A 57,671-nucleotide genomic window follows, 5' to 3' on the forward strand; every position below is an offset into this window, starting at 1 on the left:
AATTCATGGTAAGGGTTTACCGTCTTATCCACACCCTAAATTATTACCGGAATTTTGGCAATTCCCTACCGTATCAATGGGATTAGGGCCAGTAAGTGCTATTTATCAAGCTCGCTTCTTAAAATATTTAAATCATCGTGGATTAAAAGATACCTCTGAACAAACTGTGTACGCTTTCTTAGGTGATGGTGAAATGGATGAGCCAGAATCTAAAGGTGCAATTACGGTGGCAACCCGTGAAAAATTGGATAATTTAGTTTTCGTTGTCAACTGTAACTTGCAAAGACTTGATGGGCCAGTAACCGGTAATGGTAAGATTATTAACGAACTTGAAGGGATTTTTGCTGGCGCAGGTTGGAATGTTATTAAAGTGCTTTGGGGTGATCGTTGGGATAAATTATTACAAAAAGATAAATCAGGTAAATTGATTCGTTTAATGAACGAAACCCTTGACGGTGACTATCAAACTTTCAAATCAAAAGATGGTGCTTATGTGCGTGAGCATTTCTTTGGTAAATATCCTGAAACGGCTGAATTAGTAAAAGACATGAGCGATGAAGAAATTTTCAGACTCAACCGTGGTGGTCAAGATCCAGAGAAGATGTTTGCTGCCTTTAGTCGTGCTAAAGAGACTAAAGATCGTCCTACCGTGATATTAGCACATACTATTAAAGGCTATGGTATGGGTGAAGCCGCTGAAGGTAAAAATATTGCTCACCAAGTGAAAAAAATGAATATGGACGGCGTTCGTCATGTTCGTGATTTCTTTAACATCCCGGTTAATGATGAATCACTTGAAAAATTACCTTACATTAAATTTGAAGAACATACACCAGAATATAAATATATTCATGAACGTCGCCAAGCATTACATGGTTATGTACCTTCACGATTAACTAAATTCTCAGGCACAGTGTCAATTCCACCGTTAAGTGAATTTGCACCACTTCTTGAAGAGCAATCAAAAGAAATTTCGACCACTATTGCTTTTGTTCGTGCGCTTAACATCATGCTTAAAGATAAAGATCTTGCACCACGTTTAGTGCCAATTTTAGCAGATGAAGCAAGAACATTTGGTATGGAAGGTTTATTCCGTCAAATTGGTATTTATAATCCACACGGTCAACAATATACGCCACAAGACAAAGAACAAGTGGCTTATTATCGTGAAGACGAAAAAGGGCAAATTCTACAAGAAGGTATTAATGAATGTGGTGCAACCGCTTCATGGCTTGCAGCCGCAACATCTTACAGTACCAACGACTTGCCAATGATTCCATTTTATATTTACTACTCAATGTTTGGTTTCCAACGTATCGGTGACTTAATGTGGGCTGCTGGGGATCAACAAGCACGTGGATTTATGATTGGTGGGACTTCAGGACGAACAACGTTAAATGGTGAAGGTCTACAACACCAAGACGGTCACAGTCATATTCAATCTTTAACTATTCCTAACTGTATTTCATATGATCCAGCTTACGCTTATGAAGTAGCAGTAATTATGCAAGATGGTTTACGCCGTATGTATGGTGAGCAAGAAAATGTTTACTATTACATTACCACATTGAATGAAAACTATGCACAACCTGCAATGCCAGAAGGTGTTGAAGACGGTATTCGTCGTGGTATCTATAAACTTGATACGGTTAAAGGTAAAAAAGGTAGTCCAACTGTTCAATTATTAGGTTCAGGGGCAATTTTACGTCATGTTCGTGAAGCGGCAGAAATTTTGGCTAAAGATTACGGCATTGGATCCGATGTATATAGTGTTACTTCGTTCACTGAATTGGCTCGTGAAGGTCAAGATTGTGAGCGTTATAACATGTTACATCCAAGTGAAAAACCAAAAGTACCTTATGTAACACAAATTATGAATAATAACCCAGCCGTGGTTTCAACAGACTATATGAAACTGTTTGCTGAGCAAATCCGTGCCTTTGTACCTGCTGAAAGTTACAGAGTACTTGGTACTGATGGTTTTGGTCGCAGTGATAGCCGTGAAAACTTACGCCATCATTTTGAAGTGGATGCATCTTATGTTGTTGTTGCAGCATTAGGTGAGCTTGCTAAACGTGGTGATATTAAAGCCAGCGTTGTTGATGAAGCGATTAAAAAGTTTGAAATCAATGCTGACAAATTAAACCCACGTATTGCATAAGAGGTAACCAACATGAGTATTGAAATTAAATTACCTGACATTGGCAGTGATGAAGTCGAAGTCACCGAAATCCTTGTAAAAGTGGGAGACAAGGTAGAAGTCGATCAATCATTATTAACGGTTGAAGGCGATAAAGCCTCAATGGAAATCCCTGCGCCACAAGCAGGGATCGTAAAATCTATCTCAGTCAAAGTCGGCGATAAAGTTAAAACTGGTGTCGATATTATGGTATTTGATACCGAGAATGGCGCAGAATCTGCGCCAGCTCAAGCAGAGTCTGCCCCGAAAGTCGATGTTGCTCCAGCGGCTGCAACCGTAAGTCAAACAGTCGATGTTAATGTGCCAGATATTGGCGGTGACGAAGTCGAAGTGACCGAAATTTTAGTGAAAGTCGGTGATACTATATCGGTAGATGATTCACTTATTACTGTTGAAGGCGATAAAGCCTCAATGGAAATACCTGCCTCTATCGCAGGTGTGGTTAAAACGATAACAGTTAAAGTTGGCGATAAAGTGAAGACAGGTTCCAAAATTATGGAATTTGAAACGGCATCCAGCAGTGCGCCAGCTAACGCTGCAACTGCAACGCCAGCGCCGACAGCACCAGAAAAATCAGCTTCAGTTGCTGCACCGGTGAGTAATGTTTCTACTCCTGCTGCAACGGCTTCTACAACGGCAAGTAATGATTTTGTTGAAAATGATGCATATGCACATGCAACACCTTCTGTTCGTCGTTTAGCGCGTGAATTTGGCGTGAATCTGGCTAAAGTATCACCAACAGGGCCTAAAAACCGAATCCTACGTGAAGATATTCAAGCTTACGTTAAAAATGCGGTGAAACAAGTTGAGAGTGGTACAGCAGGCGGAGCATTACCGGGATTATTACCATGGCCGAAAGTTGATTTTAGCAAATTTGGTGAAACTGAAACTTTACCATTAACTAAAATCCAAAAAGTGTCAGGAGCAAATTTACATCGTAACTGGGTCATGATTCCTCATGTTACTGAATTTGACGAAACCGATATTACGGATTTAGAAGCATTCCGTAAACAACAAAATGCCGAAGCAGAGAAGAAAAAACTTGATCTTAAAATCACGCCATTAGTGTTTATTATGAAAGCGGTGGCAAGTGCATTAACTGCTTATCCACGTTTTAATAGTTCATTATCGGAAGATGCGCAAACCTTGATTATCAAAAAATACATCAATATTGGTGTCGCAGTTGATACGCCAAACGGTTTAGTCGTACCGGTATTTAAAGATGTCAATAAAAAAGGCATCGTTGAGTTATCTCGTGAACTTGCCGAAATCTCGAAAAAAGCTCGTGAAGGTAAATTAACCGGTGCGGATATGCAGGGCGGATGTTTTACAATTTCAAGTTTAGGTGGTATTGGTACAACTTCATTTACCCCAATTGTGAATGCACCTGAAGTCGGTATTTTAGGGGTGTCACGCTCAAGTATGAAACCTGTATGGAATGGTAAAGAGTTTACGCCACGTTTAATGTTACCTTTATCTCTGTCATTTGATCATCGTGTGATTGATGGTGCAGACGGTGCACGCTTCTTAAGCCATATTGTTAACGTCTTATCTGACTTACGTCGATTAGTGATGTAGTTTAGGAGAATAAATTATGAGTCAAGAAGTTAAAACACAAGTGGTGGTTTTAGGTGCTGGTCCAGCAGGTTATTCTGCTGCGTTCCGTGCCGCCGATCTTGGATTAGACGTAACGTTAGTTGAACGCTATTCTACATTGGGTGGCGTATGCTTAAATGTGGGATGTATTCCTTCTAAAGCACTTTTGCATGTAGCTAAAGTCATGGACGAAGCCAAATCACTGACAGAACATGGAATTCATTTTGGTACACCTAAACTTGAACTGGATAAAGTTCGAGGTTGGAAAGAGAAGGTCATTAATCAGTTAACTAATGGATTAGCAGGTATGGCTAAAATGCGTAAAGTCAATGTTATTCAGGGCGAAGCGCAATTTACCGGTAGTCATACTATGGATGTGACTTCAGCAAAAGGTATTACTAAAATTACGTTTGATAATGCTATTATTGCAGCTGGGTCTCGACCAATTAAATTACCTTTTATTCCGCATGATGATCCTCGTATTTGGGATTCCACAGATGCGCTTGCTTTGACAACCATCCCTAAAAAATTATTATTAATGGGTGGGGGAATTATTGGGCTTGAAATGGGCACGGTTTATCATGCCTTAGGTTCAGAAGTTGATGTGGTTGAAATGTTTGATCAGGTCATTCCTGCTGCTGATAAAGATGTGATCAAAGTCTTTACTAAGCAAATTCAGGATAAATTCACCTTACGTCTTGAAACAAAAGTAACGACGGTTGAAGCAAAACATGATGCGATTTACGTCACTATGGAGAAAAAAGACGGAACCACTGAAACACACACTTATGATGCAGTATTAGTGGCAATTGGACGTTCGCCAAATGGAAAACTAATTAGTGCTGAAAAAGCAGGCGTGAACGTTACTGATCGTGGTTTTATTGAAGTCGATAAACAAATGCGCACCAATGTTCCACATATCTATGCTATAGGTGATATTGTTGGTCAACCAATGCTTGCGCACAAGGGCGTTCACGAAGGACATGTGGCTGCTGAAGTGATTGCGGGCAAAAAACACTATTTTGATCCAAAAACGATTCCTTCTATTGCTTATACTGAGCCAGAGGTTGCTTGGGTTGGTTTAACCGAAAAAGAAGCGAAAGAAAAGGGTATCGATTATGAAGTGTCTATCTTCCCATGGGCAGCATCTGGGCGAGCTATCGCATCGGATTGTTCACAAGGGATGACTAAGCTGATCTTCAATAAAGCAGATAATCGCCTTTTAGGTGGCGCAGTCGTTGGTGCTAATGGCGGTGAATTGCTTGGAGAGATTACCCTTGCGGTTGAAATGGGGTGTGATGCCGAAGATATAGCCTTAACTATTCATGCGCATCCAACACTTCATGAATCAATTGGACTTGCTGCTGAAATTTATGAAGGAACGGTAACTGATTTACCGAATCCGAAAGCAGTAAAAAAATAGTTTATATTCAGTCATTCTATCTATCTTAAAATTTATGCCGTCAATGATTGACGGCTTTTTTTTAATCACTCACTTTTGCAAAACATCCTTTCCCACTATAACTATAATATTTGGCATGATACGCAATAAACACCGATTCCCCTTTATTTAAAGTGAGTACTTCATGTTTTGTTGTTAATGTAATAGCGCCATTTGCACAAAATAGGATTTGAGGGCTGTTGACTTTTTCTTTTCTTAATTGAAGATCACTTTGAATGATTTCAAATTTAAAATCATTAACGGGAACAGGAAAATCAATTTTATTATGATTAATTAACGGATTAATTAGCAGTTCACTAGCATCAATACTGCTAAAGTTCGTATTCGCTATTAATGCGTCAATATCAATAAACTTATGGGTTAAACCTGCTCTTAAAACATTATCTGAATTTGCCATCACTTCAAAACCGGTTCCCGATAAATAACAATGCGGTGTTTGGGCATGTAAAAACATCGCTTGAGATGGCTTGAGTTCAATCACATTTAAAATTAAAGGCATAAACAAACCAATATCGTTAGGATAATCTTTTACCAGTGTATGAATGGTTAAAAAAGGCTCTTGATTGAAACTTCTAGTACAGGCTAATAATTGATGAATAGCTTGTAATTTTTTGTCTGGTGAAAGATTCAACAAGAATTGAAAAAAGTGTTTCAGTTGTTTTGGATGAGGATTATGTTGTAATTGTGCTAATTCATGGTTAAAGATAGGGATAGTTATTTGCGAAAAAAATGATAATATTTGCTCAATCGGTCGAAACGAATTCATGGCTTTAAATGGCGTGAGTGCATACAATAATTCTGGTTTATGATTGGGATCTTTAAAATTTCGGTTTGGTGAATGAAGATCGATACCTAATTTATTTTCTTTTTCAAAACCTTTTTGAGCATCAGCTTTAGTTGGATGAACCTGAACTGAAAGGGGTTTATTTGCTGCGAGTACTTTGAATAAATAGGGAAGAGTACCGAAAAGTTGATAAGTATTTTTACCCAAAATCTGCAATGGGTTTTGATTGATAAGCGCATTAAGATTTATCTTTTCGCCATTTAAACCGATAATCTTTGAACAACCCAGAGGATGTATACCCATCCATATTTCAGCCATCGGCTTTTGGCTTGGGTTTTTAATACCAAATAAAGTCGTAATACTATCGATACTTCCCCAATCATAATCTTTAATACAATTTTCAAGTTTCCATATCGTTTGCTTCATATTATCAACCTGTAAAAGAGTGAATGTGATGCGAATATTGATATTTAAGCTTATTCCTTCTTAATAAACGTTATTTAACAGTAAAATCTGTGCCTTAAACCGATCATTTAACATATTTTTAGTTATCTTTTCCTGTATTCATAAAAAGCGTTGAATAAAGTAAAGACCTTTTAACAAAGTAATCAATCAACTGAATTATAGTAACGACTAAGCAAATTTTTGAAAAGATTAAAAAGTGATTTTTGTGAAATGAATAACACTTTTTGAATGTCTGTGTTTAAAATAAAATTCTGAGATATTTCACTGCATTATTAATAGTTGCAAGGATGAAAAAGTAGGGAAACTGTATTTTAAAGGCGATTAAGTATATAATGCCCCGCAAATTCATTTATTCACGATTAAAAATAGACTTTTATATGAAACCCTCAATTATCAGTAAGTTAGAAACTTTGCAAGAGCGCTACGAAGAGGTTCAAGCGTTATTGTCTGATGCCTCGGTGATTGCCGATCAAAATCGATTCCGTACTCTTTCTAAAGAATATGCGCAATTAACGGGTGTGGTGAAATGTTTTACAAGTTGGAAGCAGACTCAAGAAGATATTGAAACTGCTAAAATGATGCTTGCCGATCCCGAAATGAGTGAAATGGCTCAAGAAGAGTTAAATGAAGCGTTAAACCGTATCGAAGAGCAAGAAAAGCAGTTACAAGTTTTATTATTACCTAAAGATCCCAATGATGATTATAACTGCTTTGTTGAAGTTCGAGCTGGAACAGGTGGAGATGAAGCAGCAATATTCGCTGGCGATCTTGCAAGAATGTATACAAGATATGCAGAATCCCGTCATTGGCGAGTTGAAATTATGAGTGCCAATGAGGGTGAGCATGGTGGCTATAAAGAAGTCATTATGTTAGTCAGTGGCGACGGCGTTTATGGTAACTTAAAATTTGAATCGGGTGGTCATCGTGTGCAGCGTGTACCTGAAACAGAATCGCAAGGTCGTATTCATACATCTGCATGTACGGTAGCGGTGTTACCTGAAATTCCAGAAGCAGAAATGCCTGAAATTAATCCCGCTGACTTAAAAATTGACACTTATCGTTCGTCTGGGGCAGGGGGGCAGCACGTTAATACAACCGATTCAGCTATTCGTATTACGCATATTCCAACAGGAATTGTGGTTGAATGTCAGGATGAACGTTCTCAACATAAAAATAAAGCTAAAGCGATGTCGGTGTTAGCAGCACGAATCCAAGACGCTGAAACCCGAAAACGCCAACAAGAAGAAGCGTCGACCAGACGTAACCTTTTAGGTACAGGTGATCGTTCAGATCGTATTCGAACCTATAACTATCCACAAGGACGAGTAACAGATCATCGTATCAATTTGACGATTTATCGCTTGGATGAAGTTATGGAAGGCAAGTTAGAAATGTTGATTGATCCAATTGTACAAGAATATCAGGCAGACCAGCTTGCTGCATTATCGGAACAAGATGAATGACTTATTTAGAGTGGCTTAAATATGCATCTCAAACTTTAAGTGAAAGTGAAAGTCCCAAGCGTGATGCGGAAATACTATTAAGTTTTGTGACGCACAAAACACGAACATTTTTAATGGCGTTTAGTGAAACTTCATTATCAGACGATGAGTTAACGCGCCTCAATGCATATTTAGCTCGTCGGCAAGCGGGTGAACCGATTGCTTACATTACCGGGGAAAAAGAGTTTTGGTCTTTAAAATTTAATGTGTCGGACTGTACTTTGATTCCAAGACCAGATACCGAAAAATTAGTTGAGCTGGGATTAGAATACCTACCTAAAATTCCCTGTGAAGTTTTAGATCTTGGAACAGGTACAGGAGCCATAGCCATTGCTATGGCAACAGAGCGCCGAGACTGTCTTTTTACTGCTGTTGAAAAAAATCGAGATGCGCTAATATTAGCTCAACAAAATGCGACACAAATCGGTGTAAATAATGTTTATTTTTTACAAGGTGATTGGTATAAACCACTCAAAACCCGTAAATTTTCGATGATAACATCCAACCCGCCTTATATTGAGCCAACAGATATTCATCTATCTCAAGGTGACGTTCGTTATGAGCCAAGAACAGCACTTGTGTCAGACGACGATGGACTTGCGGATATAAAGTTAATTGTCAAAGGGGCTACCAAACATCTGAATCAATATGGTTGGTTACTGATCGAGCATGGTTGGAAGCAAGGCTCTGCAGTACAAATGATTTTCAAACAACATGGATTTCAATTAGTTGAAACCTTCACAGACTATAGTGGCAATGATCGAGTGACGCTTGGTCGTTGGTTCAAACCTTAACTAGGAAACAATTTATGATGAAGCAAAAACAAGTAAAAGTCAGGGATATTACGGTCGCAAATGATCTTCCATTTGTGTTATTTGGTGGTATGAATGTGCTTGAATCACGTGATTTGGCAATGAAAATTTGCGAGCACTTTGTGACGGTCACGGATAAACTCAACATCCCTTATATTTTCAAAGCTTCGTTTGATAAAGCGAATCGTTCTTCTGTTCATTCCTATCGTGGCCCTGGTTTGGAAGAAGGTATGAAAATTTTTCAAGAATTAAAACAACAATTTGGCGTAAAAATCATTACTGATGTTCATACCGAACAACAGTGTCAACCCGTTGCGGATGTTGTTGACGTTATTCAATTACCGGCTTTTTTAGCCAGACAAACCGATCTCGTTGTGGCAATGGCGAAGACAGGTGCCGTCATTAACGTTAAAAAACCACAATTTGTTAGTCCCGGACAAATGGGCAATATAGTTGAAAAATTTGAGGAAGCAGGCAATGATCAAATCATTCTTTGTGATCGTGGTAGCTGCTTTGGTTATGATAATTTAGTGGTTGATATGCTTGGCTTTAATATCATGAAAAAAGCCAGCCATGGTTCACCAGTAATTTTTGATGTCACTCATGCCTTACAATGTCGTGATCCTATGGGAGCAGCATCCGGAGGACGTCGTGGACAAGTGACCGAACTTGCTCGTGCAGGCATGGCAGTGGGTATAGCAGGGCTATTTTTAGAATCACATCCTGATCCAAGTCATGCAAAATGTGATGGACCTTCAGCACTTCCATTAGCTAAACTTGAGCCATTTTTAAAACAGATGAAAGCTATTGATGAGCTAGTAAAAAGTTTTGATGAAATTAATACTGAAAATTAAAATTGATTGATGTGATTAAATCCCTATTAATAAATTAAATTTTATCAATAGGGTTTAATCTCAGTATTAGTAATAAGAATTTTTTGATTTTTCTTTTTTCCCCTCCCTATATTTTCATTTCTGACAAGCAAATTTATTTAAACATAGGATTTATAAATCTGAATGCGTTAAGCGATCGTATGGGTTAATTCAAAACTCTATTAATCTTTTCTTATTTTTTAATATAAAAAAAGTTGTGATATTTATCGAAAAATTAGAAAAAAAAAGGGGTGTTTTGGTGATTCGGATCACGATTTAACAACATTTAATTTGATAACCAAAATATGTTTATGCATTATAAAAACACCTTATTCACAGGAGTTTTAGATTAATTTAGTAAATTTAACCAATTGTTTGTACAGAAGATTGACATTAATTTTGTCGTATTTTATTGATTTTAGGTAGAAAATGATTTTTTGATCCATAAAGATAAGTTGTTAACGGACTAATCTGATCGTTGATTTAAAAAAGTCATTTCAAGGAAGCAGATATGAATTTTTATAACCCCCTATTAACCACTCGTTCACTCAGTCGTATCACTAAGCTCATTTTGTCTTGCTCCATTTTAATCAGTGCGTTGCCTGCACAAGCAGAATATACCCATCCCTTTGTTGAGGATGCTTCATTAACCGGTAATGTCTTTTTTTGGAATCGTGATCGGGAAAGAAAGAATGTCACTCAACATAAATATGAGAAAAACCTAAGGCATACTTCTTTCAATACCAATCTGGATTTTAAAACAGGTTATATAGCCGATATGTTTGCTTTAGAATTGGGCGGCTATGGTGCTTGGGAAGTCAGTAATGGTGGTAATGGTCATCCTAATGAAATCGGTTTTAGTGGTGCCAATAATCGTTGGGACGAAAATTGGAAAAAAGATATTAGTGGTCTTAGTTTCTATAAAGCCCAAATGAACTTCAAACTTGATGAACTATTTTGGCTCAAAGCGGGGTATATTCAACCGTCAGGACAAACGTTGCTTGCTCCACACTGGAGTTTATTACCAGGCACTTATCGAGGCGTTGAATTTGGTACAAAGCTTGATTTTGACTCTGCGGGGGTGTTATCTATGTCCTATATGTGGGCAGATAAATATAAAGCACCTTGGTATAAACGACTTTATGAATTTAGACAATGGCAAAAAGGAAGAAAGATCGATTACTTACATTCTGCTGGTTTGAAGTATGACTTTAAAAATAATTTAGTGCTAGAAACTGCGTTTGGTCAATCGCACAATTATATGAATCAATTTTTTGGTAAAGCATCTTATAAAATGAATGTATTTGATAATCCGCTAACTGTAAGTTATCAATTTTATGGTGCGAAAGATCAGTCTCATAAGGGAGCTAAAGTATATGATGGTTTAGCATGGTTACAAGCTGCGACGTTAGGTTATCAAATGGGGCCAGTAGGGTTACGTCTTGAAGGTGTAGCAGTTAAAGCAGAAGGTGAACAAGGATTCTTTTTACAACGAATGACGCCTGATTATGCTTCCTCAAATGGTCGTTTAGATGTCTGGTGGAATTCACGTTCAGATTTTAATGCCAATGGTGAAAAAGCATTATTTGCAGAAGTTACCTATGATTTAAGTCATCTATCACACTATTTATCTGGTTGGAGAACTGGCGCTTCGTATGCTTATGGCTGGGATGCTAAACCAAGTACTAATAAAGATTTTGACCAAAAAAGACGGTTGATTGAATCAGCTTATAACTTCGATTTAGGTTATACCGTACCACAAGGTTTTGCTAAAAACACCTCTTTCCAGTTACATTATACCAAATATAATAACCACTCAAAAATACCAAGTTGGAGTGAAGGTTATGGCAATATTTTCCAAGATGAACGAGATATCAAATTTATTGTTACCGTTCCATTCACTATATTTAATGCAAAACAAAAATAGGTAATAAAATAATGAAAAAGCTTAAAACTGCAATACTTGCAACCTCGATAGCCTCTTTATTAAGTGTAGGCGTTACACAATCAGCTTATGCAAATCAAAAGACAGTTGATTTAATGAGTGCTCAACTTAATGTTAAATATACTGTTAATGATAATCAGGCAAATGATCATGGTATCAATTGTGCTACTTTAGGTGCGGATTGGGCTGCATGTAATAAAGTGACTATTTCGTTAACAAATAAAGGTTCAGCAATTAATGATAAAGATTGGGCAATTTATTTTAGTAGTATTCGTATGATTTTGTCCGTTGACAATGATCAGTTTAAAATTACACACCTAACAGGCGATCTTCATAAAATTGAGCCGACGGATAAATTTGTTGGTTTTCCTGCTAAAGGCACTATCGAAATTCCTATGATTGGTGAATATTGGATCTTGAGCGAAAGTGATATTATGCCTCGTTGGTATGTGACATCGACCAATGCAACCCCTAAAATTATAGCAAATACCAATACAGATTCTGATAATTTATCGGCATTTGTGTCGCCAATTAATCAACACTGGAAAAGAACGGCTGATGATCATAATATTTTAATGACACCGGTCAATCGTTTTCAATATAATGCCGATATTGAAAACTTATCGGCAGAAACATTACGTGGGCAAATCTTGCCAACACCAAGTAAAATATCCATTGGAAATGAAGATATAACGCTCGATTCGCAAGGGGTAAATTTAGTTTTAAATGGATTAAATCAAGACAGTTTAGCTGTCATACAGACTGATTTTAAAGCATTAAATATCCCAATTACTCAACAAGGCTTTAAAATACAAGCAACAATCGAACCTGAACAATTTTCCCAAAAGCAAGCAGGGGCTTATCAATTAGTAATCAACAAAGACAAAGCAATCATTACAGCTTATGATGAGACTGGAATTTTTTACGCGATCCAATCCATTTTATCGACAATTTATGTCGATCATTCTCATACCATTCCAACACTTAATGTCATTGACTCGCCTCGATTTGAATATCGTGGTGTCATGCTTGATATTGGCCGTAATTTTAAATCTAAACAGGCCATTTTGCGTTTATTAGATCAAATGGCAAAATATAAAATGAATAAATTTCATTTTCATTTAAGTGATGATGAAGGTTGGCGAATTGAGATCCCAGGATTACCAGAACTCACCGAAATTGGTAGTAAACGTTGCCATGATCTTACTGAACAAACTTGTTTACTTCCTCAATTAGGATCTGGTCCTGATAGTAATACATCTGGCTCGGGATATTTAAGTCGTCAAGACTATATTGAAATTATTAAATACGCTAAAGCACGGTTTATTGAGGTCATCCCAGAGATTGATATGCCTGCTCATGCTAGAGCGGCGATTGTCTCTATGGAAGCACGTTATAACCGTTTAATGAAAGAAGGTAAAGAACAGCAAGCGAACGAATTCCGTTTAGTTGACCCAACGGATACTTCTAACACGACAACTGTTCAATTTTATAATCGATTAAGTTATTTAAACCCTTGTCTTGACTCGTCTAAACGGTTTGTAAATAAGATTATTGATGAAATAGCTAGCATGCACATCGAGGCAGGCCAACCTTTGACAACTTGGCATTTTGGTGGTGATGAAGCTAAAAATATCCATTTAGGATCTGGCTACCAAGATTTACAGCTTAAAGAAAAAGTTGCTTTTAAAGGTATTATCGATCAAAGCAATGAAGACCATCCATGGGCTAAATCACAAGCATGCCAAGCTTTTATATCTAAGGGTATTGTCAAACAAATTGAACATCTACCAAGTTATTTTGCTGAGCAGGTTAGTACTATCATTAAGGAACATGGTATTGACCATATGCAGGCTTGGCAAGACGGCATGAAACATGCCGACAGTGCTAAATCTTTTGCTGTTGATAAAGTCACGGTGAATTTTTGGGATACTCTTTATTGGGGTGGGGCTGACTCAGTCAATGAATGGGCAAATAAAGGCTATCAAGTCATTATTTCGAATCCGGATTATGTCTATTTAGATATGCCATACGAAGTCAATCCTAAAGAAAGCGGTTATTATTGGGCTACACGTTACAATGATGAACGTAAAATATTTACTTTTGCGCCTGATAACTTACCTCAAAATGCTGAAACGTCGTTAGACCGCGACGGCAATCCATTTACCGCTAAAGGTACACTTAATTGGTCGGGCGCTTACGGATTATCTGCGCAAATTTGGACAGAAGATATTCGTAGCGATAATAAAATGGAATATATGGCATTTCCTCGTTTGCTAGCGGTGGCAGAAAGAGCGTGGCACCAAGCCGATTGGGAACTTAGTTATCAAAAAGATCGTGAATTCATACAAGGGAAAACACAGTATGTGGATCAACAAAAATTACGGCAAGATTGGGTACGTTTTGCTAACTTAGTTGGTCAGCGAGAATTAGCGAAATTGGATTTAATGGGAATAGATTATCGATTACCTATCCCAGGGGCTAAAATTGAGAACAATCAGCTCAATGCTAATATTGTTTTTCCGGGATTAATTATAGAATATTCGACGGATAATGGTAAAAATTGGCATCGCTATACTGATCCCGTGACAATTAAAAAAGGTGATGTTGTATCAGTACGTAGTCTTTCAGCTGATCGAAAAAGAATAAGTCGTATTGAGCAAGTTAACGAGTAATCGAAACAGTTTACCATTTTTATCCAATCACCATTGGATAAGAATGGTAAATAATTAGTTCAATGTTTCTAGGCTATTAATGTAACGTTTCATTGTCAAAAACGCTATCATCTAAAATATCGTCACTTCCGTCTTCAAAATAAGTGCCCCAACCGTCATAATTCACATTAAATTGGTGCGCCAACGTCATAATTTGGGCAATTTGTGCATTGATTAAATCAGCACTGAGGGGGCTTTCAGCGATGATATCAAAACCAATAATAACGTTACCAGAATCATCGACATCTTCATCAGGATCTGTTGCTTCATAACCTAATTTATAGGCTTCTACTGCAACTTTTTCAAGTTTATCAAAGTTTTCTGAAGAAATATGATGTTCTATCAAATACAGCGCATGGGGATCACTCCCATCTTCTAAAAGTTCATCAATAATTGATTGAGTATCTTGTTGGGCAAGCAGAATTTGATCTTTCATAATATACCTTTTAGTGGTCACGCAAATTGTGTGGTATATTACACGTTTAAAAATAATTTTCGAGAAAAAAGTGATCGTAGATTTGCATTCTCATACTATAGCCTCTGATGGTGTTCTATCACCAAGTGAGCTGGTTAAACGTGCTGTCGATAACCAAATTGACATATTAGCGATAACGGATCACGATACCATAAAAGGAATTCCTGAAGCGCAAAAGTTGATCTTAACTGAAAATCTTCCGGTTAAACTGGTGAGTGGAGTTGAAATATCAACCGCTTGGAAAAATAATGAAATTCATATTGTTGGATTGAATATTGATATTGAAAATCAACAATTATTAACATTGCTTCAAGCTCAAGAACAAGGTCGGATTGATCGCGCAATGGCAATTAGCTATAAATTGGGCAAGTTACATATTGATGATGCTTATGAACAAGCAAAGGCTTTTTCAAAGGGGGATATTGTGTCTCGTGCACACTTTGCTCGATTTCTTGTTGCTCAAGGTTTGGTCAAAGATGTGAAAACGGCATTTAAAAAATATCTTGGAAAAAGTGGATATGCTTATGTACCAGCAAAATGGTGTAGTATTGAAGAGGCAATAACGGCGATTCATGTGGCAGGTGGACTTGCAGTATTAGCGCATCCGACTCGTTATGATTTAACTGGCACTAAATTAAAATTATTAATTAATGATTTCAAAACTTGGGGTGGTGATGCCATTGAAGTTTCGCAAAGCCGACAAACACAAGATGACTTACAGCGATTAGCTAAATTAGCCAACGAATTTGGACTGCTTGCTTCGCAAGGTTCGGATTTTCATGATCTGGTTAACTATTTAGATTTAGGAAAAACGCCCCCTTTGCCAGGCAGTGTCACACCGATTTGGCATAATTGGAAACTAAATTAATATGGACTAAAATTGCTTTAAGTTAACATGCTATCAACCTTCATGATAGCCAATCTGACATTGTAAAAAGTGTTTTAAATTTAATATTAATATAGAAGAACATTATGAGCCAAACTTTTTATATTCATCCGGACAATCCTCAAAATCGATTATTAGAACAAGTTGTTAAAATCTTAAAAGAGGGTGGCGTTATCGCTTTTCCTACTGATTCCGGTTATTCATTAGGTTGCTTGCTTGATAATAAAAATGGTGTTGAGCGTATTTGTAAAATACGACAGCTTGATAGATATCATAATTTTACGTTGATGTGTCGAGATTTATCGGAATTATCTTCCTATGCAATGGTCGATAATATTACGTTTCGACTGTTAAAAAATAATACGCCCGGTAAATACGTTTTTATTCTACCTGCAAGTAAAGAAGTACCACGTCGCTTGATGAATGACAAGCGAAAAACCATAGGGTTGCGTATACCGGACAACAAAATTGATTTAGCGTTACTGGATTTATTAGGGCAACCATTGATGACCACAACGTTAATTTTACCAAATGAAGAGGAAGCGCAATCCGATCCGGATGAAATTGAGGATAGAATTGGACATCTACTTGATGCTGTTGTCCATGGTGGTTATATAGGTCAACAACCTACAACCGTTATTGATTTAACAAATGATTACCCTGATATTATTCGTCAAGGAAGTGGTGATATAAAACCTTTTGAATCGTGATCAAATATTTCAAGAGCTTACTATTAAAAGTATCTGGATTATTTAATCATGGTAGCTATTTATTGGGTGTTTTTGAAATATTGAAGTTCAAATTATGGATAATCTAATGATTTTGTTTGGTAAACACTATCCATTTTTAAGTTAGTCAAGCTGAGCACTATCGTATTAATTGTAATGCTAGTAAAGCAATATGAGTAAATCGTCGTTTTTCACAAAACGAACAAAGATATGGTTAATCTGATACCTGTGAAGGTAGCGAGGAAAATATGAAAAAAGTAAATGACAATACTGAAAAGTTGCAAAAAGTGTTAGCTAATTTAGGTAATGGCTCACGTCGTGAAATTGAAGCGATGATAGCCGCAGGAAAAATTAGCGTTGACGGAAAAATTGCAACATTAGGTGATAGGGTTGATGTAAATGCTAACCCTAAAATTCGAATTAATGGACACTTAGTTCAGCTAAGAAGTAAAGAAAAAACGGTTTGTCGTGTGTTAGCCTACTACAAACCTGAAGGGGAAATCTGTTCGCGAAGCGATCCTCAAGGGCGAGCAACGGTTTTTGCTCGATTACCGCGTTTAAAAAATGCCCGTTGGATTAATATTGGACGATTGGATATTAATACTTCCGGTTTACTCCTTTTTACCACAGATGGTGAATTGGCTAATCGATTAATGCATCCTCGTCATGAAATAGAACGTGAATATGCGGTACGTGTATTTGGAAATGTGACTGATCAGCAAGTTAATCAATTACGCAAAGGGGTGCAACTTGAAGATGGCCCAGCTTCTTTTAAATCTGTAAAAGCGCAAGGTGGTGATGGTTTAAATCAGTGGTTTAATGTCGTCATAACTGAAGGGCGTAACCGTGAAGTGCGACGAATGTGGGAAGCGATTGATGTACAAGTAAGCCGTTTGCTGCGTATTCGTTATGGCAATATAACCTTGCCTAAAGGTTTATCACGAGGAACTTGGATGGAGTTAAGTATTGATTCGGTTAATTATCTACGTGATATTGTCGGATTAGCAAAAGAATCCAAATCATTCATTGACGCCAAAACGGATAAACGTAGTTTCAGACCAAAAAGAACTAAACTTAACAACTTGTCAAAATCATCAAGACAAGCCACAGCCAAAAAACCAACACGAATCTAAAAACTAAATCACATCCTCAATAAAAAACATCAATTTATTGGGGATATGATGACATCTATCCAATTTTTCTTACATAGACAGTAAACCAATTATCATTAACTACATTGATTAAGTTGATAAAGTTAATTTTAATTTATAAATTATTTGGTCACTCAATTGTGGTTTAGACCTTGTTATTGTTATTGTTGTTGTAGATTTTTCAAATTTAGACTTAAATCACTTGAAATTAACAAATATAAATAAAGTAAAATGACTTCGAAAACATTAAGCGTCAAATGTTCACAATGTGGGTGTATTAAGCATATTTCATTAAGCTATGTACAACTACCTAAAAAAACAAACAATAAAAATATTTTTCGTACATTCATAATTAAAAGCCGACATAACGTCGGCTTTGTTCATTTCAATTACTTAATGGCATTAGCAACAATTTGTTGTGCTTCTTCTTGAAGTAAGGCTAAATGCTGATTGCTGATAAAACTTTCCGCATAAATTTTATACGCATCTTCAGTGCCAGAAGGTCGGGCTGCAAACCAGCCATTTTCAGTGATAACTTTCAATCCACCAATTGGGGCATGATTAGCTGGCGCAGTGGTTAAACATTGGGTAATTTTTTCACCCGCAAGTTGATCGGTTGTCAGTTGGCTTGCATCAAGTTTGGCTAGTTTTTGTTTTTCAGCAAATGATGCGGGTGCCTGGATTCTGCCATAATAAGAAACGCCAAATTTATCCTCAAGTTGTTGATATTGTTCTTGAGGGTTTTTGCCTATTTTGGCAGTCATTTCTGCTGCCAGTAGACATAAAATAATCCCATCTTTATCGGTTGACCAAACTTTACCATTCGTTCGTAAAAATGATGCGCCTGCACTTTCTTCACCGGCAAAACCTAATTGCCCATCATAAAGTCCTTGGGCATACCATTTAAAACCGACAGGGTATTCTAAAAATTTTCGGTTTAGGCTGTTTGCAACGCGATCTATCATTGAACTTGTCACCACTGTTTTGCCAATGGCAACATCTTTATGCCACTCTGGACGGTGCTGAAATAAATAATTTACACAAGCTGAAAGATAAGCGTTTGGGTTCATTAATCCTTTTGGCGTAACGATCCCATGGCGATCAAAATCGGTGTCATTACCGAATGCTAGATCAAACTTATCTTTTAAATTTAACAACCCATCCATTGCCCAGCGGCTGGAACAATCCATTCTGATCACTTCGTCGTGATCTAAATGCATAAAACTAAAGGTAGGATCAATTTTGTTATTTACAATATCAAGATTCAGACCATACTTTTCAGCAATTCGGGGCCAATAGGTAATACCTGCGCCACCTAATGGATCAACGCCTATTTTAAGCGATGAAGATTTAATCAATGCAAGATCAACAATGTTTTCCAGATCGTTAATATAATCAGTCTCATATTCTTTGGTATGAATAAATTGTGAATGAGTGGCTTTGTCTAATGAGACCCTTTTCACACCGTCTAATTGTTGTTTAAGGAGTTCATTTGCTCGATGTTCGATTTGTTTAGTGATGTCAGTATCAGCAGGGCCACCATTTGTTGGATTATATTTAATTCCACCATCTTCTGGGGGATTATGGGAAGGAGTAATGACAATACCATCAGCAAGCTGTGATTTTTTTTCTTGATTATACGTTAAAATTGCATGTGAAATAACTGGAGTAGGGGTATATCCCCAATCATTTGCAATAACAACAGTCTGTTCGTTAGCAACGAACACTTCAAGCACTGATTTGAGCGCTAATTCAGATAAAGCATGCGTATCTTGACCAATAAAACAAGGGCCAGTAATACCATGGGATTTACGGTATTCGGCAATAGCTTGAGCGATAGCGAGTATATGGGCTTCATTGAATGTGCCTTTATTTGAACTACCTCGATGTCCTGAAGTGCCGAAAATCACCAATTGGCTGATATTATCGGTATCGGGTTTAATTCGAAAATAGTTATCTTGTAAGGTTTCCACATTGATTAGATCAGAAGGTTTAGCTAATAATCCCGCTCGGCTATGGTTTGCCATTTTTCGCTCCTCTACATAATTTTTAATCATTTGATAATGGTTACAGCGCTTTTCTGATTAATATGTGACCACAGAAATTTTATTTCACTGATGTTGAAAACACATCTTTAATTTGGTTAATCGTATTTTCTGAAATCCCCATGTCGCTCATGATTGATTCAATGATATAAATTTTTCTTGCCGTATTGGTATTACTGATTACCCAATAAGGTGTGCCAATAATTTCACGAGGTTTAGTATTTTTACCCGAAATCTCTAAAGATTTTTTATCTTTGGCTAGATATTGGCGTTTACTGCCATGAAGCGATGTCGCCGCAATGGCAAAAAGTGCTGGATTATAGTTATAAAGCGCAGCGAGTAATAATAAAAAACGACTGATAATCGATTTTTCATTCGTAAAGGTATCGCTGGTTAACAAATCATTGAACATCGAGTAATGACTTTCTAAATGAACTTTGGCGTTTGAGTTAACAGGATCCGCTTCTATTTTTAACAAACGTCGCAATATACTTGATGCATCTTCACCGATGTGTTTTGTTTGCCCTGCAATAAATTTATATAATTCGTCGTCAATTTCGATAGTTTTCATTATGTTAATTATGCCTATTAGATTATCTTACTGGACACCCTTGTACAGCAATATTGTCAATTTTATGTAAGTTTTGTGTTACGCTATTATTTAAACAATCATTATGAACCTCATCTTGCGGCTTAATGTTTGTTATTACGTCATTTTTTTGTTGTTGATATGAATTATGACAGGCCGATATCATAACTGATAATAATAATTGAAAAAATAACCGTTTCATATACTTATTGTATGTCATATAAACTATTAACTTGAGTATACTCCAACTTAAATGTAAATTGTATTATCTATTGATAAAATAATGAAAAAGATATTGTTGTTATTGTAAAAGAATATTATGCTTAATCTGACAAAAAAAGTATAACTTCAATAATATATATGGGGAATCAAATATGAAAAAAATTGTTTTAACAAGTATCATAGTTGCTATCCTTTCGGGATGTAGTAATAGTGATATCTATTCTGGCGATGTTTATACAACCGATCAAGCGAAACAAGTTCAACAAGTAAGTTATGGCACTGTTGTTTCAGTAAGACCAGTTAAAATTCAAACAAATGCATCTAATGGACGAAGTGAAAATGTGGTAGGTTCATTAGGTGGTGCTGTGATTGGTGGTGTACTTGGTAACACCATTGGTGATGGAGCCGGTAGAGCTTTAGCCGTTGCAACAGGTGCGATTGGTGGTGCGTTAATTGGTAACACAATCGAGGATAAAGCAAGCCAATCAAATGCGGTTGAATTAGAAATTAAGCAAGCAAATGGTGCAAATATTGTGATTGTGCAAAAAGGCACAACCAAAGAGTTTTATGTTGGTCAACAAGTTAGATTAGTGAGTAATGGAAGGCAGATAAGTGCTTCTCCTCGTTATACTACTTCAACACAATAGTTGTCATTAAAAGTTACTAACCCATTTATTATTAGTTTACATTCCAAGACTTTTGTTTATACCTTGTATAAATAAAAGTCTTTCTATCTATTTTATATGAAAGCGATTTCATACTCTACTTCATCTAAACTACTAAACGTTTTATCACTCGGTTGATAATGTTTTGCCTGCTATGACATCAAAAAAATTTGCGTCACTAAATATGAACATATAAACTCAATATTAATTTCACTAATAAAAAGGAATATTTTAGCAATGCGCATTTTACATACGATGATACGTGTAGGAGACTTACAACGTTCTATTGATTTTTATACTCAAGTTATGGGAATGAAAGTATTAAGAACAAGTGAAAATACAGAATACAAATATTCGTTAGCTTTCGTCGGTTATGATGATGAATCTGTCAGTTCCGTTATTGAGCTAACGTATAACTGGGGAACGCAAGAGTATGACCATGGTAATGCATTTGGTCATATTGCTATTGGTGTTGATGATGTCGCCAAAATGTGTGAAGACGTTAAACTTGCTGGTGGTAACGTAACCCGTGAAGCTGGTCCCGTGAAAGGTGGAACGACCATTATTGCCTTTGTTGAAGATCCCGACGGTTATAAGATAGAACTTATTCAGAATGATCAGGCTGATCAAGGACTAGGTAATTAACGCTAACGCTTTTATATATCGCCGATAACATCGGCGATATGTGTATTAAATAAGTATGAAATGATTAGTACTCAACTATATCAGCATGATTATTAATTATTGTGCGTTAAAAGTTTTGTGAAGAATGATTGATGAATGACTTCTTGTTTATCACGCTCTAAACTTGCTGCAATAATGATAGAATTAAGGGCGTTTAATGAAGTGTTAAAATCATCATTAATAATCACATAGTCATATTCATGATAATGTGAAATTTCAGCTTGTGCTTTTGCCATTCTTTTACGAATAACTTGTTCGGTATCTTGTCCTCGCTTAATAAGACGATGTTCAAGTTCTGCTAACGAGGGCGGTAAGATAAAAATACTTTTGGATTGTGGCATTTTTTCTCTAACTTGCTGTGCACCTTGCCAATCAATATCTAAAAATACGTTAACTCCTTGTAATAAGCTCTGCTCAATTTCTGCTTTCGAAGTACCATAATAGTGATCAAATACGTTTGCATATTCGACAAATGCCTGCTGACTAATCAATGACTCAAAATGGTCATGATCCACAAAATAATAATCTTCACCATGTTCTTCGCCTGGTCTTGGCGCTCGGGTGGTATGCGAAATTGAAACTTTTGCCGGATACTGATTTTTTTGCTCTAAATAAGCCCGAATCAAACTTGACTTTCCTGCTCCACTCGGAGCCGAAATAATAAAAAGTGTACCCGTATACTGGTTTGATATGTTATTTTTCATATAAAATCGATTTTGATTATCTTAAAAAACAATTTAAAGGATTATAACAAATTTACAGGCGGAGTGGTGCATAGTCGAACTATTTATCTTAATAATTACTATTAACCCGATCAAACTACATTACTGAGTGTAATTACGTTAATGTGATCCTTGTTAAAATAAGTGAATATTTTGCCTAGACTGAAAACGCATAACAAACTGGTCAATCATTTCATTTAAAATAAATTTTAAGATTAATCATTTATTGTTTGACAGTACCGTGTTAATAATTATGATGAAGTTTTTATCAAGAGAATGCGTTATGTCACTCACATTTAAAGATGGTGTTTATGCTTGTATTCCAACGTTATTAGGCTACGTTGGTATAGGTATTGCTGCTGGCGTTGTAGGAAAATCGGCAAATTTAACGATTTTAGAAGTAACTCTACTTGCTGTGATTGTTTATGCTGGAGCGGCTCAATTTATCATAGCTGGGTTAATGTTAGTTGCTACACCCATTTCAGCCATTATTTTTACTGTTTTTCTGGTTAATTCCCGCCATTTTTTAATGAGCATGGCAACTGCGCCTTCTTTTCGCCGTTTTTCATTACTGGATAATATTGGTATTGGTATTTTGCTCACAGATGAGAGTTTTGCAGTGGCCATGAATGCAATTGCCAATCATAAACCTGTCAACGCCGTATGGATGCATGGACTGAATGTCACGGCTTATGTTGCTTGGATATTATCCTGCTTAATAGGTGCTTTAATCGGTGAGTGGTTACCCGATCCCACTATGTTTGGTCTGGATTATGCTTTAGTGGCTATGTTTATCGGTTTACTTTATTTACAGTTGATAGGTGACAAAACAAAAAGTATGTATAACAAGATTCTTGTTATGCTCACTGTTTCAGTACTGCTGATCATCTTAATGCGATTTGTATCCCCTGAAATGTCAATATTAATTAGCACATTTGCTGGATGTTTTATGGGAATAGCGATGGAGCGTAAAGTATGACTACTTATAGTTTACTCATCATTATAGGATGTGGATTGGTAACATGGTTACCTCGAATTATTCCTTTTATACTTGTTAGAAAGTTACATTTGCCTGATATTGTGATTCGATTTTTATCGTATGTTCCACTTTGTATCTTAACGGCACTTTTTGTACAAAACCTATTTATTGCAAAACAGGGGCATTTTCCTGATTTTAAGATCGAATACTGTTTAGCTAGTCTTCCCACTATTTTGGTGGCTTTATTGACGAAAAATCTGATGTGCATTGTTGTGACAGGGATGTGCTTTATGGCGTTGATTCGATATTTTTTATAATACAAAATATTTTATACCTAAAAAAACAGGGCTTGTTGCCCTGTTTTTATGTTCTTTCTTGATCTTTAATTTTAGCCACTGATTCCAGCAATTTATCTGCTTCGACAGTTTGGCCAAGTTGTTTAAGGTAGTTAGCCATTGCTTTTTGATACGCAGTATTATTAAGTATTGCTTTTGGCTGTGATTTCCACCATTTAATTAATGCGAGCGGATCATTATCGGTTGATAACTGTTTGATTCGAGCAATATAAGCAGCTTGTTTAAACTGATCTAATTGAGAATCACTATATGTTTTTACTTTATACATAATAGGTAATAAATCAATAACAGCTTGATAATTACCAATTTCATAATAAAGTTGATCTGCAAGCCTTAATACTTCGGCATTACGTGGCTTTTCATTTAACAAACTTTCAATAATAGTATGAGCATTATCATATTCATGATTCTTAAGCTGTAAGCGAACTTGAACCAATTGGAAAGCAAATTTTTCGCTAGGTTGGCAAGTCGCTGCGGCTGCTTCGAGCATTTGGTTAGCTTGAATCAACTGATCATTATCAATATTCGCTTGTGCCGCTAATAAATAAGATAATGTTGTATTGGTTGCACCCTTAGCACTTTTCATGAAAAGTTTAGCTGCTTGTTGGTAGTTACCTTCAAGTAATAAAAATTGTGCTTGTTCAATTAATTTTTTTGCTTTATGCGGCGATTTTAAACGAAGCCAATTACCGAAAGCTGTTTTAGAATTGAAGATTTTTTTAAATAATCGATCAATCAAATAAAGACAAAAAAGCGCCAACAATAATAAAATAACAAAAGAATTGAAGGACATGCTAATTTTATAATTGGCGATGATAAATACAGCTGAACCTTGATTGAATTGCAATAAAGGCCCTAAAAAGAATCCTCCAACTAATGCTAAGAAAATAACTAATATTTTAATCATTATTATTCTCCTATTTAGCCAACATAGAACGAACACGAGTTTGCATTAACTTCTCAAGTTCACTTAAGCTAGCTAATCTGTCAGGAACACTTTTATTACTAATTGTTTGATTTTGCAAATTATCAAGATCACTTAGGAAGGCTTTAACACTTGGCGAATTATTATCAAAATAGGCATTAACCCAAACAGCAACATCATTAAGCGAACGCTGATAAATCAACTCTTGATGTCGAGGTACAGCTTGTGCGGCTATTAACAGACGGAAACGAATATTTTCACGAAGATACAGTGATTGTTCTAAATTTAGTGGGGTACTTAAAATATGGCATCTAACGATCTGCTTTTCATCTTTTCCTGCTTGTGACAAACATGTCGCAAAGTTATTGTCATTTTTATCCAATTTTTCAATGGTAATAAATTTTTGCATAAAAGAATCAATGTTTGCCCATAAATTATGTGACCAATCAGAAATTGACGAAGTGACCACATTATCGGAACTTTTAGTTGGGTCAATTTTATTTTCTGAATCAGCATCTGAAGATGAGCTGTGAGAATCATCAACTGGCAACGCATCATTATACTGTGTTAAGCCAAGATCAATATCATTATAATTCTCAACTAAAGGAAGATCAGTCAACGAATCCGAAAGACTAATTAAATTCAAAACAATACCGTCAGAATCGATAAAACTCAGTTCAGAAAGCGAACTGATATCTTTATTAATGGCTTGTCTGGCTGGTAATAAACTAGGATCATTTGTTTGCGCTAAACTTTCATCCGCATTTCTTAATAACAAACGGGCAGTGGTATAATCCTGGTCACTCCAGATTTTTCGAGCGGCTAAATGGACTAAATAGTTAGCTTGCGATATCAGCCAAACATTATTATCAGTGCTCGACATTGCTGATAATCGTTCGTTAAAGTTATGAAGATTTTGTTCATTTAACCTAATTGTGTCATTAATTTGATTGGTTAACTGTTTTTGTAACTTTTGTTGCTCATTTAACTGATTAGTAACACGCTCTTCAAGCGAAGAAAACTGCTGGTTTTGTTTGGTTACTGCATCATTAATATTACTTTCTAAATCCTTAACAATACTCTGCTTGGTAGTTTGTTTTAAATTGGCTATTTCCATTTCGAGCATTGAAATAGTGCTATTTTGTTTTTCAATTTGTTCATGGCCGTGATAAAAAACAAAGCCACCTAAGCCTAAAGTTAAAGCAATAGCTACAAGCGATAGTTTTGAAATGGGTGTTTTATTGACATTATTTTTGCTGGATGAAGAAGTCGATTTTTTTTCTGTTTTTGGACTTGAATTTGTTGTTATCGTATTTTTATCTTCTTTCATAATATTGTTCACTTGTGTTAGTGCATCGGTTGTAAAAGGTTTGCTAAATGAGGTGGTACTAATCGTTGAACTGGTTGCATTAGCTCCATAAAATCGAATCGGCATAAAAACCTCATTTAGATGATTTTATATAATTGATATTATTATGACATAGACTTATCATTGTTTTAAATAAAATTTGATTATTTGCGCTTTTGGCTAAAACAATATTTTGCCAGTTTAGGCGCTTAGCTTCCTCAAAAATTCTTAGACTGGTCACCACTAAACAAGCTTGTTTTTTATGTTCTGTTTGGCAATACAACTCAAGTTGATGTAAATGTTCAATACTGGTAATGATAACGAGCTGATGCTCAATGGAATTACTCAGTATGTCCAACGGATAGGATATAGCATGACGAGAATAACACTCTACCAGTTTGACTTGGGCTTGTTTGGCACTTAATGTATCGGCAATTAGCTGTCTTCCTGAATCACCGCGTAAAATTAAAACTCTTCGGTTTTTCACCATATCAGCATCAAATAAGGCAAGTAATCCTTCACTGTTTTCTTGTTTTGGAAAACTTACCGATTTATGGACTAATTGACGAATCAGTTCCGCCGTTTTATTTCCTATGGCAAAATACTGTAAATGTTTAGGAAAATTAAGATGCGGATTAAATGTGGTAATAACATTTGCGACTTGTGGCGACACTGCAATAACAATATCATTTGGTAACAACTGGTTTAAATTATATTGTAAATTCAGCAGATCCTTACCTGCTGAAATCCTAAATAAAGGAAGATGGGTAGCCTGTAAATTGGCATGATTTAATAATTTAGTCAATGCTTCACCTTGCGGTGAAGGACGGGTGACGAAAATCATTCGCTATTCAATTCCTCTAAAATTGCTTTAGCACCAAGCATTAACAATTTATTAGCGACATCTCGTCCTAACTGTTCTGCTTGAGTAATGCTACCGGACAAAGGGACTTTGATTATTGTAGAACCATCTGTTTTGCCAACTAAACCCTTTAAAAATAGCTTGTCATCCAAAATTTGGCTATAACAAGCAATGGGAACTTGGCAACCACCTTGCAATTGTTGATTCATCGCTCTTTCAGCTTGTATGCAAATTCGACTATGTTGGTCATCTAAAGGGGCCAGTAAAGCTAAAATTTGCTTATCATTGGCACGTGTTTGAATACCAATTGCCCCTTGACCGACAGCAGGTAAGATTACATCAGTATCAATATATTGTTTAATACGGTCTTGCAATGATAAACGTTTTAATCCTACTGCCGCTAAAATAATTGCATCATATTCTTGATTGTCTAATTTTGCTAAACGGGTACCAATGTTGCCTCGCAAATCTTTAATATGCAAATGTGGGTAAAGCGCACGTAATTGACATTGTCGTCGTAAACTTGAAGTACCAACCACCGCACCAGAAGATAACTGTGATAAATTTTCGTAGCGATTTGAAATAAATGCATCTCGGACATCATCCCGTTTGCAGATTGTTGCAAGTGTGAGTCCATCGGGAAAATGCACGGGAATATCTTTTATAGAATGCACTGCAATATCAGCTTCATTATTTAAAATGGCTTCTTCTAATTGTTTAACAAATAATCCCTTGCCACCTATTTTTGATAATGGGCTATCAAGTAATATATCACCTTTTGTCACCATAGGGATAAGCTCTACAGACAAATCTGGGTGAATGGCTAATAGCTGCTGTTTAACATAGTTAGCTTGCCAAAGAGCTAAAGGGCTTTTCCTTGTTGCAATGCGGATTTTCAATGGATGTTCCTATAAATACTTTTAATGTTATTTTATTATTGATGTCTTAAAGGTGAATAAGAATAACCGTTTGTTATTTAATCACAAATTGACATCATTCAATCATGTATTGTGATTCAATATAATCTGAAACATTATTCAATGATGTTTCAGATTATTAACCAACAAAAGATAATTAAAGTTTATCAATAAACGTTGATGCGTAACCAATGTAGTTGGCTGGTGTTAACTGTTTCAAACGTGATTTTTCATTTTCTGGTAAATCTAACGAATCAATAAACTGCTTCATTCCTTCGGCATCAACACGCTTTCCTCGCGTCAATTCTTTTAGTTTCTCGTAAGGCTTTTCAATACCATAACGTCGCATCACTGTTTGAATGGGTTCAGCTAAGACTTCCCAGTTACGATTGAGCTCATCCAACAAGTATTCTTGATTCACTTCAAGTTTGCTTAATCCTTTTAAGGTTGATTGATAAGCAATGATTGCATAACCAATACCCACACCCAGATTACGTAAAACGGTTGAATCTGTTAAATCACGTTGAAAACGAGAAATTGGCAATTTGCTACCTAAATGATTCATAATGGCATTAGCTATGCCAAGGTTGCCTTCAGAGTTTTCAAAATCGATTGGATTGACTTTGTGTGGCATGGTTGACGAACCGATTTCGCCAGCTACCGTTTTTTGTTTAAAGTGATTTAGTGAAATATAACCCCAAATATCACGATTAAAGTCGATCATAATGGTATTAAATCGAGCAACACAATCAAAAAATTCGGCAATATAATCATGTGGTTCGATTTGAGTTGTAAACGGATTCCATTGTAAACCCAAAGAATAGACAAACTCTTCACTAAATTGATGCCAGTCAATATGAGGATAAGCCACAATATGCGCATTATAGTTACCGGTAGCCCCATTGATTTTACCTAGTATTTCTACCGATTGTAGCTGTTTTAATTGACGCTGTAAGCGATAAGCGACATTAGCAAATTCTTTACCAATCGTTGATGGGGTAGCAGGTTGACCATGAGTTCTGGAAAGTAAAGGTAAATCACGATACGCTTTAGCTTGATCAGTCATTTTATCAATTACTTTTTTCCAATACGGGATTAAAACACTTTCTTTCGCCGTTTTTAACATTAAAGCATATGATAAATTATTAATATCTTCGGATGTACATGCAAAATGAATAAACTCATTGACGGCATGCAACTCTTCATTCGTTTTCACTTTTTCTTTAAGAAAATACTCAACCGCTTTAACATCGTGATTGGTTGTTTTTTCGATCGCTTTAATACGTTTAGCATCATCTTCGTTAAACTGTTCAACAATTTGATTAAGATGCGCCAAGGCTGATTGGCTGAGTGCAGGCACTTCAATAATTTCGGGGTGTGAAGCTAATTTTTGTAACCAACGAACTTCGACTTGTACACGGTATTTTAATAAACCATATTCGCTAAAAATAGTACGTAATTCTGTCGTTTTATCTCCATATCGACCATCAATAGGCGAAAGGGCGGTAAGTGCAGATAATTCCATCGGGATAACTCCGTTGCGATGTTAAAATAGTAATAAAAAATTAAAGTGAATTTGCTTTTTCAATTTCTTGCAAAAGCGCCTGAGCCGTTTTTATTAAGCGTTTTCGTTGAAAAAATAGCTGTAAACGGCTTCCTCCTACTTGGTACCATAAAATAGCAGAACGAATACAACCCAACAACGACGTTCTCACCTTTGCTTGAACTAAAGAATTTTGTAAATACTCAATTTTACCCATCACTTTAATTTTAGTGGTTAATGGGCTAATAATATCGGAATAAATACCGGCTAACGAATAAGACAGATCATCTACATGTGAACTAATCGTTTCTTCATTCATGACAGGATACAATCCCGAAATACGCGTTAAACGCTGGTCAATATTATTTAATGCATCATTATTTTTTATTAATCTACTGGTAATACTTAATGTTCTTAACAGATAGCGAACAACATCCAGTTGTTCTTTTTGCCCTGATGAAAACAGATAAACTAATGTTTGTAAACCCGTTTTAATATTCTGAATACCACCATACACTTCTTCGGTAGTTTGTGGTGAGGTAATAAAAAGGCTATGTATAGTTTGCTCATAAAGTGTTGAGCTACAGACCCCAGTATTGGCCAACTGGGGAACTAAAACAGAACTTTGTATCACACCGGCAAGGGCAATAGTAGTATGGTAATACTTATTCGTCACTCGAACTCTCCTTACTTCGAATAATACGTTCCTCAATAATGCCGCCACCTAGACACACTTCGTCTTGATAAAACACAGCAGATTGTCCAGGAGTGACTGCCGCTACAGGGTTAGCAAAAATCACTTCGATTTTGTCTTCTGATATTGGATTGACCTGGCATTGAATATCTTGTTGACGATAACGCGTTTTCACCGTACAAGTAAAAGGTTTGGTCACAGCTTTTCTATCAACCCAATGTAGTTGTTGTGCAATCAGACCATCTGAAAATAGCGCAGGGTGATCATGACCTTGAGCAACAATAAGTTCATTATTTTTAATATCTTTATCCACAACATACCATGGGGTATCATCGGCTTGCTTTAATCCACCAATTCCCAGTCCTTTACGTTGTCCTAAAGTATGATACATAAGTCCTTGATGTTTACCGATAATCTGTCCATCCACCGTACGAATTGCGCCAGCTTGAGCCGGTAAATATCGAGCTAAAAAGTCACTAAACTTTCGTTCGCCAATAAAGCAAATTCCTGTAGAGTCTTTTTTAGATGCAGTAGCTAATCCTAGCTGCTCAGCGATTTTACGAACTTGCGGTTTTTCAAGTTCCCCAACAGGGAACAGACTTTGTCTGACTTGGTCTTCGCTTAACGTATATAAAAAGTAACTTTGGTCTTTATTATTATCTACCCCTCGCAATAATTCGACTTTATCGCCAGTGGTACGTTTACGAACATAATGACCAGTTGCAATATAATCGGCACCAAGATCTTGCGCTGCATACTCTAAAAATGCTTTAAATTTGATTTCTTTATTACATAAAATATCGGGATTAGGGGTTCGCCCTGCTTTATATTCTGATAAAAAATGTTCAAATACGTTATCCCAATATTCGGCTGCAAAATTAATAGTATAAAGTTTAATATTGAGTTTATCACAAACAGCTTGAGCATCGGCTAAGTCAACAGCCGCTGAACAGTATTCATCTGTGTCGTCTTCTTCCCAGTTCTTCATAAATAAACCAACAACTTGATAACCTTGTTGCTGAAGTAAATATGCAGAAACAGAAGAATCAACGCCACCAGACATACCGACGACAACTTTTGGGGAAGTATTCATATTTGGCATAATAACTAACATTGTCTATAAAAAAATAATGGCTAATTTTAGCATAAATGACCCCAAAAGCATAAATTTATGCCAATAAGAATTCTGATTGAGAACATTTTTTTTACTGGAACATAGACGGATACTTAAACATTTTTACGTTTTTTTACTCAGTAATCTTTCTAAAATCTAAAGAAAAAAAACGAGTGCCTAAATTTCTTAATAAGTGGTTCTATCAACATTAATCAACAAAACCACATATTTTATATGCCATAAAAAAATACAATCAATACACAATATTGTTAATAAAGATCCTTTAACAGATAAACGACATGACCAATAATTTTAAAATCTTGAGGTTCATTTTTGTCTACAGTTATAGACGGATATTTTTGATTATCACAGAGCAAAGCAATGTTAGAACCCTGATTTTGGATGCGTTTAATACTTATCTGATCATCATATTGTACGGCATAAAGATATCCATCAATCGGTTTGCTATGTGCAGTATTAATAATCAAAATATCATGATTGGATATCGTCGGCTCCATGCTATCACCTTTAGCCCAAACCGCCCGCAAGTCATCATTATCAAAAAGTTGATGTTTAATCAATGTGATATCAAACGGTATTGCCTCGATTTGTAAAAGTGACTTATTATTACCGAATTCATTTAATTTATAAAAAGGGATATAGACAAAACCACGACGTTCAGTATCGGGAAGTAACCGACACTCACCTTTACCTGTTGCTAACCACTCAATAGGGATATCACATTTTTGTGCGATAATTGCTAATCTATTAAGAGAAGGGTAAGTTTTACCAGATAAATAGTCACGAATAACGGCTTCAGACATTCCCACTTTTTTGGCAAAGGCATTACCCGATAAACTCTCTAAAACTAAGGTAAGTCGATGCTTAAAATCGATAACACCTGTTTCCTTAAGAATTCGTGTTTTTTCTTGATCTTCAGTTGTTTTTATGTTGCTTTCTTTCATTTTTATAATCCATTTTGCGTTATTTTTTATTTTTCTTGTTTTAATTCGTTTTTTTATGTGTTATTCTTTTGCTTGGAATTTACACCATGCTAGTGTTGTATACCGATAATCTTTTGGATAGCAATAAAAATAAACTTATAGAGGATCTCATAATGAGCGAACAAGATCAAGACTGGACTCCATCAAGAGTAGTAGGCGAAATTAAAATTAGAGGTGGAAATTTAAGAGGTCTATCTCGTGCGAGTGGCTTGCAAGCTGATACTCTACGAAACGCACTTTATCGTCATTGTCCTAAGTATGAACATATTATTTCAGAATATTTAAAAGTTCCTGCTGAAAAAATTTGGCCTTCTCGATATAACTCAAAATCAAATAAAGTTAAATATAAATAAATTATTTAAGTTTCTATTGAAAGACGCCAATCTGGCGTCTTTTATCTTATTGTTAAGTTTAAAAAAATTAATTCTTTGCTTTTTCCGCTGCTTTAACAATAGCTGCAAATGCATCTGCTTTTAATGATGCGCCACCCACTAATGCACCATCAATATCTGGTTGAGTAAATAACTCAGCGGCATTTTTATCATTGACCGAACCACCGTATTGAATAATGACTTGTTCAGCTACTTTTGCATCTTGTTTTGCAATATGGTCACGAATAAATTTATGAACAGCTTGAGCTTGTGCAGGCGTCGCTGATTTGCCTGTACCAATTGCCCATACAGGTTCATAAGCAATAACTGCACCATTGAAAGCTTGGACACCTAATGCATTAATCACCGCATCAATCTGACGAGCACAAACAGTTTGAGTTTGACCCGCTTCGTTTTCGGCTTCGGTTTCACCAATACAAAGTACAGGAACTAAACCTGCTTCTTTAATGACTCCAAATTTTTTAGCGATAAATTCATCTGATTCTTTATGATAAGTACGACGTTCAGAATGACCAATAATAATATGCGTGACCCCAACTTCTTTTAGCATGTTGACAGATACTTCACCAGTATAAGCGCCAGATAAGTTAATTCCGACATCTTGAGCGCCTAAAAGAATATTTGATCCACCTAATTGGTGTTTAACAAAATCTAAATAAACGACTGGTGGAGCGATCGCAACATCACATTCGACATCCGTAGATAGCTCATTTCTTAGTTCGGCAACTAAGTTTTTAGCCATTTCAATACTACCATTGAGTTTCCAGTTACCCATCACGAGAGGTTTACGCATAATTTTCTCCAACTTAAATTTTAAAAAGGTGTTGATTTTAGAATGAATTCGTTATAATAGTAGACATTATACACCAAGTAAATAAAGTCTGAGGAAAAATATGTCATTAGAAATATTGAATCAATTGGAAAATAAAATCCAACATACTGTGAATACTATCAGTACATTACAACAAGAGATTGCAACGTTAAAACAAGGAAATCAAGAATTAGAACAGTTGATTAATGACAGTTCAGACGAAATGAAAGCACTACGGGATGAAAACGAAAAATTAAAACAAGATCAACAAGTTTGGCAACAACGTATTCAAACTTTATTAAGTAAAATTGGTGAAATAGCACAGTAATATATTTAACTTACACAACGCGACTTAAGTCGCGTTTCTTTTATGCTTCATTAATCTCATTTTAAGATAAGTATAATGCGAGAAAAGTTAAAATCTTTATGGCTTGCTGAAACGATACGCTTGATTGAAAATGAATCAGGTCGATATGCCGATCAAGACATCAATCGAAAGGCAAGGGCTACACAATCATCATTATCCGATCGAATTATCCTACGAGCGGTGATGTTGTCTAAGCAAAATGGACTTTATACTGCACAAACGCTATTACTGCATGCGATAAAAATTTCTTTTGTTCTGCTCCTGTTTCTTTCCGTTTTTTTAGGCGTGACATTAGCGTTTAGCGCACTCAATCAAAACCCTGTTAATTTATACTGGGCACTTTTCAGCTTATTAGGCGTTCACCTGATCACCTTTTTAATCTGGGTTTGTTCCTTTTTTTTCTTTTCCAATATGGGGGGAAGTATTCTTATCCATTGTTGGTTATGGTTAGCTAAAAAGCTATCTCAAAAAAAGACCATACAAGAACTGATTCCTGCTTTTGTACAACTGTTCGGGGGTAAAATCCGCTGGCTAATTGGGTTTGTCCTCAATCTTTTTTGGACAATCATATTAAGCTTTGCCCTTGTTGTACTGGTGGTTTTGTTTTCGACACAACATTACAGTTTTGAATGGAAATCAACCCTACTTAACCCCGATGCAATTATACAACTGACCCATTATCTAGGGTTGTTACCTTCAATATTTGGGTTTTCAATTCCGCAAGATGAGATTATTCGATACAGTGAACGCGCACTTAATGCTAGCGAAGTTCGAGCTGCGTGGGCGATTTGGTTACTTGGCGTGTTTATTGTTTACGGATTAGCAGTACGTTTTATTTGCATGATCATTTGCGGTATTAACTGGATAGTCAGTTGCCGTAAAGTAAAATTGAATTTAAATTTACCTGAATATCAAATTTTGGCTAATGATTTACAACCGATTTCAATCCACGTTGTAGATGAAGATACGCATAAACAAGATCTTAATATTGATTTAACCAAACATTTTATAAACAATGGCGAAGGAATTTTTTTAGTTGCGGTAGATATTCCTGAAAGCTGGACACCGCCAGCATCTGTTACCTTTTTAGGTTTTGTAAATACGCGTGAACAGCGCAAACAAATTTTAGATTATCTTCAAATAAACCCAGCTAAAAAATTATTAATCGCTATTGATACCGACCGATCACCCGATCGAGGAGTATTAAATTTACTTAGTCAATTAACTGAAAAATCGCAACAAAACCGTATTTGGTTCATCAATCAAGGTCACCAACTTAACAACTGGCAATCTTTACCGTTTGAGTTTGCTCAACCGTCATGGTTAAAAGAGGAACTGTAAAATGTTAACAACATTAAAATTAGCCGTTGTTGGTCATGCTAATGTTGGTAAAACCTCATTATTACGGACATTAATTCGCAATAGTCATTTTGGTGAGGTTTCGAATAAACCTGGCACAACAAGGCATGTCGAATCCATAAAAATAAAACTAGGCAATCAAAAATCGATTATTTTTTATGATACACCTGGTTTAGAAGATAGCTTGGCTTTATACGACTATATTAATCAACTTTTGCCTACCAATCATAAACTTGACGGCATTGATAAATTAACGATTTTTTTACAAAGCCCAGAAGCAGAAAACCAATTCAACCAAGAAGCAAAAGTTATAAAACAACTCCTAAATAGTGATGCAGCTATCTATGTTATTGATGTGAGAGAGCCTATACTACCTAAATTTCATGATGAATTAGCTATCTTAGCCAATATTGATAAACCTATTTTAGCGGTGTTAAATTTTACTGCACAACAAAATCAGAATGAAAAAGAATGGAAAATGTTACTTTCACGAGTCGGGATACATGCTATCATAAGGTTCGACGCGATCGTGCCACCATTGGACGGTGAAGAAAGATTGTACAAAAGCCTTGCGCTTATGATTGAGCCAGCTAAAGCTATTTTAGATGAATGGCTAAATAAGATAACCGAATTACGAGACTCTCGCAACCAAAGCGCTAACTTAATTATAGCAGAAACACTGGTTGATGTGACTGCATTTTATCAAATGGCTAAAACAGATGATAAACAAGCCATAGTTGATATGCAAAATAAAGTAAGAAAGCGAGAACAAAAAGCAATTGATGAATTATTATCGCTTTATCAATTTGATGCTGAGCACGAAAGCGAACAAGGTTTACCCTTAATTAAAGGGCGCTACAAAGCGGATCTTTTTAATATTGATGCGTTAAAAAGCATGGGCGTTCATTTAACCAAAGGTTTTGTATCGGGAGCCACTATCGGTGCAAGCATCGACTTAGCAACCGGAGGATTGACCTTCGGATCTGCTGCGTTAATTGGTGGTGCTGTAGGTACGCTAATGCAAACGGCCAAACATTACGGATCTAGAATGCGCTACCAGCTATCTGGATACAGTAAATTAAGTGTTGACGATGCAATTATCTGTTTTCTTTCATTGCGATTAATTCGTCTTAAAGAAAATTTGAATAATCGTAGTCATGCAAATACCGACCCGATTCAATTGTCTAATTTGGATAATAGCGAATGGGAAAAGGGTGTATTACCCAAAAGTCTAAAAGTTGCAAGACGTTATTCACAATGGTCAAACTTAAACAAGGGAACCAAAAGATATGACAAAAAAAGGCAATCAACGATACGTGACGTTGCTAAGCAGTTGTTTTAGTCTAAGGAAACGTTGTTTTATTCTCACGTTAATTTTATCTATGTTTATGCTATTTGGCTGTAGCAGTAGTCGGGGACAAGTGACTTCAAATACGCTAAGATCAGAAACGGCTATGTTAGCTAAAATAGAATCCCATTACAAAAAATGGCAAGGTACGCCATACCGTTATGGTGGAACAACCCTAGCCGGGAGCGATTGTTCAGCTTTAGTCATGAACTTCTTTAAAAATAAGCTAGCTAAACGATTGCCAAGAAGTGCAGCTGAACAAGCTAAACTAGGTTACAAAGTGACGAAACCCAAAGCGGGGGATTTAGTCTTTTTCAAAACCGGTGGACGGGGTAGTGGATTACATGTCGGCATCTATTACACGGATGGAAAATTTTTACATGCCTCGACGTCGAAAGGTGTCATCTATTCCAATTTAAACGAGTCTTATTGGAAACAGCGCTATTGGATGGCAAGACGAATAAATGATATTTAAAAACGACTAAAATGCTCACTCATCACATCATGACAAGTGAGCATGATACTATCAGCACAATCAGTAATTTCAACTTAAATCAAAGACTGACTTTTCAAATTTCGCATAACATTTGCAACATAAAGCATTTCACTTGGTGTCCCTAATGATATTCGACACCAATTTGTGGCAGGCTCAAAATCTCGACCTATTAAAATAAAATTTTGTTTCATGAGTTCTCGATATTTTTTTAAATCAATGGGGCTTTTATGAAACAAAAAGTTCGTTTCAGATTTAAGATAATGTAAACCTAAATCTGACAAAGTCTTTTCCATAATCGTCCGTGACACATCAACCGCTTTTTTAGAATAAGTTAGAAACTGGACATCATCCATTGACGCTGAAGCCGCACAGACACCGCAATAATTTAACTTTTCGCCTGCAACATACTGAGCAATATGACGAATATTATCTGCTGAACTCACCACATAACCGACACGTAGACCAGCCATAGCATGAATTTTTGAAAACGTTTTCAGTAAAACGATATTATCAAACCCCTTCGATATTAAGTAATCAACCGACTTAAAAGCTGGATCATTGACGAATTCGGCATAGGCTTCATCGACAATAAATACCGTATTTTTGGGTTTACTTGTTAACCATGATTCTATTTCGCTGTTGGCAAAAACAGTCGAAGTAGGATTATTAGGGTTGACTAAATAAACGATTGAAGAGCCTTGATAATCCTCAACCGCTTTTTGTAAGCCTTTAATATCAATTTGCCAATCGGCTAAGCAGGGCACTTTGGTTACCTTTAATTTAAAGATTTTAGCAAAATGTTCGCCGTCACTATAAGTTAATTCTGGTATCACTAACTGTGTATCCGGTTTCACATAAGCTTCTAATGAACTTCGAATACCTTCAGATGATCCTGCCGTTAGCAAAATGTGATCATCGCTTACATGATGATATTGAGCCAATCGTCTATTTAACAGGGGCATTTCAGCTTTAGCATAACGGTTTGCTTTAGGAATCGCGTCAATGGCTGCTTGTTTAGCCGCGCCTGACATACCAAGCGCATTTTCATTAAAGTTCAGTCTAACGGGATTGTTAAGGTTAGGTATCACAACGTTATCTTGTATGGGTAACGAATATGACACTGTTTTTTGTTGTTCTAGCGCATGTGCTTTAGCCAGTAATTGATTAACCGTCAAACCTGCAATTGCAGCGGAAGACAACGTTAATAGTTTTCTACGGTTGATATTCAAATTTGCGACCATTTTTCACCTCTCGATTAATGATTTCTTTACAGGCTAATTAAACAGTGCAAAAAACATACCAAATATAATGATAATCATTAAAAGCGTATTGATACCCTAATTAGGGTCAATAATGGTCAATTTTGAAGATGATAACGATTAACTTGGTTAAAAAAACGCACTTAACTGGTGCTAGTTTGCACTAAAGCGCATCACGAATAAAAAGCCATTGCGTATGCTGCATAACATACGCAATGGTCTTAATTAAGATGATATGATTCTAATCACAACAGCGATTGATTAGCTGTCTGCGGGCGTTTCGATATCAGAATACGTCGATAACATTTGCAAGAACTTAAATTTAGCGTTTACCATTTTGGTTGAACGTTCATGCAAGGTATTGGCAATCACCGGTTCCAACGTTTCTAAACGTCTAAAACGCTGCTCTTTCAATAAAATACTAGATAATAATTCACTATTTGGTGATTTAGAATCAAGCACCAGACCAGGTTTACCTTCTGCCGTACGTCGTGGATCATAACGATAAAGCGGCCAGAATCCTGATTTAACTAAATCTTTCATTTGTTCATGCGATTTTGCTAAATCATAACCATGCTCTTCGCAAGGGCTATAAGCAATCACTAAAGATGGGCCGTTATAGGCTTCGGCTTCTTGCAGGGCTTTTAACGTTTGATTAAGCTGTGCACCTAATGCAATTTGCGCAACATAAACATGCCCATACATCATCACACTCACGCCTAAATCTTTGCGTGCTTTATGTTTACCTAAATCGGCAAATTTAGACACGGCTCCCATTGGCGTTGCTTTAGATTGCTGACCACCAGTATTAGAATAGCATTGTGTATCTAATACCAAAATATTAACGTTATCGGTCAAACTCATTACATGATCCAGTCCACCAAAACCAATATCATATGCCCAACCGTCCCCACCAATTGCCCAAACTGACTTATCGATTAAATAATCCGCATCTTGAATTAACTCTATTGCTTCAGGCGAGTCCAAATGAGCCAGTTGATCACGCAATAAAGCAACCTGCTTGCGTTTATCATCAATGGTAGAATCAAGGGACTGTAACGCAATGACAATTTCGGGCGAAATCTCACCCGCTACATGTTCAAGCAAACGTAACGCCCGTTTTTTATGTTGGTCATAAGTGATGCGATAACCTAAAGCAAATTCGGCATTATCTTCAAATAACGAATTTGCCCAAGCAGGGCCACGACCGTAACGATCGGTAGTATATGGGGTAGAAGGTAAATTACCGCCATAAATTGAAGAACAACCGGTTGCATTAGCTATGGCAAGATGATCACCATAAAGTTGCGTTAACAATTTAATGTAAGGGGTTTCACCACAGCCGGCACAAGCGCCCGAATACTCAAACAATGGTGTTAATAACTGCGATGTGCGGACATCAATACGTTCAAGTGATTTAATATCACGATCAGGCAAATCATTAAAGAACGCAAAATTGGCGCGTTGCGTTTCTAAATTATCAATGCGTGATTGCATATTAATCGCTTTAATATCAAAATTATTACGATCCCGAGACGGACACACCTCAACACACAAATTACAACCCGTACAATCTTCCGGCGCAACTTGTAAAACGTAGCGTTGACCTCGCATATCGCGGGCTTTTACCTCGAGCGAACTCAATGAATCGGGTGCGTTTGCCAAATCGTCAGGTAATACCACTTTAGCTCGAATTGCCGCATGTGGACACGCAACCGCACAATGATTACATTGGGTACAAAGGTCGGGTTGCCAAATTGGAATCGCTTCGGCAATGTTTCGTTTTTCCCATTTTGTGGTGCCCGTTGGCCAAGTGCCGTCGGGTGGAAAGGCAGATACTGGCAAGTTATCGCCTAAACCGGCAAGCATTGATGCCGTCACTACTTTCACAAAGTCAGGCGCATTACTTGGTACTATAGAAGGGCGTGATGCGCTACTTTGATCGACACAACTTAACGGAATTTGCTCTAAAGAAGCAATCGCTAAATCAAGGGCTTTCCAGTTGTTTTCGACTAATTCTTGACCTTTGCTACTGTAACTTTTGGCTATCACTTCTTTAAGCTGTGTGATACTAAAATCATTTTTAAATATTTCAGAAAGATGAAAGAAAGCCGCTTGCATAACGGTATTAATACGGGCTCCTAAATTACATTCTCGGGCAATTTTAGCGGCATTAATAATATAAAAGTGTGCTCTTTTCTGGATTAATTGTACTTGAACTTCTTTCGGTAAACGATGCCAAACTTCATCTTTACTATAAGGTGTATTAAGTAAAAAGATCCCGTCATCTTTTAGTTTTTCAACAATCTGGTATTTATCGATAAATTGATCTTGATGACAGCCAATAAAATGTGCGCTAGTGATTAAATAAGGAGAATCAATAGGCTCCAAACTTACTCGTAAATGCGAAGTCGTTAAGCCACCGGCCTTTTTAGAGTCATAAACAAAATAGCCCTGCACATAAAAAGGTGAGCTATCACCAATAATTTTAATATTATTTTTAGTCGCCGAAACCGTACCGTCACTACCCAAACCATAAAATAATGCTTCAAGCGCAGATTTTTGTGGAATAGATTGTTCGGGTAATTTCAATGACAATCCAGTTACATCATCATAAATCCCAACGGTAAAGCGTGGTTTTGGTTTTTCTGCTAACAGCTCGTTAAAGATAGCCAAGACACAGCGAGGATCAAACTCTTTCGATGACAAACCATAACGTCCACCAACAATGGTTGGTAAACAATGGCGTTCACCTTGGCTAAAGCTTTCGGCAAAAGCAGTCATAACATCTAAGTACAAAGGTTCGGCTTGGGCACCAGGTTCTTTTGTTCTATCTAAAACTGCTATTTTTTTAACAGAATCCGGAATGATCGCTAACAAATGTTTTGCAGAAAAAGGGCGGAATAATCTAACAATCACCACACCGACTTTTTCATGATTATCAAGCAGATAATCGACAACTTCTTTACAAGTACTCACGCCTGAGCCCATTATGACAATCACACGTTCGGCATCGCTTGCCCCATAATATTCAAACGGTTGGTATTGTCTGCCTGTCTCTTTTTCAAATGCTTGCATCGCATCGACAACATGCTGATAAGTCTGATCATAATAAGAATTTACCGCTTCACGACATTGAAAATAGGTATCAGGATTAGCCGATGTGCCACGAATAACAGGATTATCGGGCGTCAAAGCACGGCTACGATAAGCTTTTATAGCATCATGCGGTAACAGGTTATGAATTTGTTCATCGCTTAAAGGATGAATTTTATTCACTTCATGGGATGTTCGAAAACCATCAAAAAAGTGGACAAAAGGCACACGACTATTCAATGTTGCCATTTGTGCAATTAGCGCAAAATCTTGGGCTTCTTGAACTGAACTTGAACACAGCATAGCAAAGCCCGTTTGTCTGATTGACATCACATCGGAATGATCACCAAAAATTGACAGCGCATGGGTGGCAACCGTACGAGCAGCGACATGTAACACAAAAGGCGTTAATTCACCGGCTATCTTATATAACGAAGGGATCATTAACAACAAGCCTTGCGATGATGTAAACGACGTCGCTAATGCGCCCGTCATTAAAGAACCATGCACAGTTGAAATAGCACCCGCTTCGGACTGCATTTCAACTACTTTTGGAATATCGCCAAAGACATTAGGCTTATTAAATTCAGCCCAAGTGCTTGCTTGCTCAGCCATGGTTGAGCTTGGCGTAATAGGATAAATTGCTATGACTTCATTGGCACGATAAGCAACGGATGACACCGCACTATTAGCATCAGATATGATCATTAAAAAACCTTGTGTTTTATAGTGTTACGACATTACTTCATTATTATAAATTTTGACTATTGTATCAGAAACTAAGATAGCTTTGAGTTATTTTTGAATTAAAATTTTTTGATTTGAAATTAGTGTTCAATAATTGGATTAGGATTAACTAAATAAACCCAACCTTTTTTAAACATGATTGATGACTTTGTAGATATTAAAAAAGAATTGCATAGTTTCATTTATATAATATGTACTCAATAATGAACAATTGAAATGGTTTTGGCATTTTACATTGAATAGATTGTTACTATACAATTTATCTAAATTATATAGTAACAGATGTCTATTTTACAGAATAATGACTTGTTCATCCGATGTTGACTGTTTTATTTCACCCATTAACCACGCTTTTTCACCATGATTATTGAGTAACGTTAAGGCGTCATTAACGCAATGTTGGGGTAAGACAATAATTAAACCTACACCGCAGTTAAAAGTCCGGTACATTTCGTGCCGACTGACATGACCTGCTTGTTGTAGCCAATTAAATAGTTGTGGCCATTGCCAACTGCTTTCGTTAATGATTGCTTGCATATTGTCGGGTAGCACTCGTGGAATGTTTTCCCAGAATCCACCGCCTGTAATGTGCGCTATGGCATGTACATTGACATGTTCAATTAAATCAAGAATCGATTTGACGTAGATTTTGGTCGGTGCAAGCAGGTGATCAGCAAGAGGCATACCATTTAATTGTTCAGTTGCCGGATTTACCCCACTGACTTCAATAATTTTTCGAATTAATGAGTAGCCATTAGAGTGCGCCCCACTGGATGCTAACGCAATGATGGCATCACCGTCTTGTACTTGACTGCCGTCAATCATTTTTGATTTTTCAACGACACCCACACAGAATCCAGCTAGATCGTAATCATTATCCTGATACATGCCTGGCATTTCGGCCGTTTCGCCACCGACTAGTGCACAACCAGCTTGTTTACAACCTTGTGCTATTCCTGTCACTACCGTTGCTGCAATGTCAACATTGAGTTTTCCTGTTGCATAATAATCAAGAAAGAATAGGGGTTCAGCACCTTGAACAATAAGATCATTTACACACATGGCGACTAAATCAATGCCGATAGAGTCATGGCGTTGTAAGTCCATTGCTAACCGTAATTTAGTCCCGACACCATCTGTACCCGACACTAGAATCGGTTCGTGATATTTTTGTGGGATTGCGCATAGTGCGCCAAATCCACCTAATCCGCCCATGACTTCAGGACGTTTAGTTTTTTTGACAACTGATTTAATACGATTAACCAGTGCATTACCGGCGTCGATATCGACACCGGCATCTTTATAGCTAAGAGGCGTTTTATTTGACACGAGAAGCAGTCCTTAAATAAAAAAACTGCTGATTATTTTAGCAAGTATGTAAATGATTAGCGATGAATTATTTGTAAAATAAATAAAAGGTTAAAATAGTTAATGGTTTTCAAACCAACTTTCTAAAATAATAATTGCCGAAGTAGCATCAATATGACCTTTTTCAAGTGCACGGTAACCACGTGACGCAAAAATGTGCGATTTAGCTTCGACCGTCGATAATCGTTCATCCTGTAAATGAACTTGATAACCAAACATGCCATGTAAACGGTTAGCAAATTTTCGTGCTCTGGCTGTCAGTGGTTGTTCGCTACCGTCCATGTTGAGGGGTAACCCAACCACTAAGTAATCAGGTTTCCACTCTTTAAGTACCTTTTCAATAGTTTGCCAATTAGGAATGCCGTCTCGTGCTTTGAACGAACAAAGTGGATTGGCTGTTTTGGTGATGTCTTGTCCAATCGCCGCACCAATACTTGAGGTTCCAAAATCAAATGCAATAATGGTTGCCATTGTTTATGCATTTCCCATTTGATGCGATATGCGATTGATATTAATCCCTAGCGATTCGGCGGCTTTTTGCCAGCGTTCTTCAATAGCAACATTAAAAATAATATTGGGATCGGCTTCTGCCACTAACCAATCGTTGCGGGCAACTTCTGATTCAAGTTGCAGTGATTGCCAACTTGAATAACCTAATGCAAGAAAAAGATCTTTCGGTTGTTCAGGTGTCCCAATCGATTTTAATGCATCAAGTGATGTGGTTATCATCACGTCATCAGATATTTGAATGCTCGATGAAAAGCCCGATTGTGGAGTATGTAAAATAAATCCTTGTTCATCCGCTAAAGGGCCACCACAAAATACAGGGTATTCTAGTTCAGCACAGTTTTTTGGTGCCATAATTTCAAGACGAGTCAATACGGTGGCAACATTGAGTTCAACAAGAGGTTTGTTAATGATGATACCCATTGCTCCATCTCGATTATGTTCACAAATATATACCACCGATCGGCTAAACAAGGTTTCGGATACGTTTGGCATTGCAATGATAAAATAATTTTTTAGATTCATATGCTCACATTTTAGTTTTATTTAAATTGCACACTTGCCGATTTTTACGTTGTGTTCAACTAAGCAACGCATCAATAATTCGGGTTCATTGGTTTCTTCATTGATGGATTCGGAAACAATTTCAAAATTTTGTGAAAGATAAAAATTAATAGCTGTACTATTTTGTTTGTAGACATGAACAAGTAATTCGTTGTAACGCTGTTTCGCTTTATTAACCAGTGCTTTTCCTGTCCCTTGTCGGCGGAATTCTTCGTCAACAAATAAACCAGAAATATAGTTTTCGGTTAAGCCAATAAATCCTTTTACGCCATTAAGATCTTGCACGTAAATGGTTGACATTGGAATGAGCATTTTAACAAATTCATAATTTTGTTTGAAAAATTCAGGATCAATAAAATTATGGGCTTGTATATTTCCTTCAAGCCATAGTTGCATAATTTTATCGAGATCCGTTTTTTTATATTCTCTAATCATGTTTAGCTCTTTTTATTTAATCGTTTTTCAATGGCATCCATTAACATGCCTGTAATAGATATGTCTGGGTTTGCCGCTTCAATTTCACGTACACAAGTCGGGCTGGTGACGTTTATTTCAGTTAATTTATCACCAATAATATCTAAGCCAACAAACAATAGTCCTTTTTCTTTTAAGGTTGGTGCTACGCTTTTAGCTATTTGCCAATCACTGTCACTGAGTGGTCTTACTTCGCCATATCCCCCAGCTGCTAGATTTCCACGGGTTTCCCCTTTTTGAGGGATTCTAGCAAGACAGTAAGGCACCGGTTGACCGTCAACGACCAAAACACGTTTGTCGCCGTCTTTAATTGCAGGAATAAATGCTTGAGCCATGCAATATCGGGTGTTCATTTCGGTTAGGGTTTCGATAATAACGGATATATTGGGATCATCTTGTTTTATTCTAAAAATTGACGATCCGCCCATGCCGTCAAGTGGTTTTAAGATGATATCTTGTTGTTCTTGATGAAATGCTCGTATTAATTGAGTTTGACGAGTCACGAGGGTTTCTGGCGTAAATTGGGCAAACCATGCTGTAAATAGTTTTTCGTTACAGTCACGTAAGCTTTGTGGTTTATTTACCACAAGTACACCATTTGCTTCTGCTCGTTCTAAAATATAAGTTGAATAGATAAATTCAGTATCAAAAGGGGGATCTTTACGCATTAGTATGACATCAAGATCACTTAATGGTAGTGTTTGTTCTTCATCCATATCAAACCAGTGATTGAGATCGTGATGAACGGTTAACTTTCGTGTTGTTGCATAAGGTTGACCATTACGTAAAAACAGATCGTTCATTTCCATGTAAAAAAGTTGATAACCCCGTTTTTGTGCTTCAAGCAACATTGCAAAACTGGTGTCTTTTTTTATCTTGATATGACTGATTGGATCCATAACAATACCAAGCTTAATCATGGTAACTCCTTTTGTATTGTTCAATAAAATATGAATTGTGACAGATAGTGTTTTTATCACTATGCAAAAGCTTTGGCAACTATCATACTCGTAACAGATTAAGATGCAATGTAAACATGATGAATTATGATTTTTTACAGTTAATTATCCTAAATCACCAAATTGAACTTGTAGTGCTGTTAAGGCTGTAAGCGCTGCTGTTTCGGTACGTAGTATTCGTGGTCCTAGTAAAATATCGGTAAATTGATACTGATGTGTCATGTTGATTTCGTCATCAGATAATCCCCCTTCAGGCCCGATTAGTAAACTGATATCCGTTTGTCCGGTAGGAAGGTGTTTTACTCCATGTGTTGCTTTAGGGTGTAAGTTTAATCGTAAACCGCTGTTTAAGTTGGCACACCAATTTTCAAGTTTCATGACGGGATGAATCACCGGAATGATATTACGACCACATTGTTCACAAGCTGAAATCACAATTTTTTGCCACTGATTCACTTTTTTGTCTAATCGTTCTGCATCGAGTTTTACTCCACAACGTTCAGAAAGTAGGGGCGTAATACTGGTTACCCCTAATTCGACAGATTTTTGTATGGTAAACTCCATTTTTTCACCGCGTGATATGACTTGTCCAAGATGAATTTTTAAAGGGGATTCACGGTTGTCTAATAGGGTGGTCGCCGTTTTGACGGTTACCGATTTTTTATTGATTTCATGTATTGTTGCTGGTGTGATGTGATTAGTACCATCAAAAAGGATAATATTTTCACCTGTTTTCATTCGTAAAACCCGAATAAGGTGATTAAATGCATTATCATCTAATGTCATGATGCTATTTTCAATAATCGAAACAGGTTGATATATACGGGTCATAAGTGCTATGGTTAATTTCATTACAATTTAAAATAAATTATAGCGTAATTTGTTGAGATTCGGTAATCTTCTGTTTAAAGTAGATAAACTTAATCTGTTTTTAGGGTGAAATATGCGCATAAATAATCATGATCGTGTTTTGATTGAAGGTTTAACTATTTTTACAACCATTGGGGTCTATAGTTGGGAAAAAGACATTAAGCAAAAGCTTATCTTGGATTTAGAGATGGCTTGGAATAATCAACCGGCAGGCAAAAATGACGATGTTTCGCTCTGTTTAGACTATTTTTTGGTTAGTCAGTCTGTTACTTTGTTTGTTGAAAGTCAGCAATTTGAATTAATTGAAACCGTTGCTGAACAGGTTGCTGAGCATGTTATGCAAAAATTTTCAGTTGGTCATATTAAAATTAAAGTCTCTAAACCCGATGCTATTGCTAATGCTAGTAATGTCGCTGTGTTAATTGAGCGATACGCAAATTAATAAGGGTCGTTTTAATGAGTTATGAACAGAAAAATATCGTTGATCAATCCCACCATAACGGTAAAAAATTTAAAAATCAGGAGCCGTTTAAGCTTACTTTAAGTGATACTTGTCGTTGGTATTTTAATCGGAATGTTTTGCCCCCACAAGCAGGTTATCTTGGTTTTAATCATCAATGGTGTCAATCGATTGATATGACGTTAGATGATGATAGAATTTGGTGGATAGGGCATTCAACCACGTTGATTCGTCTTAACGGTAAAATGATTTTAACCGATCCTGTTTTTTCTGATCGTGCTTCACCTTTTCAGTTTTTAGGCCCTAAACGCCGTACACCACCCGCACTGAGTATTGAAGAACTTCCTAACATTGATTTTATTGTGATTTCACATAATCATTATGATCATCTTGATTATCATAGCATTCGACATTTAGTAAGTCGTTTTGCAAATGTTGTTATTTTAGTGCCATTAGGTTTAAAAAATAAACTTCATAAGTGGGGGGCTAAGACGGTTATTGAGCTGGATTGGTGGGGATCGGCGGATATAGATAATCTTACTTTTACTGCAACACCTGCCAAACATTGGAGTAAACGTGGTTTATTTGATGTGAATAAGGTATTGTGGTGTGGTTGGGTGATTCAATCAAATGTGGCTAATGCTAATCAAACAAAAACACTCTATTTTATGGGCGATACCGCTTATTCATCAGTTTTAAAGCATATTGGTGAATATTTTACACATATTGATTTGGCACTTATTCCAATTGGTGCTTATGCGCCTCGTTGGTTTATGCAGTCACAACATATCGATCCTGAGCAAGCAGTACAACTTTATGATGAGTTACATTGCCATGCTGCAATGGCAATACATTGGGGAGCGTTTGAGTTAGCCGATGAACCTTTAGATGAACCGCCAACTTTATTATCTCAATACCGTGAAGCTCGAGCCTTTCATTTGTTAAAAATAGGTGGTAGTCTATCTATTCATCAAACAGATTCTAAAATAGAATAACAGTTATTAATCTATATAGCTTAAGTAATCATTTCTACATTAACATCGGAGAAAACCATGAAAACAGTACTGATTACATTGTCTTGTGTGATACTGAGTTTAAGCTTAATTGCTTGTGGTGGTAAGAATGATCACGGTAAACAATATCGTTGGTCAAAAGCGCACGGTGTGTTAGAAGGTTGTGATGGTGTGATGAGTAATTCACAACAATGCCAAAAAAATTCAAATAACCAGCAATATATGATTCAAATAGACAGGAATTAAAAATGAGTGCTTGGCTTATTTATGCCTTGTTGTCTGCCATTTCTGCGGCTTTCGTGGCAATTTTGGGCAAAATTGGTTTACAGCATCTTGATGCAAATACGGCAACCGCAATTCGAGCTATTGTTATGGCGATATTTTTGGTTGGCGTGGTGGCAGTTCAGGGTAAATTAAACTTAATTAATACGTTTTTTAATGATAAAAAAGCATTACTGATTATTGCATTAAGTGGTATTGCCGGTGCGTTGTCATGGCTGTTTTATTTTATGGCAATCAAAGACGGTAAAGTGTCGCAAGTTGCCCCTATTGATAAGCTAAGCGTGGTGTTTGCAGTGGTATTTGCCGCGGTTTTATTTGGTGAAAAAATTTCATTTTTATCAGGCGTAGGGGTTGTGATGATTGCCGCTGGAGCCATTTTAGTGGCACTATTTTAATAAGTCATTAAACAGCGTAACGGTGACATATTCTCCTTTACTGACGTTTCCGCGTTCTTGTTCTAATATTATAAAACAGTTAGCTTTATTGAGCGATTGGGTAATATGTGAACCTTGTTGACCCGTTGATTTAACTTCTAACTCGCCTTGGTCATTTGGTTCCACTCTACCACGTTGAAAATCTATGCGCCCAACACTTTTTTTAAGATCGGTTGCTGTTTTAACTTGAAAAGTTAAATCCGCTGATAGCGTTTGTTGTCCTGCAAGCGCTGAAATTAAAGGTTGAACGAGTTGATAAAATGTCACTACTGTTGAAACAGGGTTACCGGGTAAACCACAAAATAGCGCTTTGCCAATTTGTCCAAAGGCAAATGGTTTACCGGGTTTCATCGCTATCTTCCAAAAATTAATTTGTCCTAACTCTTCTAAAGCCGTTTTGGTGTAGTCAGCATCGCCTACCGATACCCCACCACTGGTAATGATTAAATCAGCTTGGGTTGAGGCTGTCATTAAAGCTTGTTTAATTTGGTTAGGATCATCAGGAATAATACCTAGGTCGATCACTTGGCAATTCAGTTTTGTTAATAGCTGTTTTAATGTGAAACCATTACTGTCATAAATAGCACCATTGTCGGTTAACGGTTGACCAATTGGCGTTAGTTCGTTGCCGGTTGAAAAGATAGCAACGTTTAATGTTTTATACACGCAAACTTGCTGAATGCCAAGCGTTGCTAATGTCGATAAAGTAGGAATTGATAAGCGTTGACCTTTGGCAACTGTGACTGCATCTTTTTTGATATCTTCACCGATTCGGCGAATATTATCCCCCGCTTTAATATCTTTAAGAAAAGTAATGTGTTGACCTTTTACTTGTGTATGTTCTTGCATAACAACCGCATCAGCATCATTAGGAACAGGCGCACCTGTCATAATTCGTAAACAACTGCCAATTGCCCAGTTAAGATCACCGATATCATCACCTGCATAAACAGTCTTAGAAACCGGTAAGGTTCTCGATGTTTCAATATCAGCAAATCTGACAGCATAACCATCCATTGCCGAATTATCAAAACGAGGGACGTTAATGAGGGATATAATGGGTACAGCGGTAATTCGGTCGAGTGCATCATTTAATGATACTGTTTCGTGTTCAAGTGATTTTACGGCGGTGGAAGCTTGCAATATTTTTTGTTTTGCTTGGTCGAAAGTCAGTAACATAGTTTTTCCTTACCTAGTTGATGCATACATTTTATCGATAGTGTTAATGTTTATTAACATGGTTATTTGCGTTTCAATGGATCGACTCGATGTGTTTTGATTATTGTTTAATGATTTAGGCTTTGGTTATCGTGTTTTTTATCGTTAAACGTTAACGCCACCTTGTGGTGACGTTAATGTATTTCATCATACGTGTTAATATTAGACATTAAATAAAAAGTTCATAATGTCGCCGTCTTGGACGATGTAGTCTTTACCTTCAGAACGCATTTTACCTGCTTCTTTTGCCCCTTGTTCACCCCCGTATTTGATAAAGTCATCAAATGCGATAGTTTGCGCTCGGATAAAGCCTTTTTCAAAATCAGTGTGGATTTTTCCAGCCGCTTGCGGTGCGGTATCACCAACGGATATTGTCCATGCTCGTACTTCTTTCACGCCTGCGGTAAAATAGGTTTGTAAATTAAGTAATTTATAACCTGCACGTATGACACGATTTAACCCCGGTTCAGTTAATCCTAAGTCTTGCATAAATTCATCTCGGTCGGCATCATCAAGTTCTGAAAGTTCCGCTTCAATGGCAGCACAGACAGGAACAACAACCGCTTTTTCTGCTTCTGCAATGGCTTTAACTTTATCTAAATAAGGGTTATTTTCAAAACCGTCTTCGTTGACATTAGCAATATACATGGTTGGTTTTAAGGTTAAGAAGCTAAGATACTTTATTGCGTTTAGTTCTTCTTTGCTTAAATCCAATAGTAATAATTTTTTACCTTGTTCTAAGTGGGGTAGACATTTTTCTAAAATTTCAAGTTCAAACTTGGCATCCTTGTCACCACCTTTTGCTCGTTTTTGTAGTCGAGTCATAGCACGTTCACAAGCTTCAAGGTCTGCTAACGCTAGCTCGGTGTTAATAATTTCAATATCTTCGGCAGGGTCAATTTTACCTGCTACGTGAATGATGTTTTCATTTTCAAAGCATCGTACGACATGACCAATTGCTTCGGTTTCACGGATATTGGCTAAAAACTGGTTTCCAAGCCCTTCACCTTTTGATGCACCTTTCACTAATCCAGCAATATCCACAAATTCCATTGTGGTTGGTAAAGTGCGTTGTGGTTTGACAATTTCAGCAAGCTGATCGAGACGAGGATCGGGCATAGGCACTACACCAGTGTTTGGCTCGATTGTACAAAACGGAAAGTTAGCCGCCTCAATGCCTGCTTTAGTTAGTGCGTTAAAAAGTGTTGACTTACCAACATTTGGTAGTCCGACGATCCCACATTTGAATCCCATACTGTTTGTTACCTTTTATCATTAAATTACTTAAAAATAGTGGCTAATTATATACTAAATCGCACTATTTGTGCCAATGTTCTTATCGATGTTTTACTGTCTAATCTTATTCGAGGTTAACGCTTATCTTACGGTGTAGCTTGTAAGTTTGTTTTAGCTCAATAGCTATTAAATGTTAGTTGGTTGATGCTTTCATTATTCCAAACTCAACCCAATTTGATAAAGTTGGTTCTTTTTAAGTCCGTATATTTCGGCGGTGATTGCAGCCGCTTTTTTTAATGGAAGCTCTTTGGTTAATAATTTTAATGTGTGAATGACATTGGGATCGATATCCGTGTCAGTTTTAGTATGACCTTCAACAATTAAAACAAACTCCCCTTTTTGACGGGCAATATCTTCATTTAGCCAATTAATTAATTGAGTCACCGGATAGCTGACAATCGTTTCCCATGTTTTTGTTAGCTCTTTGGCTAATACGATTTGTTTGTCTGCGCCAAATACAGTTTGCATATCATGCAAGGTATCAAGTAAACGATGTGTTGATTCATAAAATATCATCGTTCGTGTTTCATTCACCAGTGTCATTAAATAGTCCTGACGAGCTTTACTTTTAGCGGGTAAAAAACCTTCATAGCTGAATTTATCTGACGGTAGTCCTGCAACCGATAAGGCTGCAATCGCTGCGCAAGCGCCAGGAATAGGAACAACGTTAATCTCATTTTCACGGCAAGCTTTCACTAAATGATAGCCTGGATCATTTATTAAGGGGGTTCCAGCATCAGATATTAATGCTATCGATACGCCAGACTTGAGCTTTTCGATTAATAGCTGAGATTTTTCTTGCTCGTTATGATCGTGCAGTGCAAAAAGTTTGGCTTTGATTCCCAAATGTTGCAACAGTAATCCACTGTGGCGAGTGTCTTCGGCAGCAACTATATCAACCTTTTTAAGGATCTCAATTGCGCGAAGCGTGATATCATTTAAGTTTCCAATTGGGGTGGCTACAATATATAAAGTCATTAGATTTGGTCACATTTTAATTTTGAAAAAAATACCACAAATATACTATACGAAAACCTATTTTATTGTATATACTCATTGCGTTCAAAACAATTTCAGTTTTTATCATTTTATACCCATTGTAAAATTGCATTTTGAATATTTAATCTTAGTTGATAAGCAAGTTTGCTTGTTGATTCACTAATGGTATAGTGGTGTTAAATTTCTTGTCAGAAAGGGCATTCATTTTTATACAGCTTATTGGATTTATGGCGTGAGTTTGTCTTTAATTAAGTACTCCTCATCATTCTTCGACCATGATCAAATTAGCATGAATATTTTAAAGATAATAGCTTTTTACGGTAAAAACGTTAAAATGTATAATCATGGGCAATTTCTACCAAAATAAGATTAACGAATGAAAGGTATTAAAGTGAAAAAAATTCTCACATTAAGTAGTTTAAGTTTGCTGATTGCTGCGTGTACTCAAACAAACCCTGCTACAATTGTAGATATTTCAGATTCTTCCGGGAGCTCAAATCCGTCTGTTTATAGCAGACCACCGACAAATATTTCGACGGGTAACCGAATATCGAACTCTACTTATCCTAAATCGTCATCAAGCTCTAGTTCAACTGTGCAATCTTCCAGCTCGTCTGGTCAAAGCGTTGCAACAACGAATGAACGTATTGTGTATAATCGTAATTATGATGATATTCCTAAAGGTGGCTATAAGGGGGATACTTATACTGTTAAACGTGGAGATACCTTATTTTATATTGCTTGGGTAACGGGTAATGATTATCGATCATTAGCCGCAAAAAATAATATTAAAGAACCTTTCGCCGTTAATGTAGGTCAAGTTTTGGATGTCAGTTTTGGAACAACGGTTGTTGAAACTAAAAATAACGTTACCCAAAAAGTTGTGACGATCAAAGATAATTCAAATGGTACTTCATCAAGCCGTTCATCTGATCAAGGCAGCACCATTCAATCTGTTCAAAGTAATACTATTACATCTGTTCCAAGTAGTTCTAATTCATCGGATCAAAGTCGTTCCAATTTAGGAGGCGCAACAGCCACGGTTGCTAATATTTCATGGCAATGGCCAGCTAATGGTAAGATTATTGAAAAGTTTTCTAACGCAAGTAAAGGGATTGATATTTCAGGATCGTTAGGTGATAAAGTTGTCGCTGCGGCTGATGGTCGAGTGGTTTATTCTGGTAATGCGTTACCGGGATACGGTAATTTAATTATTGTTAAACATAATGATGATTATTTGACAGCTTATGCGCATAATCAGTCAATCTTAGTTAAGGAACAACAAACAGTTCGAGCCGGTGAGCAAATTGCAACAATGGGCGCAACAGGAACTTCATCAGTTAGACTACATTTTGAGATTCGTTATAAAGCGCAATCCGTTGATCCTGCAAAATATTTACCAAAATAATGTGTATAGTTTAAAAACGTTTATTGAAATACAACAGGAATACATGATTAAAATCATGTATTCCTGTTGATAACAAGATACATCAAATTTATTTTACGTAACAAAGGAGTTATATTCATGGCAGTAAAAAAATTAGTTCTTATTCGACATGGAGAAAGTGTTTGGAATCAAGAAAACCGTTTTTGTGGTTGGACTGATGTTGATTTATCTGATAAAGGTAATAAAGAAGCAGCAGAAGCAGGTCAATTACTTAAAAAAGAAGGTTTCGAATTTGATTATGCGTATACCTCAGTGTTAAAACGTGCTATTCATACATTATGGCATGTTTTAGATGAAGTGGATCAAGCATGGTTGCCTGTTGAAAAAAGTTGGAAATTAAATGAGCGTCACTATGGTGCACTTCAAGGTTTAAATAAAGCGGAAACTGCTGCAAAATATGGTGATGAGCAAGTAAAATTGTGGCGTCGTGGTTTTGCTATTACCCCACCTGCATTAGAAAAATCAGATGAGCGTTTTCCGGGACATGATTCACGTTACAGCAAATTGCCTGAATCAGAATTACCATTAACAGAAAGCTTAGCATTAACAATCAAACGTGTTCTGCCTTACTGGGAATCAACGATTGCACCACGTGTAGCAAGAGGCGAGCGTGTTATTATTGCTGCTCATGGTAACTCTTTACGTGCTTTAGTTAAACATTTAGATAATATCAGTGATGATGATATTATCGATCTTAACATTCCAACGGGTGTGCCTTTAGTATATGAATTTGATGACAATATGAAAGTGATCAAACATTACTATTTAGGTAATGCTGATGAAATTGCCGCCAAACAAGCAGCTGTTGCAAATCAAGGCAAAGCAAAATAGTTTTTATTTCATTATAATGATAAAAGGTAGGTTTGATAACTTACCTTTTTTATTTTCTAAATTATTCTGTTTCTTTATTAATTTATTTTGAGGCCTTATTTTGTCGAAAATTTATTATATTTATGCCGTCATGAATGCGGGTAAATCAACTGAATTATTACAAATCGACCATAATTATTTAAGTAATAATATGCAAACATTGCTACTTAAATCGTCTGTCGATACGCGTGATTCTGCTGTAGAAATTGTATCACGTTTAGGATTACGCAAAAAAGCGCTACAGCTTGATGATAATAGTGTTGATGAGATAATTGAATTAATTAAACAAAATGATTATGCCTGTATACTGATCGACGAAAGTCAGTTTTTATCCCGAAATACAATCTGGAAATTATCTGATGTTTGTGATGAGTATGGAGTACCAATGATGTTTTTTGGATTAAAAACAGATTATATGGGACATCTTTTTGAAGGCTCAAAAACCTTACTTGAAATCGCAGATAATTTTAGAGAGCTTAAAACCGTTTGTTGGTGTGGAAAAAAAGCAACGATGAATTTGCTAGAAGGTAAAGATGGTAAGATTGTTAAGTTTGGTAACTCTATACATTTAGGTGATAGCGAGTTTCATTCTGTTTGCCGTAAACATTGGAAAGCAGGACAGGTTAGACCCAATCGTTAATTGTGGTTAAATAAAATCATTTCATTATAACTCATAAGATTATTGATATTTTTTCTGTTTAAAAAGTGTGAATAATCTCTCATTTTTGATATTTTCTTTTTGTTGATTTATCTCGTTTTATGCCATATTGACTGAAGCGATTCAGTTTAGTTGTTTTAATAAATTATGAGGAATTAACATGAAAGTTAAAATCATTTCACTTGCAGTATTAGCATGTTTTACAACCATGACGGCTAATGCTAAAGAATTTGTGCTAATTGATACCGAGAAAGATGTAGCAAAAGGAAATTGGTCTATCTCCAATAAAGATTTAGGGATAAACGCCGAAAAATTTTTTATTGCAAATACTGTCCTTAAAGGTGGAAAACAAGAAGGAAGCGAGTTATTAACAATCAACAGTAATGATTTTACCATAAAATTAAGTCCGACTCGTGGACTGGGAATTATTTCAGTTGTTGGTGACGGTATTCGAATGGGGTGGGATTCACCAGTTGACGAAATTGTTCACCCGAAATTTATAAATCTTGAAAGCCGTGCAGGGCTGGGTTGGTTGGATGGTTTTAACGAAATGATGGTGCGTTGTGGTTTTGAATGGACAGGTCATGCAGTGCAAGCAGACGGAATGATGTATACATTGCATGGGCGAGCTCAAAACACTCCGGTTTCAAAATTAGTCGTCGAAGTTTTAGATAAAGCACCTTACACAATCACGGTTAAAGGTTTAATAAAAGAAAACACATTCAAAAAGAGCAATCTTGAAACGTGGGCATCAATAAGTTACGTACCAGGTAGTAAAGAGTTTACGGTACATGATGTTGTGACCAATAAAGGTGATTACACGAAAGATTTCCAAATCATTTATCATAGCAATTACGGTACGCCAATTTTGGAAGAGGGTGCTCAATTTGTTGCACCAGTCCGAGAAATCTCGCCATTTAACGATTATGCTAAAGATGGGTTAAAAACATGGCAAACTTATCTAGGGCCAACCAAAGGTTTTGACGAAATGGTATTTAACGTTTATCCGTATGCCGATGCTAATGGTAAAACGCAAGTTATGTTAACGAATAAAGCAGGGGATAAAGGCACGGGTATTGCTTTTAATACCAAAGAACTTCCTGTTCTTTCTTTGTGGAAAAATACCGATACACTTAAGCAAGGTTATGTTACTGGTTTAGAACCGGGAACCAGTTTTGCCTATCCTGTGACTATTGAACGTGAACAAAAACGGGTACGCCAGTTAGAGCCGGGACAAAGTACCGAATTTACCTTAACTTATAGTCTGTTATCCGGTAAAGATGCTGTCGCCAAATATGCTCAACAAATCCAAGCAATTCAAGGTAATCAAGAAACCAAAGTGGTTGAACAGCCAATGGCTAAGGAATAACTGAAACTATACTACGCCTAAGCCTATTAAATTAGGCGTAGTTAGCGCATTTTATCTTAATTCATCACATTTCATCCTGTAATGTTGTATTTGTGTCGCTGATATCCAAATCCTTAAACTTAATGTAATATCGTTTTATTAAAAAGATTAATTTTATTAAATAAATTTATTCTTTTTTGTTCTCAATTTTTATATAAGCTTTCCCTTACTTGAAAGCTAAATTCGATATAGGTATGATGTGTTGTGATAAATCTATCATAATCGATCTTTTTAACTTGACAGCTTTTTTGTTCAATGAGCTATCAATGATAAGTGATAAGATTTACTCATGCATAACATCTCAGTTTATCGAATGAAAAAATTGGAATCATCTTATTTTGAACATATCAATGTCAACCGATGTTGTTTGTAGTCAAAATACTATAGGAATTAACATGACAGCAAAGCGTATCATTATAGGAATCAGTGGTGCAACGGGGTTTGCTTATGGCATAAAAGCGTTAACGCTTTTAAAACCATTGGATATTGAAACTCATTTGGTAATCTCTAAAGCTGCCCACATGACCTGTTCTTACGAAGTTCCCAATATGAGCATCAAACAGATAGAGGCGCTTGCCGACAAGGTTTATTCTATTAATAATATCGGGGCAGCTATAGCAAGTGGTTCTTATAAAACAATGGGCATGTTAGTTGCACCGTGCTCAATGCGTAGTTTGTCTGCAATTGCTAACAGTTTATCGGATAATT

54 protein-coding genes (2 of these 54 cut by a window edge) are annotated in these 57,671 nt (G+C 36.5%); 29 read left to right on the plus strand and 25 right to left on the minus strand.

The genetic code is table 11. The annotated features are described in order from the left end of the window. The 3 genes in view from aceE to lpdA are tightly spaced (at most 16 nt apart) and all read left to right on the plus strand, a layout consistent with a single transcriptional unit that may run on beyond the window. Nucleotides 1-2,161 carry the 3' portion of a pyruvate dehydrogenase (acetyl-transferring), homodimeric type gene (gene aceE / locus ACGH4F_RS04705; protein ID WP_267352538.1) on the plus strand. 506 nt of this gene lie to the left of the window's left edge, so the window shows 2,161 of its 2,667 coding nt (coding positions 507-2,667); its start codon lies off the left edge, out of view; it ends in the stop codon at nucleotides 2,159-2,161. Nucleotides 2,162-2,173: 12 nt separating this feature from the next. Then, nucleotides 2,174-3,778 (plus strand): pyruvate dehydrogenase complex dihydrolipoyllysine-residue acetyltransferase, encoded by a 1,605-nt coding sequence (aceF, locus tag ACGH4F_RS04710; protein ID WP_411590202.1) that lies wholly within the window; start codon nucleotides 2,174-2,176, stop codon nucleotides 3,776-3,778. A 16-nt stretch (nucleotides 3,779-3,794) separates the two neighbouring features. Continuing rightward, the gene (lpdA, locus tag ACGH4F_RS04715) at nucleotides 3,795-5,219 is read left to right on the plus strand and encodes a dihydrolipoyl dehydrogenase (RefSeq protein WP_065559371.1); all 1,425 of its coding nucleotides are present in this window, start codon (nucleotides 3,795-3,797) and stop codon (nucleotides 5,217-5,219) included. 61 nt (nucleotides 5,220-5,280) lie between these two features. Here the strand turns inward: lpdA and manA are convergent, their stop codons facing one another. Continuing rightward, the gene (gene manA / locus ACGH4F_RS04720; RefSeq protein WP_411590203.1) at nucleotides 5,281-6,468 is read right to left on the minus strand and encodes a mannose-6-phosphate isomerase, class I; all 1,188 of its coding nucleotides are present in this window, start codon (nucleotides 6,466-6,468) and stop codon (nucleotides 5,281-5,283) included. Nucleotides 6,469-6,884: 416 nt separating this feature from the next. Here manA and prfA point away from each other — a divergent pair, with 416 nt between their 5' ends. The 5 genes from prfA to ACGH4F_RS04745 all read left to right on the plus strand — a co-directional run bounded on the left by prfA (nucleotide 6,885) and on the right by ACGH4F_RS04745 (nucleotide 14,313). Continuing rightward, the gene (gene prfA / locus ACGH4F_RS04725) at nucleotides 6,885-7,970 is read left to right on the plus strand and encodes a peptide chain release factor 1 (protein ID WP_267352540.1); all 1,086 of its coding nucleotides are present in this window, start codon (nucleotides 6,885-6,887) and stop codon (nucleotides 7,968-7,970) included. Beyond that, nucleotides 7,967-8,803, plus strand: a complete 837-nt coding sequence (gene prmC / locus ACGH4F_RS04730) for a peptide chain release factor N(5)-glutamine methyltransferase (protein ID WP_411590205.1) — start codon at nucleotides 7,967-7,969, stop codon at nucleotides 8,801-8,803. Before prfA ends, prmC begins: the two co-directional genes overlap by 4 nt. 17 nt (nucleotides 8,804-8,820) lie before the next feature. Then, complete coding sequence (gene kdsA, locus ACGH4F_RS04735; RefSeq protein WP_324123836.1) at nucleotides 8,821-9,675, plus strand: 3-deoxy-8-phosphooctulonate synthase; 855 nt, start codon at nucleotides 8,821-8,823, stop codon at nucleotides 9,673-9,675. Between the two features lie 529 nt (nucleotides 9,676-10,204). Further along, nucleotides 10,205-11,620 (plus strand): OprD family outer membrane porin, encoded by a 1,416-nt coding sequence (locus tag ACGH4F_RS04740; protein ID WP_411590207.1) that lies wholly within the window; start codon nucleotides 10,205-10,207, stop codon nucleotides 11,618-11,620. Nucleotides 11,621-11,631: 11 nt separating this feature from the next. Further along, nucleotides 11,632-14,313 (plus strand): beta-N-acetylhexosaminidase, encoded by a 2,682-nt coding sequence (locus tag ACGH4F_RS04745; RefSeq protein ID WP_411590209.1) that lies wholly within the window; start codon nucleotides 11,632-11,634, stop codon nucleotides 14,311-14,313. Between the two features lie 76 nt (nucleotides 14,314-14,389). Here ACGH4F_RS04745 and rraB read toward each other — a convergent pair whose 3' ends face one another. Further along, nucleotides 14,390-14,788, minus strand: a complete 399-nt coding sequence (gene rraB / locus ACGH4F_RS04750; protein ID WP_267352545.1) for a ribonuclease E inhibitor RraB — start codon at nucleotides 14,786-14,788, stop codon at nucleotides 14,390-14,392. A gap of 70 nt (nucleotides 14,789-14,858) precedes the next feature. Between rraB and rnm the strand changes: the two genes are divergently transcribed. From rnm to rluB, 3 genes are all read left to right on the plus strand, one after another. Further along, nucleotides 14,859-15,695, plus strand: coding sequence for an RNase RNM (gene rnm / locus ACGH4F_RS04755; protein ID WP_411590210.1), 837 nt, complete (start codon nucleotides 14,859-14,861; stop codon nucleotides 15,693-15,695). Between the two features lie 104 nt (nucleotides 15,696-15,799). Then, nucleotides 15,800-16,423 (plus strand): L-threonylcarbamoyladenylate synthase, encoded by a 624-nt coding sequence (locus ACGH4F_RS04760; protein ID WP_411590211.1) that lies wholly within the window; start codon nucleotides 15,800-15,802, stop codon nucleotides 16,421-16,423. A 266-nt stretch (nucleotides 16,424-16,689) separates the two neighbouring features. Further along, complete coding sequence (gene rluB, locus ACGH4F_RS04765; protein ID WP_267360285.1) at nucleotides 16,690-17,574, plus strand: 23S rRNA pseudouridine(2605) synthase RluB; 885 nt, start codon at nucleotides 16,690-16,692, stop codon at nucleotides 17,572-17,574. Nucleotides 17,575-17,981: 407 nt separating this feature from the next. Here rluB and pgm read toward each other — a convergent pair whose 3' ends face one another. Further along, entirely contained in the window at nucleotides 17,982-19,619 is a 1,638-nt protein-coding gene (gene pgm / locus ACGH4F_RS04770; RefSeq protein WP_411590213.1) for a phosphoglucomutase (alpha-D-glucose-1,6-bisphosphate-dependent), read from the minus strand. Nucleotides 19,620-19,698: 79 nt separating this feature from the next. Beyond that, a complete protein-coding gene (locus ACGH4F_RS04775) occupies nucleotides 19,699-20,208 on the minus strand; it encodes a hypothetical protein (protein WP_065559380.1) in 510 nt (169 codons plus the stop codon). Nucleotides 20,209-20,600: 392 nt separating this feature from the next. On the opposite strand from ACGH4F_RS04775, the gene ACGH4F_RS04780 reads away from it, so the two are divergent. Together ACGH4F_RS04780 and gloA are read left to right on the plus strand one after the other, a co-directional pair. Next, a complete protein-coding gene (locus tag ACGH4F_RS04780; protein WP_267352550.1) occupies nucleotides 20,601-21,095 on the plus strand; it encodes a glycine zipper 2TM domain-containing protein in 495 nt (164 codons plus the stop codon). Between the two features lie 255 nt (nucleotides 21,096-21,350). Then, entirely contained in the window at nucleotides 21,351-21,758 is a 408-nt protein-coding gene (gloA, locus tag ACGH4F_RS04785) for a lactoylglutathione lyase (protein ID WP_267352551.1), read from the plus strand. Nucleotides 21,759-21,850: 92 nt separating this feature from the next. Here gloA and gmk read toward each other — a convergent pair whose 3' ends face one another. Beyond that, a complete protein-coding gene (gene gmk / locus ACGH4F_RS04790) occupies nucleotides 21,851-22,501 on the minus strand; it encodes a guanylate kinase (RefSeq protein ID WP_411590214.1) in 651 nt (216 codons plus the stop codon). Nucleotides 22,502-22,802: 301 nt separating this feature from the next. Here gmk and ACGH4F_RS04795 point away from each other — a divergent pair, with 301 nt between their 5' ends. Together ACGH4F_RS04795 and ACGH4F_RS04800 are read left to right on the plus strand one after the other, a co-directional pair. After that, nucleotides 22,803-23,498, plus strand: a complete 696-nt coding sequence (locus ACGH4F_RS04795; RefSeq protein WP_411590216.1) for an AzlC family ABC transporter permease — start codon at nucleotides 22,803-22,805, stop codon at nucleotides 23,496-23,498. Beyond that, nucleotides 23,495-23,815: an AzlD domain-containing protein gene (locus ACGH4F_RS04800; protein WP_267352554.1), complete on the plus strand. Its 321-nt coding sequence runs from the start codon at nucleotides 23,495-23,497 to the stop codon at nucleotides 23,813-23,815. The genes ACGH4F_RS04795 and ACGH4F_RS04800 overlap by 4 nt, the downstream gene beginning before the upstream one ends. A gap of 46 nt (nucleotides 23,816-23,861) precedes the next feature. On the opposite strand, the gene ACGH4F_RS04805 is transcribed toward ACGH4F_RS04800, so the two are convergent. The 8 genes from ACGH4F_RS04805 to ACGH4F_RS04840 all read right to left on the minus strand — a co-directional run bounded on the left by ACGH4F_RS04805 (nucleotide 23,862) and on the right by ACGH4F_RS04840 (nucleotide 32,222). Next, nucleotides 23,862-24,761, minus strand: coding sequence for a heme biosynthesis HemY N-terminal domain-containing protein (locus ACGH4F_RS04805; protein WP_411590218.1), 900 nt, complete (start codon nucleotides 24,759-24,761; stop codon nucleotides 23,862-23,864). A gap of 10 nt (nucleotides 24,762-24,771) precedes the next feature. Then, entirely contained in the window at nucleotides 24,772-26,214 is a 1,443-nt protein-coding gene (locus ACGH4F_RS04810; protein WP_411590220.1) for a uroporphyrinogen-III C-methyltransferase, read from the minus strand. A 7-nt stretch (nucleotides 26,215-26,221) separates the two neighbouring features. Further along, nucleotides 26,222-26,971: a uroporphyrinogen-III synthase gene (locus ACGH4F_RS04815; protein WP_411590221.1), complete on the minus strand. Its 750-nt coding sequence runs from the start codon at nucleotides 26,969-26,971 to the stop codon at nucleotides 26,222-26,224. Beyond that, nucleotides 26,968-27,888: a hydroxymethylbilane synthase gene (hemC, locus tag ACGH4F_RS04820; protein ID WP_411590223.1), complete on the minus strand. Its 921-nt coding sequence runs from the start codon at nucleotides 27,886-27,888 to the stop codon at nucleotides 26,968-26,970. Before hemC ends, ACGH4F_RS04815 begins: the two co-directional genes overlap by 4 nt. Before the next feature lie 175 nt (nucleotides 27,889-28,063). After that, nucleotides 28,064-29,431 carry an adenylosuccinate lyase gene (gene purB, locus ACGH4F_RS04825; protein ID WP_411590225.1) on the minus strand — a complete coding sequence of 456 codons (1,368 nt, stop codon included), beginning with the start codon at nucleotides 29,429-29,431 and terminating at the stop codon, nucleotides 28,064-28,066. A gap of 40 nt (nucleotides 29,432-29,471) precedes the next feature. Further along, nucleotides 29,472-30,125, minus strand: coding sequence for a high frequency lysogenization protein HflD (gene hflD / locus ACGH4F_RS04830; protein WP_411590227.1), 654 nt, complete (start codon nucleotides 30,123-30,125; stop codon nucleotides 29,472-29,474). Then, nucleotides 30,115-31,236, minus strand: coding sequence for a tRNA 2-thiouridine(34) synthase MnmA (gene mnmA, locus ACGH4F_RS04835; protein ID WP_411590251.1), 1,122 nt, complete (start codon nucleotides 31,234-31,236; stop codon nucleotides 30,115-30,117). Before mnmA ends, hflD begins: the two co-directional genes overlap by 11 nt. Before the next feature lie 290 nt (nucleotides 31,237-31,526). Further along, entirely contained in the window at nucleotides 31,527-32,222 is a 696-nt protein-coding gene (locus ACGH4F_RS04840; RefSeq protein WP_267352562.1) for a helix-turn-helix transcriptional regulator, read from the minus strand. A gap of 152 nt (nucleotides 32,223-32,374) precedes the next feature. On the opposite strand from ACGH4F_RS04840, the gene ACGH4F_RS04845 reads away from it, so the two are divergent. After that, nucleotides 32,375-32,614: a transcriptional regulator gene (locus ACGH4F_RS04845; RefSeq protein ID WP_267352563.1), complete on the plus strand. Its 240-nt coding sequence runs from the start codon at nucleotides 32,375-32,377 to the stop codon at nucleotides 32,612-32,614. A gap of 67 nt (nucleotides 32,615-32,681) precedes the next feature. On the opposite strand, the gene tpiA is transcribed toward ACGH4F_RS04845, so the two are convergent. Next, on the minus strand, nucleotides 32,682-33,446 hold the full coding sequence (gene tpiA / locus ACGH4F_RS04850) for a triose-phosphate isomerase (protein ID WP_267360294.1): 765 nt from the start codon (nucleotides 33,444-33,446) through the stop codon (nucleotides 32,682-32,684). A 100-nt stretch (nucleotides 33,447-33,546) separates the two neighbouring features. Here tpiA and zapB point away from each other — a divergent pair, with 100 nt between their 5' ends. From zapB to ACGH4F_RS04870, 4 genes are all read left to right on the plus strand, one after another. Further along, nucleotides 33,547-33,792: a cell division protein ZapB gene (gene zapB, locus ACGH4F_RS04855; RefSeq protein WP_267352565.1), complete on the plus strand. Its 246-nt coding sequence runs from the start codon at nucleotides 33,547-33,549 to the stop codon at nucleotides 33,790-33,792. Between the two features lie 75 nt (nucleotides 33,793-33,867). Continuing rightward, nucleotides 33,868-35,172: a DUF2868 domain-containing protein gene (locus ACGH4F_RS04860; RefSeq protein ID WP_411590230.1), complete on the plus strand. Its 1,305-nt coding sequence runs from the start codon at nucleotides 33,868-33,870 to the stop codon at nucleotides 35,170-35,172. Between the two features lies 1 nt (nucleotide 35,173). After that, a complete protein-coding gene (locus tag ACGH4F_RS04865; RefSeq protein WP_411590232.1) occupies nucleotides 35,174-36,532 on the plus strand; it encodes a GTPase/DUF3482 domain-containing protein in 1,359 nt (452 codons plus the stop codon). A 40-nt stretch (nucleotides 36,533-36,572) separates the two neighbouring features. After that, the gene (locus tag ACGH4F_RS04870) at nucleotides 36,573-37,013 is read left to right on the plus strand and encodes a C40 family peptidase (RefSeq protein WP_065559400.1); all 441 of its coding nucleotides are present in this window, start codon (nucleotides 36,573-36,575) and stop codon (nucleotides 37,011-37,013) included. 74 nt (nucleotides 37,014-37,087) lie between these two features. Here ACGH4F_RS04870 and ACGH4F_RS04875 read toward each other — a convergent pair whose 3' ends face one another. From ACGH4F_RS04875 to rsmE, 8 genes are all read right to left on the minus strand, one after another. Next, on the minus strand, nucleotides 37,088-38,275 hold the full coding sequence (locus ACGH4F_RS04875) for a pyridoxal phosphate-dependent aminotransferase (protein ID WP_411590234.1): 1,188 nt from the start codon (nucleotides 38,273-38,275) through the stop codon (nucleotides 37,088-37,090). 279 nt (nucleotides 38,276-38,554) lie between these two features. Next, nucleotides 38,555-42,097 carry a pyruvate:ferredoxin (flavodoxin) oxidoreductase gene (nifJ, locus tag ACGH4F_RS04880; RefSeq protein ID WP_411590235.1) on the minus strand — a complete coding sequence of 1,181 codons (3,543 nt, stop codon included), beginning with the start codon at nucleotides 42,095-42,097 and terminating at the stop codon, nucleotides 38,555-38,557. Nucleotides 42,098-42,427: 330 nt separating this feature from the next. Then, nucleotides 42,428-43,465, minus strand: a complete 1,038-nt coding sequence (purM, locus tag ACGH4F_RS04885) for a phosphoribosylformylglycinamidine cyclo-ligase (RefSeq protein ID WP_411590237.1) — start codon at nucleotides 43,463-43,465, stop codon at nucleotides 42,428-42,430. Nucleotides 43,466-43,564: 99 nt separating this feature from the next. Then, entirely contained in the window at nucleotides 43,565-43,975 is a 411-nt protein-coding gene (gene ruvX / locus ACGH4F_RS04890; protein WP_267352571.1) for a Holliday junction resolvase RuvX, read from the minus strand. Between the two features lie 3 nt (nucleotides 43,976-43,978). Next, on the minus strand, nucleotides 43,979-44,536 hold the full coding sequence (locus tag ACGH4F_RS04895) for a YqgE/AlgH family protein (protein WP_267380659.1): 558 nt from the start codon (nucleotides 44,534-44,536) through the stop codon (nucleotides 43,979-43,981). A gap of 21 nt (nucleotides 44,537-44,557) precedes the next feature. After that, the gene (locus tag ACGH4F_RS04900; RefSeq protein ID WP_267352573.1) at nucleotides 44,558-45,010 is read right to left on the minus strand and encodes a GNAT family N-acetyltransferase; all 453 of its coding nucleotides are present in this window, start codon (nucleotides 45,008-45,010) and stop codon (nucleotides 44,558-44,560) included. A gap of 2 nt (nucleotides 45,011-45,012) precedes the next feature. Continuing rightward, nucleotides 45,013-45,969, minus strand: a complete 957-nt coding sequence (gene gshB / locus ACGH4F_RS04905; RefSeq protein ID WP_267360477.1) for a glutathione synthase — start codon at nucleotides 45,967-45,969, stop codon at nucleotides 45,013-45,015. Between the two features lie 144 nt (nucleotides 45,970-46,113). Beyond that, complete coding sequence (gene rsmE, locus ACGH4F_RS04910) at nucleotides 46,114-46,839, minus strand: 16S rRNA (uracil(1498)-N(3))-methyltransferase (RefSeq protein WP_267380656.1); 726 nt, start codon at nucleotides 46,837-46,839, stop codon at nucleotides 46,114-46,116. Between the two features lie 112 nt (nucleotides 46,840-46,951). Here rsmE and folB point away from each other — a divergent pair, with 112 nt between their 5' ends. The 4 genes from folB to ACGH4F_RS04930 are packed head-to-tail and all read left to right on the plus strand — an operon-like array spanning nucleotide 46,952 to nucleotide 49,028. After that, entirely contained in the window at nucleotides 46,952-47,320 is a 369-nt protein-coding gene (folB, locus tag ACGH4F_RS04915; RefSeq protein WP_411590241.1) for a dihydroneopterin aldolase, read from the plus strand. A 14-nt stretch (nucleotides 47,321-47,334) separates the two neighbouring features. Beyond that, complete coding sequence (locus tag ACGH4F_RS04920) at nucleotides 47,335-48,333, plus strand: MBL fold metallo-hydrolase (RefSeq protein ID WP_267352577.1); 999 nt, start codon at nucleotides 47,335-47,337, stop codon at nucleotides 48,331-48,333. Between the two features lie 57 nt (nucleotides 48,334-48,390). After that, the gene (locus ACGH4F_RS04925) at nucleotides 48,391-48,597 is read left to right on the plus strand and encodes a hypothetical protein (RefSeq protein WP_267352578.1); all 207 of its coding nucleotides are present in this window, start codon (nucleotides 48,391-48,393) and stop codon (nucleotides 48,595-48,597) included. A 2-nt stretch (nucleotides 48,598-48,599) separates the two neighbouring features. Then, entirely contained in the window at nucleotides 48,600-49,028 is a 429-nt protein-coding gene (locus ACGH4F_RS04930; RefSeq protein ID WP_267352579.1) for an EamA family transporter, read from the plus strand. Here ACGH4F_RS04930 and moeA read toward each other — a convergent pair. The 3 genes from moeA to rsmI all read right to left on the minus strand — a co-directional run bounded on the left by moeA (nucleotide 49,020) and on the right by rsmI (nucleotide 52,559). Continuing rightward, entirely contained in the window at nucleotides 49,020-50,246 is a 1,227-nt protein-coding gene (moeA, locus tag ACGH4F_RS04935) for a molybdopterin molybdotransferase MoeA (RefSeq protein WP_411590243.1), read from the minus strand. The two genes, ACGH4F_RS04930 and moeA, sit on opposite strands and share 9 nt — an antisense overlap. 201 nt (nucleotides 50,247-50,447) lie before the next feature. Further along, entirely contained in the window at nucleotides 50,448-51,539 is a 1,092-nt protein-coding gene (ychF, locus tag ACGH4F_RS04940; protein WP_065559414.1) for a redox-regulated ATPase YchF, read from the minus strand. 195 nt (nucleotides 51,540-51,734) lie between these two features. Next, entirely contained in the window at nucleotides 51,735-52,559 is an 825-nt protein-coding gene (gene rsmI / locus ACGH4F_RS04945) for a 16S rRNA (cytidine(1402)-2'-O)-methyltransferase (protein WP_411590245.1), read from the minus strand. 397 nt (nucleotides 52,560-52,956) lie between these two features. On the opposite strand from rsmI, the gene nlpD reads away from it, so the two are divergent. The 5 genes from nlpD to ACGH4F_RS04970 form a co-directional block, all read left to right on the plus strand. Next, the gene (nlpD, locus tag ACGH4F_RS04950; protein WP_411590246.1) at nucleotides 52,957-53,988 is read left to right on the plus strand and encodes a murein hydrolase activator NlpD; all 1,032 of its coding nucleotides are present in this window, start codon (nucleotides 52,957-52,959) and stop codon (nucleotides 53,986-53,988) included. A 117-nt stretch (nucleotides 53,989-54,105) separates the two neighbouring features. Then, on the plus strand, nucleotides 54,106-54,858 hold the full coding sequence (gpmA, locus tag ACGH4F_RS04955; RefSeq protein WP_065559417.1) for a 2,3-diphosphoglycerate-dependent phosphoglycerate mutase: 753 nt from the start codon (nucleotides 54,106-54,108) through the stop codon (nucleotides 54,856-54,858). Nucleotides 54,859-54,958: 100 nt separating this feature from the next. Continuing rightward, nucleotides 54,959-55,537, plus strand: coding sequence for a thymidine kinase (locus ACGH4F_RS04960; protein WP_065559418.1), 579 nt, complete (start codon nucleotides 54,959-54,961; stop codon nucleotides 55,535-55,537). A gap of 178 nt (nucleotides 55,538-55,715) precedes the next feature. Next, nucleotides 55,716-56,924: an aldose 1-epimerase family protein gene (locus ACGH4F_RS04965; RefSeq protein ID WP_267352583.1), complete on the plus strand. Its 1,209-nt coding sequence runs from the start codon at nucleotides 55,716-55,718 to the stop codon at nucleotides 56,922-56,924. Between the two features lie 434 nt (nucleotides 56,925-57,358). Then, nucleotides 57,359-57,671: the 5' portion of a UbiX family flavin prenyltransferase gene (locus tag ACGH4F_RS04970; RefSeq protein ID WP_267380646.1), read on the plus strand. 281 nt of this gene lie beyond the right edge of the window; 313 of the gene's 594 nt are visible here — the first part of the coding sequence; it begins with the start codon at nucleotides 57,359-57,361; its stop codon lies beyond the right edge, outside the window.

The sequence above is a fragment of the Gilliamella sp. CG35 genome (assembly GCF_046635745.1).
In the GTDB taxonomy this organism is placed as follows: domain Bacteria; phylum Pseudomonadota; class Gammaproteobacteria; order Enterobacterales; family Orbaceae; genus Gilliamella; species Gilliamella apicola_I.

Excerpts from the sequence above, each read along its gene's own strand:
- ACGH4F_RS04775 (WP_065559380.1), bottom strand. The coding sequence starts at position 20,208 with ATGAAAACTATCGAAATTGACGACGAATTATATAAATTTATTGCAGGG.
- manA (WP_411590203.1), bottom strand. The coding sequence starts at position 6,468 with ATGAAGCAAACGATATGGAAACTTGAAAATTGTATTAAAGATTATGAT.
- ychF (WP_065559414.1), bottom strand. The coding sequence starts at position 51,539 with ATGGGATTCAAATGTGGGATCGTCGGACTACCAAATGTTGGTAAGTCA.
- rsmE (WP_267380656.1), bottom strand. The coding sequence starts at position 46,839 with ATGACCCGTATATATCAACCTGTTTCGATTATTGAAAATAGCATCATG.
- ruvX (WP_267352571.1), bottom strand. The coding sequence starts at position 43,975 with ATGGCAACCATTATTGCATTTGATTTTGGAACCTCAAGTATTGGTGCG.
- nlpD (WP_411590246.1), top strand. The coding sequence starts at position 52,957 with ATGAAAGGTATTAAAGTGAAAAAAATTCTCACATTAAGTAGTTTAAGT.
- ACGH4F_RS04795 (WP_411590216.1), top strand. The coding sequence starts at position 22,803 with ATGTCACTCACATTTAAAGATGGTGTTTATGCTTGTATTCCAACGTTA.
- ACGH4F_RS04930 (WP_267352579.1), top strand. The coding sequence starts at position 48,600 with ATGAGTGCTTGGCTTATTTATGCCTTGTTGTCTGCCATTTCTGCGGCT.
- ACGH4F_RS04800 (WP_267352554.1), top strand. The coding sequence starts at position 23,495 with ATGACTACTTATAGTTTACTCATCATTATAGGATGTGGATTGGTAACA.
- ACGH4F_RS04875 (WP_411590234.1), bottom strand. The coding sequence starts at position 38,275 with ATGGTCGCAAATTTGAATATCAACCGTAGAAAACTATTAACGTTGTCT.
- lpdA (WP_065559371.1), top strand. The coding sequence starts at position 3,795 with ATGAGTCAAGAAGTTAAAACACAAGTGGTGGTTTTAGGTGCTGGTCCA.
- kdsA (WP_324123836.1), top strand. The coding sequence starts at position 8,821 with ATGAAGCAAAAACAAGTAAAAGTCAGGGATATTACGGTCGCAAATGAT.
- nifJ (WP_411590235.1), bottom strand. The coding sequence starts at position 42,097 with ATGATCATATCTGATGCTAATAGTGCGGTGTCATCCGTTGCTTATCGT.
- rsmI (WP_411590245.1), bottom strand. The coding sequence starts at position 52,559 with ATGACTTTATATATTGTAGCCACCCCAATTGGAAACTTAAATGATATC.
- ACGH4F_RS04810 (WP_411590220.1), bottom strand. The coding sequence starts at position 26,214 with ATGCCGATTCGATTTTATGGAGCTAATGCAACCAGTTCAACGATTAGT.
- ACGH4F_RS04925 (WP_267352578.1), top strand. The coding sequence starts at position 48,391 with ATGAAAACAGTACTGATTACATTGTCTTGTGTGATACTGAGTTTAAGC.
- tpiA (WP_267360294.1), bottom strand. The coding sequence starts at position 33,446 with ATGCGTAAACCTCTCGTGATGGGTAACTGGAAACTCAATGGTAGTATT.
- ACGH4F_RS04805 (WP_411590218.1), bottom strand. The coding sequence starts at position 24,761 with ATGATTAAAATATTAGTTATTTTCTTAGCATTAGTTGGAGGATTCTTT.
- ACGH4F_RS04965 (WP_267352583.1), top strand. The coding sequence starts at position 55,716 with ATGAAAGTTAAAATCATTTCACTTGCAGTATTAGCATGTTTTACAACC.
- ACGH4F_RS04900 (WP_267352573.1), bottom strand. The coding sequence starts at position 45,010 with ATGATTAGAGAATATAAAAAAACGGATCTCGATAAAATTATGCAACTA.
- pgm (WP_411590213.1), bottom strand. The coding sequence starts at position 19,619 with ATGGCAAACCATAGCCGAGCGGGATTATTAGCTAAACCTTCTGATCTA.
- purB (WP_411590225.1), bottom strand. The coding sequence starts at position 29,431 with ATGGAATTATCTGCACTTACCGCCCTTTCGCCTATTGATGGTCGATAT.
- gloA (WP_267352551.1), top strand. The coding sequence starts at position 21,351 with ATGCGCATTTTACATACGATGATACGTGTAGGAGACTTACAACGTTCT.
- ACGH4F_RS04895 (WP_267380659.1), bottom strand. The coding sequence starts at position 44,536 with ATGAATCTAAAAAATTATTTTATCATTGCAATGCCAAACGTATCCGAA.
- ACGH4F_RS04870 (WP_065559400.1), top strand. The coding sequence starts at position 36,573 with ATGTTTATGCTATTTGGCTGTAGCAGTAGTCGGGGACAAGTGACTTCA.
- ACGH4F_RS04920 (WP_267352577.1), top strand. The coding sequence starts at position 47,335 with ATGAGTTATGAACAGAAAAATATCGTTGATCAATCCCACCATAACGGT.
- folB (WP_411590241.1), top strand. The coding sequence starts at position 46,952 with ATGCGCATAAATAATCATGATCGTGTTTTGATTGAAGGTTTAACTATT.
- aceF (WP_411590202.1), top strand. The coding sequence starts at position 2,174 with ATGAGTATTGAAATTAAATTACCTGACATTGGCAGTGATGAAGTCGAA.
- ACGH4F_RS04780 (WP_267352550.1), top strand. The coding sequence starts at position 20,601 with ATGAAAAAAATTGTTTTAACAAGTATCATAGTTGCTATCCTTTCGGGA.
- ACGH4F_RS04845 (WP_267352563.1), top strand. The coding sequence starts at position 32,375 with ATGAGCGAACAAGATCAAGACTGGACTCCATCAAGAGTAGTAGGCGAA.
- gshB (WP_267360477.1), bottom strand. The coding sequence starts at position 45,969 with ATGATTAAGCTTGGTATTGTTATGGATCCAATCAGTCATATCAAGATA.
- ACGH4F_RS04745 (WP_411590209.1), top strand. The coding sequence starts at position 11,632 with ATGAAAAAGCTTAAAACTGCAATACTTGCAACCTCGATAGCCTCTTTA.
- prfA (WP_267352540.1), top strand. The coding sequence starts at position 6,885 with ATGAAACCCTCAATTATCAGTAAGTTAGAAACTTTGCAAGAGCGCTAC.
- ACGH4F_RS04865 (WP_411590232.1), top strand. The coding sequence starts at position 35,174 with ATGTTAACAACATTAAAATTAGCCGTTGTTGGTCATGCTAATGTTGGT.
- prmC (WP_411590205.1), top strand. The coding sequence starts at position 7,967 with ATGACTTATTTAGAGTGGCTTAAATATGCATCTCAAACTTTAAGTGAA.
- ACGH4F_RS04740 (WP_411590207.1), top strand. The coding sequence starts at position 10,205 with ATGAATTTTTATAACCCCCTATTAACCACTCGTTCACTCAGTCGTATC.
- gmk (WP_411590214.1), bottom strand. The coding sequence starts at position 22,501 with ATGAAAAATAACATATCAAACCAGTATACGGGTACACTTTTTATTATT.
- gpmA (WP_065559417.1), top strand. The coding sequence starts at position 54,106 with ATGGCAGTAAAAAAATTAGTTCTTATTCGACATGGAGAAAGTGTTTGG.
- ACGH4F_RS04760 (WP_411590211.1), top strand. The coding sequence starts at position 15,800 with ATGAGCCAAACTTTTTATATTCATCCGGACAATCCTCAAAATCGATTA.
- rraB (WP_267352545.1), bottom strand. The coding sequence starts at position 14,788 with ATGAAAGATCAAATTCTGCTTGCCCAACAAGATACTCAATCAATTATT.
- ACGH4F_RS04840 (WP_267352562.1), bottom strand. The coding sequence starts at position 32,222 with ATGAAAGAAAGCAACATAAAAACAACTGAAGATCAAGAAAAAACACGA.
- ACGH4F_RS04860 (WP_411590230.1), top strand. The coding sequence starts at position 33,868 with ATGCGAGAAAAGTTAAAATCTTTATGGCTTGCTGAAACGATACGCTTG.
- rluB (WP_267360285.1), top strand. The coding sequence starts at position 16,690 with ATGAAAAAAGTAAATGACAATACTGAAAAGTTGCAAAAAGTGTTAGCT.
- moeA (WP_411590243.1), bottom strand. The coding sequence starts at position 50,246 with ATGTTACTGACTTTCGACCAAGCAAAACAAAAAATATTGCAAGCTTCC.
- zapB (WP_267352565.1), top strand. The coding sequence starts at position 33,547 with ATGTCATTAGAAATATTGAATCAATTGGAAAATAAAATCCAACATACT.
- ACGH4F_RS04815 (WP_411590221.1), bottom strand. The coding sequence starts at position 26,971 with ATGATTTTCGTCACCCGTCCTTCACCGCAAGGTGAAGCATTGACTAAA.
- mnmA (WP_411590251.1), bottom strand. The coding sequence starts at position 31,236 with ATGAATACTTCCCCAAAAGTTGTCGTCGGTATGTCTGGTGGCGTTGAT.